The following is a 57,671-nucleotide window of genomic DNA, read 5'->3' on the forward strand; positions in this document are numbered from 1 at the left end:
GAAATACTGAAATACTCTATTCGATTATTACTTCACTACTTGAAGTATCGTTTTATCCTGGTGTTCAATTGATTCATACCGCACTCAGCAACGCCTATATAAAAATTTAATGCACTTGTAGCGTTTGCACTCTGTTGACCATTGTTACAAATGTGCTGATTTAGTTTAGTGATTGCGTCAACAGGCAATTTAATAGAATATTGAAGGTAAAAATGCGCCTACTGGCTCGTTGTGTTCCAGATCCCGTGAAACAATGGCATTGTCAATCAAAACAATGCCATTGTCAGCTGGAACAATCGCATTGTCAGCTGGAACAATCGCATTGTCAGCTGGAACAATCGCATTGTCAGTCGAAACAATCGCATTGTCAGTCGAAACAATCGCATTGTCAGCTGAAACAATCGCATTGTTAGCCGGAACAATCCCATTGTCAGTCAAAACAATCGCATTGTCAGTCGAAACAATCGCATTGCAACTCTAAAAGACTTGTGTGTACCTGACTAGGAAAAACCTAACCCCCTAACCCCCTTCCCGACGCGGGAAGGGGGAAAATTCAAAGTCTCTCTCCTTTTAGGAGAGAGATTTAGAGAGAGGTTTTTGAAATACCGTGAAAAGTCAGGTTAATAATAGCTGCCAGATTTCCGATGCTCCAAAGCAGTGACACCATCATTTTCCAACACTTCACCGCCATCGATGACGGCATAAATTAACCATCTATCACCACATTCAAGTTGATTTTGCACCGTACATTCTAAATAGGCTAATGCCTCATTCAAAATCAAACAATCATTAAGAGCAGTTTTTGTGTCAAGATTTGCAAAGGGATTATCTCCTAAAGTGCTATGACGAGAAAAATAGCGTCGCACATTTCTTCCTTCTTTGAGGATATTCAGCACAAATTTATCACCAGGATGATGCATTAAATCTGCATTCTGCTCATTAGCGATCGCAATCATAATTCCTGGTGGGTTAAAAGTTGCCTGAGATACCCAAGAAGTTAACACCCCTTTGTGGGTTTCTTCATCACGAGTTGTCACAACACACAGAGAACCAATGATCCGCCCCACAGCTTGTTCAGTACGATCTACATGGGTTTCTGTCACAACCTGGCGGGAAGTCCGCAGTTTTTTGGTTTTCTTCAAGTTTTGGGCAAAGAAAGCACCTGCTTCTTGACACTGCTGAAGAATCTCAGGAGTCGGACTAAAACGTACCCGAATTGTTTCAAACCCTAGTTGATAATTAGCATCTTTGAGCTTGCTTTCGATTAAATCTATTGCCTCGCCACTCCAGCCGTAGGAACCAAACACCCCTGCTAACTTAGTTTTAGCCGTCGCCGAGAGTACTATTCCTAAAGCAGTTTGAATTTGAGTCGGTGCATGGCCGCCTAAAGTGGGTGAACCGATAATAAAGCCATCGCAAGTTTCTACAATGCGGTTAATCTCTGCTGAGTCTGCTAGTTCACAGTTGATTGATTCTACATTAACTCCATTTTGGATTAAACCTTGAGCGATCGCATTCGCCAGAGTTGCTGTATTTCCATAAGCAGAAGCATAGAGCAAAGCAACGCTCAATTCTTGAGATTTTTGTCCTTGACACCATTGACGGTAATCATAAGTAAAACGACTAAGGCTGTAACGAACAACCGGGCCATGTGCTGGGGCGTAACATCTGGCTCCCAAAAGCGATATTTTATCTAATGCTACTTCGACTTGTTTAGTTTGGGGCGCATGGAGACATTCAAAATAGTAACGACGTTCTGCATCTAATCCCTTCCAATCTTCATCAAACAAAATATCTTCACAAATATGAGCGCCGAAAAGTTTGTCTGTGTAGAGAATTTTTGTGGCGGGATCGTAGGTACAAAGTCCATCCGCCCAGCGGGGAGTTGGTACGGTGATAAATGATAGAAGATGTCCTTGTCCTAAATCTAGAGTATCCTGCGATCGCACCGCTTGAATACGTGACTCCAATTCTGGAAAGGCGGTTTTGAGAGCATTAGCGGCGGGGCGAGAACAAATTAGAGTAGCTTGAGGAACTTGAGAGAGCAATGCTTGCAGAGTTGCGCTGCGGTTTGGGTTGACATGACCGAGAACAATGTAATCTAGCGTGGTGAAGTCTAAATGTTGTGCAAGTTGCTGAAGGTAAATTTCGGTAAAAGATTCGCCAGGAGGGTCAATTAAAGCCTTTTTATCAGCTTGAATCAGATAAGAATTTGCTGTAGTTCCCCGTTGGCGGGAATATTCCACCTCAAATTTTAGTCTGTCCCAAGTCCGCGATCGTAGAATCAGAGTATTTTTACCAATTTCAGCAACTTGTACATCTCTGCTATGGTTGGACGTTAATGTGGCAGTAGACATAATAACCTCTCTTAATTTGGGCATCCCTTCGGCTTCGCTCAGGGCAAGTGGGCACTTGTACTGAGCGAAGTCGAAGTATTGGGGATTGGAGATTGGACATTGGACATTGGGCATTGGGCATTGGGGATGGATAAATAATTAATAGTTCTTTCTCTATGCCTCCGCTACTCCCCCTACTTGTTCCTAATGACCATTGGTTTGTGTTAATTCAGACTTGGCTCGGTTTCTATAGCGTTTAGATGCTTCTTGTTCCGGGTCTATACCTTCAAAGGTCGGGGGTAGCCAAACTCTGAGAAACAGTAATATTCCCAGCACTAATAAAAAGGCACAAGTTGCTAAAACTTGACTCCAACTTGTTTCTAAAACACCTTTAACAATGACTTCTCGCAAAGCAGAAACAATGGAAACTTCAACAGCTACCCCAATAGATACTCGATGTTCCTGTAGGTAAATAATCAGCAGTCGGAATAACTCAACTAAGATAAGTAAAAAGAGAATATCGGCAGTAACAGCATGAAAATCTAGAGGCGGAAGTAAGGAGAGAAACATATCTCTCACCTGAAGCACCATGAAGCTAAATAAACCGATACACAAAGAAATTACAATTATATCTTGGATAAATTCCAAGGTTCGCACAACGCGTCCCCGATTGATTTCGTACATGGTAATCGGGGTATTTTCAACAGATTTATACATAGTTTTCTATGATTGGGGAGTTAGGAGTGAGGGGGAAGAATTAATAACCAATGACTAATGACCAATGACTCATTAGTAATGATTGCCAATTTTGCGGTGATGGGCGGCGGTAAGTGCATCTAGTTTGGCAACTCTTCCAGTTTGGACTGTGCTATAAATTACCCAATGATCTCCACAATCCATGCGGCTAGTAATTTCACATTCCATATAAGCTAGAGCTTCAGCTAAAACGGGCGATTCATTTTTAGCTGGATATGTTTTCACTCCAGCAAATCTATCTGCACCAGGAGCAAAACGCTTAATAAAGTGTTTCATTAATCCTTGATATTTGCCTTCTTCTAAAACATTTAAAACAAAGCGATCGCCAACGTGCATCAAGGATTCAATTGCCCGATCTTTGGAGACTGCGATCGCTACTCCTAAAGGCTCAAGACTCGCTTGTGTTACCCAAGAAGCCAACATCGCACTCTGAATTTCTCCTTTTTTGGCGGTGATAATATACAATCCTGTGCTAATCCGCCCTAAAGCTTTTTCTAGCTCAGTATTGATAGATTTAATTTGTTTTATGGTGCGATCGCGGGTCAGCCATTGACCCATATCTATCCCCGCTTCATCACAAAGTTGTTCCGTTGCTTGGGTAGGAATTTCCTTAACTAAGATAGGAGGAAAAGCTTCAGTTAATCCCAGTTCTTGAAACTTATTACGTAATGGGTAAATTGGTTCATCTTCTCCACCTCCCGACTCTAATAAACCAATTGCCTGCTTCTTGTGAACAGCAGCTAAAATTGTACTTAAAGCAGCTTGAATCATCACCGAAGATTGGGGTGGCATTGCAATTATTAAACCAGAAGCTTGTGCAACTAATTCTCGAACTTCTTGAGGCTCGGCACTATTGAGGTCTACTAATTCTACTGCTACGCCTGTTTTCGCGCATCCATGCGCTATGGTACGGACTAAATGTTCGCTATGCCCGTAATCTTCAACATAAAATAGACCCACTAATGTCTCTGTTTTTGCTTGTTCTGAACTCCAGTTTTGATAGCGTCCGAGCCATTCCGAGATATAGTGTTGTAATAAAGGCCCATGTCCCGTAGCAACTGTGACTATTTCTAACTTTTCAATCCGCTTTAAAGCTGCTAAGACAGATCGGGCATTGGGGCCCATGAGACAATCATAGTAATAGTGAAAATCTTCTTCTATTGAAGTAATATTTTCATCATAAGTGTGGTCATCACAGTAGTGCATCCCAAACACATCGCAAGTGTAGAGAGTGCAAGTTTTGTGGTCATAAGTCAAGATTGTGTCAGGCCAGTGTAAGTTAGGTGCAGAGATAAATTCTAATTCGTGTCCGTTGCCTAAATCTAATCGCTGCCCACTTTTTACCTGCATTGATTTAAAAGGCTGGTGAACCATATTTTCTAAAAATTGAATAGCTACCTTTGCACCAACAACAGTAATGGAGGGAGCTAATTGCAAAATATTTTTTACTAATCCACTGTGGTCTGGTTCTGTGTGGCTGATAATTAAGTAATCTATTTTAGCCGGATCAATTAATCCCGCCACTACCTCAAGATATAATTCCTCAAACTTGCGGTGAGATGTATCAACTAAAGCTACTTTTTCTCCTTGGATTAAAAAAGAATTATAAGTTGTACCATTCCGTAAACCAAACTCGATATCAAAACGTTCTCTATCCCAGTCGAGACAACGTATAGCAATCGTTTGAGGAGCAATTTCAACAGTTTCAATTGTCAAACGTCCAGGATTGGAAATAACTTGAGTAAGCTGTGTGAGTGCAACCATTTCTTTTCTCCAAAAAGAATATTATCTGGAGCGAGTGTTATGTTTCTTATATTTACTTAAAATAGTCAATTAGTAAAATGTCAATTTCTAAAGGTAATCATCAGAAAGTTTTATTCGTCATTTAGCTTGATTTATCATTGAATTACTCAATGTTTATCATTACTTTTATCTTCAATAATGAACTTGAGAGAATGTAAATTCTAAGTTAGAATGTTTACGCATGTCGTTAATATTTTTTCCTCCTCCTATACAACAAATCAACAGCGAAATCGCCCATCACGCAGGTGTTGATTTGTATGTGCTGCGCCTCGATCTCATGCACCCTTTAGTTAACGGCAACAAGTGGTTTAAGCTGAAATACAATCTTTTGGAAGCTAAGGAGAAAAATTTCACGACGCTGCTAACCTTTGGCGGCGCTTATTCCAATCACATCTATGCAACTGCGGCGGCTGGTAATCTTTTCGGTTTTCGCACCATCGGGGTAATTCGTGGGGAGGAGAGGCTACCACTCAACCCGACGCTGAATTTTGCTGTACAACAGCGTATGCAGCTTGTGTATCTGAACCGCGAGATGTATCGACAGCGCAACACACCAGCGTTAGAGGAATATCTGCGACAACGTTTCGGTGAGGTGTTTATCATTCCCGAAGGTGGGAGTAATTTAAATGGTGTGCGCGGCTGCACAGAGATAATTGATCGTGCGATGCCTACGGCTGGCTACGCCTACGCATTTAATCATATATGCGTAGCCTGCGGTACAGCCACTACACTGGCGGGGATTGCGCTTTCGTTAGATGAAGGACAAAGAGCGATCGCTTTTCCCGTATTGAAAAATGGCGCATTTCTTGCACAAGAAATCGAAAGTTTGTTGACAAATTACCTCGCCTCTGATTTACCCGCACCATATAGTTCTCCCGCTTCCTGGGAATTGGTATGTGATTACCACTTCGGCGGCTATGCAAAGGTGAATGACGAGTTGCTACTGTTCAGCCAGCAGTTCACACAGGAACATGGCGTACCCCTCGATTACGTATATACCGCCAAAATGTTTTACGGAGTGATGGATTTACTAAAGCAGGGATTTTTTTGTAAAGGCGATTCCTTGTTGCTGGTACACACAGGAGGCTTACAGGGCAATGCTGGTATTGAGGAGTGTTTTCAGAGGTTTGCTAAAATCTCAAAGACGTAGTATTGCTACATCTCTACAAGGGTTCTTACCGTTTATTTTGTAAACTCTGAATGGTAGCGATCGCATGTTTCGCCACAATATCAATCTCCTCTTGTGTGTTAAACCTGCCAATACCAAACCGCACTGAGGCATAAGCTAGCTTTTCTGAATGTCCCAATGCTGTGAGAACATGGGAAGGTGCAGTAGTTGCCGACGAGCAAGCAGATCCAGAAGAAACTGCCATTACTGGCTGCAATCCTAGCAAAAGTGCGGCTCCATCCACTCCCTCAACACTGATATTCAAGTTTCCCGCCAATCGCTGTTGAGGATGTCCGTTGAGATGAATTCCTTCAACTTGCGAAAGCTGTTCCCACAATCTTTGTCTTAATTGGGAGAGGCGTTGGGTTTCTGTCTCTTGTTCAGCCAAAGCGATTTCTACAGCTTTCCCAAAGCCGACAATTTGCGGTGTATACAATGTACCAGAGCGCATTCCCCGTTCATGTCCGCCACCATGCTGCTGGGGAGCCAGTTGCACTCTGGGGTTGCGTCTGCGGACGTACAGCGCTCCAATGCCTTTGGGACCATATACTTTATGTGCTGTTAGCGACATCAAGTCAATTTTCATCGCTTGCACATCCAAGGGAATTTTACCAATAGCTTGCGCCGCATCGGTGTAGAATAGGATTTGGTGTTCATGGCATATTTCCCCAATTTCTGCCAAAGGCTGTAACACGCCAATTTCGTTATTTGCAGCCATCACCGATACTAAAATCGTCTCAGGACGGAAAGCATTTTTTAACTCAGTTAAATCAATCAATCCATCTTTTTGGACAGGGAGAATAGTAATTTCAAAACCAAGACTTTTTAAATAATTACAAGGATCAATTACTGCACTATGTTCAGTGCCAACAGTAATAATATGCTGACCTTTTTTAAAATAAGCTTCGGCAACACCTTTTATAGCCAAATTATTTGCTTCTGTTGCACCACTCGTAAACACAATTTCTTCTGGTGTGGCGTTGATTGCTGTTGCTAAAATTTCTCGCGTTTGCTTCACAGCAGCTTCTGCTTCCCAACCATAAACATGACTAATACTTGCTGGGTTGCCAAAGTGTTCTGTGAAGTAGGGAAGCATTGCTGCTAGTACCCGTTCATCTACGGGTGTAGTAGCGTGGCAATCAAGGTAGATAGGGCGAATAGACATAATTATTAACTCAAAATTTGAGTCAAATTTTTTAATACACTTAGAACCTGATACAGTTCACTTTCTCGCTTTAAAAATGTAAATTGATCTGACATAGCATACTTTGGCTGATTTACTTTGGTAAGTTTCACTCTGTAACAAATTGCTCATCTTCAGATTTGTATAGAGCAAATTTTTTCTTTAAGTAGGCAAGAGTGACATTTTGGGCTTGGATGACTTGAATCATGTTTATTTAAACTTGCAAAAAGTTTAATTTTTGATTTCATTTATCACGCTAGCAGTTTTTAGCATCCAGTTGCGTTAAGTGGTTGCTAATTCCTGCAATTTAGTTAAAACTGCCTGAGCATGACCTTTTGTTTTTACATTAGACCAAGCATAGACAATAATTTTATCAGGTGAAATTAAAAAAGTTGAGCGAACAACACCCATATATTCTTTGCCCATAAATTTTTTCAATCGCCAAGCGCCGTAGGCTTCGATTAAAAGATGTTCTGGGTCACTTAAAAGGGTGATTGACAAGTTATGTTTGCTGATAAATTTACAATGGGACTTACCCAAATCTGGACTTACGCCTAAGATTTTTGCTCCCAGTGTGCTAAAGTCTTGATACAATTCGGTGAAATCTTTCGCTTCGGTGGTACAGCCGGGAGTGTCATCTTTGGGGTAGAAGTAGAGGACAACCCACTGACTGCTGAAGTCGTCGAGAGTGACTGGATTGCCATTTTGGTCAGGTGTGGAGAAATCTGGTGCTGGTTGTCCGGCTTGGGGAATGTTGCTCATGATGATCTGTGAGAGATTGTGTAGGTGTAGCCTGTCGTAGATATCGTTTTAGAATTGTACAGTACATATATTGAGCGATGCCTGCGGCGAGCTATGCCTACGCACGTAACCATTCATATTTGCTAATAATGCCTAAAGATATGCAACGCGAATTTACCAACCGCGATGAGTTGGTAGCCTACCTGCGCGAACAATTCCCAGGTGCAGCAGAACGCGATGACCACATCAGCGAAACTCTGGGGGGACACAAAGCGGCACAAACAGCGCTGCAAAAAATCGATCCCCTTCGCTACGCCCAAACACGTAATTTCTTCACAGGTGCAGTCACGCGACTTTCACCTTACATCCGCTATGGCGTTTTGAGTTTGCGAGAAATTCGAGATTACGTCCTTGACCAGATACAGCACCAAGATGATGCGACAAAACTAATTAACGAGTTAGGTTGGCGTGACTATTGGCAACGGTTATATATGAAGTTAGGGGATGAAATTTGGAAAGACCAGGAAGAGTACAAAACTGGTTACACTGTGAGCGAATATGCACCCGAATTGCCGCAAGATATTAGAGAAGGAACTACAGGCAGAGTTTGTATTGACAGTTTCAGTGGTGATTTGAGAGAAACTGGCTATCTACATAACCACGCCCGAATGTGGCTAGCGGCTTATATTGTCCATTGGCGGCGTATTCGTTGGCAAGCAGGAGCCAAATGGTTTCTTGAACATCTTTTAGATGGAGATCCTGCTAGTAATAATATGTCATGGCAGTGGGTTACTAGCACTTTTAGTCAGAAACCATATTTTTTCAACCGTGAAAACTTAGAACGCTACACCAAAAGCATTTATTGTCAGAAATGCTCCCTTTATGGTCATTGTGATTTTGAAGGCAGTTATGAAGAATTAGAACAGCGACTTTTTCCCAAAGGCGAATTTAGCAAACAACCTAATAGCCAAAGTTGGCAACGTGGAAAGAAAGGTAAAAAATGAATAAACCAATTGTTTGGGTACATGGAGATTGCCTCAGTCCAAATAATCCCACATTGCAAAAATACCCCGATGCCCCAGCTATCTGGGTTTGGGACGAGGCTTTGATAGAGGAATGGCAATTGAGTCTTAAACGTCTGACTTTTATCTACGAATGTTTGCTAGAGTTACCTGTTGTTATTTGTCGTGGCCATGTAGCACAAGAAATTTTAGCTTTTGCTCAAGAACATGATGCCAATTTAGTTGTCACAGCCGATAGTCCCAGCCCCCGGTTTGATGATATCTGTAATCAAATTGAGCGTTCTATAGCAGTGGAAGTGTTACAGGTAGAACCATTTTTTGACTATGACGGCTATATTGACTTGAAACGCTTCTCGCGCTATTGGAAAGTGGCTCAAAATTATGTTTATCAAAAGCCCTCACCCTAAATCCCTCTCCCAAGTTGGGCTACGGTGTAGACACATCTTGGTAATGAAGCCCAAACCCTGGATTTACCCCCCTTAATCCCCCCGATGCCTTGGGCTACGGTGTACACACAAGTCTGAAATAGCTGATTAACCAGGGTTTTACCCCACCCTAACCCTCCCCGTATGTATTGGGGAGGGAAATAGATTTCTTTTTTCCCTCCTTTCCAAGGGGGGGTAATTCGACTTGTGTGTAACATCGTAGGATGCATTGGGGGAGTTAGAGGGGGTGTAGCCCAATTTGGGAGAGGGGTTGGGGGATGAGGGCAGTTAATTTTACTTAAAAGATTTTGATTTTTTAAGTAAGATTAACTCATAAGTTAATTACAACAATTGCTGCAATCATTTAAAGGTTTCTTATACATGAAGAAGCAATTGTTGCAAAGTATTAAGGCTTTGCAGCAATTGGTTATATATTTCTGGGAAATACTTAAAGGTTTCTTATACATGAAGGAGCAATTGTTGCAAAGTATTAAGCCTTTGCAGCAATTGATTATACATTTCTGGGAAATACTTAAAGGTTTCTTATACATGAAGGAGCAATTGTTGCAAACGCTTCAATTTTGGCAACTAGTCTTGCAGGTTAATGGAGTTACGAGTGCTGAGTTGCAAGTGAGATTTTTCACTCAGCAGTATTGAATCTATTGAGGTTTGTAAATAATTTGTATCTCTGCAAGGAATATTCCTTTAGACTGAGTTTCAACTGAAAAAATGTGGGGATAAACACAAATGCATTCGTTAAATATATTTTGTCACGAATTTGTAGTTGCTGTTTCCTTTGTAGCTTGCATTATTGGGCTGTTGTTACTGTGGAACAGTAAGGAGCAAACAAATGAGATGGAAGAAACAGAACGGATTCTGTTTAGAATGAGCTTTAGTTACTGGCTAGTTTACTGTGTAGCTTTTGGCATAGAAAAAATAGTCTTACCCGACTGGGAATCTGTAGTCATGAGTTTGAAAATAACTACGGCCCTGTCATATTTCTTAACTTTTTCTTGTATTGTTAGTTTGCCGCTACACAAATTTGCAGTACATCGGGTTGAGGAATAGTTATTGGGCATGGGGCATGGGGCATTGGGCATGATTAACATCTCATGGCGATCGCTAATGCAGCTTCTAGTTGATCCTGGGGTAAAGTTGTCAAAATAAATACTTCTTGTACCGTTTTCCCCTGCCGGGCAATGACTTTATAGCCGCCGCGAATGGGTACTGAGACGCGTAGTTGCATTTTTGGACAGTGACCCTTTGACCGCCCAATCACTCCCGGCGTCACAGTTTGGATACCATCTTGCTGACAAAGACGTTCTAAAATAGGGATAAGACCAGAAAGGTGTGTTGAGTGATTCCAAACCAGTCTGGCGGCTTTTTGTGAAGCCGTGCGGAGGGGATCTACGGTGGGTTTGCCCATAATAATTAAGCTGCTTCTAGAGGTGCCATTGTCAAACCTGCTCGGCGCAGCTGCTGGTGATAGAGTTCCGCAGGTTCTTGGGGGCCAACCCAGACGATCGCTTGACCTTCATAGTGTACCTGATTAGTCAAATCCCACGCGCGATCGCCACTCATCCCCGGAATATATTTCATCAAACATTCAGACACGTGTTGGAATGTATTAAAATCATCGTTTAATACAATCACTTTGTAATTCGGATAAGTCTTACGGATAACTTGATTAGACCGTTCAGGAGCTATAGTTGGTGCTGTGGACATCCCGTAAACGTCTGCTGAAAGTGTCATAACCATAAAACAATTAGTCAAGATAATTTTACAAAACTACACTATAAGTAATTAGTTTAGTTCATTGTCTGGAGATTGGGGACTGGGAAGTTAGGAGTTAAGAGTTAGGAATTAGGAGTTATATCAGGTTTGATTAAACACTTGTAATATTTGTAGGTTGGGTTAAGGAACAAAACTCAACATTTAATCCTTGTTGATTTTGGGTTTTACTGCCATTCAACCTAACCTACATTGATAAATTTTATTACAAGTAATCACTCAAACTTGATATTAGAAGTTAGGAGTTAGGTATTTGTATTGGGAAGAATTCAATGCCCAATGCCCTATGCCCTATGTGCTATTTCCAATTATCCCAGTTTTCGTTAAAAATAGATGTATCTGGGAAGGCGGTAGGGTTGCCATTTTGTTGCAAAAGCCGTTTGAGTGCTTCTAGTTGTAGCTCTTGTTTAGGTAAGTCATCGACTAGTTGGTAAGGTGCGATCGCATTTTTGAGTGCAAAACTAGCAACTGTTCCCGCAGCTGCGCCAGCCGACCATTCAAAGGAGTGTACTCGATAGGCAGCAGCAGCAATGTGACTAGTCGCAATACTTTTGCCACCTACGAGCAAATTATCAATTTTCTGGGGAATCATCGCCCTCAAAGCAATTTGGAAGGGATAAGCTTGACCAGCACCACGTCTTTCGCCTGGACGTTCTGTGTTCCCAGGTGCTTCTGGGGGACTATTCACCATGCAAGGATGGAAATCTATGGCGTAGTGACCAATACCCACAGCATCGGGAAAGATGGTAGAACGAGTCCGTCGCATTGCTTTATCTGGTGGAACTTTACCGTCAATTACTGATATTGCTTCTAAACCTGCAACTGCTGCTCGTAGACGACGATACATATCTGCTGGCAGAGTCTTTGAGTAATACTCATCATTATAATCTCGGCGGGAAATATCAATTTCCCCAATACTAAAGCCTTCAGCTTGTCCCCAACTGGGGCGGCCAATGATCCGCCGTCCTTCTCGCATATAGGGATATTTCGATAAGCCGTGTATTGTTCCCATTGGGGAATTTAAACCGGAAACAAAGCGGTTATTGGGTTGCTGCTGCTTTACACCGTCCCCTAGTTGAGAATCTGTAGTCCCAGCTACCAACCAGTAATAGAAAGATAAAGCATTTTCCTCAGCCTTGCGGAGGGCTTCTGTCCGCAGTCCTCCCATCCACCCTCCTGGCTCTAACTGTCCAGTCGCTTGTAACTGTTGGCGGTTATAAATTAGATTATCCTGACCAGTTCCGGGGCGGTAGTCGTTACCCCAAGTCCAGTTTTGCATCGAGATATCCCCTGGTGTAGGCGCAGTAAAACTGACACCGCCGAATTTTTCTGATTTCCCTTTGTTTGGACTCCAAATGCGGCGATAGGTAAAAACTAAATCAAAGTTAGCTAGTCGCTTCAATTCATAGCTGAAATATGGTGCATATTGTGGATAAAATGCAGGCATTGTCTGCGGTTGCGGTTCCTTAGTAGCCTCCATTGCAAAGGTATAGGTAAAACCTTGAGGGCAATAAGAATCGTTGTTGGCGCTAGAAGCAGAAGGTTCTAAGTAGGAACGGGCATCAATACCTAATCGGTAAGGAACATCAGCAAGGGCGATAATTTCTCCAGTTTCACTAGCGTCTACGACATACCATTTAGGAGCATCCTCTTTCGTTGCTTTGGGGATGAAACGGAGAATAGTTTTAGTAAACCGAGATGAGTTTTCGTAGCTATAAGCATCTTCAATGCTTTGAGATAACGTAAAAGTATTGAGAGGTGGTGCGCCTTTTGGTGGTTGATGTTGAATTGCGATCGCACTATTAATTATTTTGCCATCAGCAGCGATTTCCAAATCCTTAATTACCGTGTTGGGAAACCATTGCAACTTCCCTTTGCCCTGCTTTTCGGCATCTTTAAGCATCTGGGTCAAAATTGTGTGAGCATCGTGGGGAAGAAAACACGATTCACTTACCCAGCAATCACCGGGGTTAAGCTTACCGTATTTACGCCCAATGCGGTTTCGCAATTCTAGGTAGCCGCGAGAATAGAATTTCAGAGCTCGCTGAGTTGGGCGTTCATCTAACGCAGATGTCCCTTGAGCAGAAATTTGTCCTCCCAGCCAGTCAGTAATTTCTGTGAGACAAACTGTTCGCCCTGCTAGCAAGCCCTCGTAAGCTGTGGCTACACCAGAAAGTCCACCACCCACAACTAAAATCTCGCAATTTACACTTTTGTCTGGGGTTCTCGGTGGCGCGGCGTTCGCCTCATTAAATATAACTAAGCTAGATATGAAATTGAGACCGATCAACGATATCAAGCTAAAAGCTACCTTGTGTCTATGCTTCATAGTTAAAAAAACCACTCCAAATCCTGTGTCACCTTGTAGACGTTAGCATTTAGGAAATGTCTAACTCAAGCAATTTTCCCAGAGCAACAGATACCCAATGCCAAGTTTTTGTTAAAACCTTAACAATTTTAAGTAATATATTTTACTTTTAGGAAGTGTGTTGAAGCTCATCGACGCATCTCGCCCGAACCTTGAAAACCGCATAACTTCGTTGAGGTGCGTCGATGCCTTATGCAGTAAGGTTTTCAGGCTGCAAAATGGAGAGATTTGGAAAAATTTTTTCCGGTTTTCCAGAGATGCGTCGATTTGGCGCAAATTGGTGAAAACCATAGACATCTGGTGAAATTAAATATGCGTTATCCAGAACCATTGTGGAAACGTAGCAGTGCTACGTCTCTATTGAAAAATATAATGGGAGGTGCTTAAAATATAACCTCCCATTCCGTACCTAAAGTTATACAAGAGCGCTAATTACGATTAAACAACCACAAAATTCTTTTCTGTTAGTGACAATCCAGCAGACATTTGTGCAAATTTTACCTGGGTAAACCCAGACGCACTGCCATCTCCATCAAAGAACAATGCACCTGTAATATTGTCATAGATAAATCGTTGATTGCTTGTGGTTGCAGATGTTCCGAGGGTAAACTGACTTGTCTTAAGTGAAGGTGTTGATAATCCGCCACCAAAACCAACAGCCGATATCTGAATCAGTTCATTCGTGGCGTTGAAGTCATAAATATTATCAACGCCTTGATTGTAACTATTGAAAGCAAAGGTATCAGTACCAGCACCTCCAATTAGGCTATCATTACCATTGCCACCTGTGAGGTAGTCATTGCCATTACCACCTTTGAGGGTGTTTTTACCAGTAGCGCTAGAGGCTGTGAGGTAGTCATTGCCATCGCCTCCATCCAGTAGATTATCCCCTGATGAATAATCAACAATCAAGCGATCGTTACCAGCACCACCGTTGAGCGTGTTATTGCCAGAGACAGTATAAACTCCATATAGGGAGTATAAGGAGGCTGAACCAGCGGCTGTAAGAGTATCATTGCCATCGCCCCCAGAGAGTAAGTTATTGCCTGATGAATAATTAGTAACTAAGTTATCGTCTCCCGCACCACCATTGAGGGTGTTTTTGCCCAAAATAGCAATCAGAGAGAAATCGCCGCGATAGTCGTCGTAAAAACCAGATACGTCAAGAGAATCATTACCATCGCCTCCAGAGAGCAGATTATTAACATTTAAATTCAAATCATTTGAAGCGTTAGCACTCAAATAATCCTTACCTGCACCGCCGAGAATCGTGTTATTTCCACCTGCCCCATTTATCGTATCGTTACCATTGCTCCCCACAATCAAGTCATCGTAATCTGTACCAAAAATATTTAAGCGTTCGATATTCTTGTAGTTAACTTGATTCGTGCCCGATGTAATCGAGCCAGTATTAGTAGTGGCATTGAATGTCGAAGTGATTACCTCAGTAGCATAATAGCTACCAAACGACAACAAGTCGTCACCACTGCCCCCGTCTATTGTATCATTGCCACCATCGACCCCATTGACCCCATTGACCCCACCTATCGTATCGTTGCCATTGCTCCCCACAATCAAGTCATTGTAAGCCGTATCAAAAATATTTAATCGTTCGATATTCTTGTAGCTAACGCTATTCGTGCCTGATGTAATCGAGCCGATATTAGTAGTGGCATTGAATGTCGTTGTGATTCCTTGGGTAGCACCATTACCGAGCGACAAGTAATCGTCACCACTGCCCCCATCTATTATATCATTGCCACCATCGTCACCATCTATTGTATCATTGCCACTAGTCCCGACAATATTGTCATCATAGGCTGTAGTTCTGATATATAGTTGTTCGATACTTTTGTAGCTAACCAGATTTGTGCCTGATGTAATCGAGCCGATATTAGTAGTGGCATTGAATGTTGAAGTGATTCCCATCGTAGTATTGTAGTAATTGATGGACAAGGAATCTTTACCTATCCCTCCATCTACCGTTTGAGTTACTAAGGAAGAGGAGGCTGTAGATGGGGCTGTAAAAGAAAAGCTGTCATTGCCATCCCCTCCAGAGAGCAGGTTATTACCTGTTGAATTGGAAACATCCAAGGTATCGTTACCAGTGCCACCATTGAGGGTGTTATTACCAGAGGCGGCATAGGCATTAAGAGAATCATTGCCATCGCCACCAGCGAGTAGGTTATAGCCTGTTGAACCGTTAGCACTCAAGGAATCGTCACCAGCGCCACCGTTGAGGGTGTTATTGCCAGAGGTGGGATTGGTATATCTGCCCTCCAAGAAGTCTAAATCCGCAGAGATGTCAAGAGAATCATTGCCATCGCCACCAGAGAGCAGGTTATTACCTTTTGAAGAGCTAGCACTCAAGCGATCGCTACCAGCGCCACCGTTAAGGATATTATCGCTTGTTGAATAATCAACACTCAACTCATCGTTACCTTCACCGCCAAAAATCGTATCATTGCCATAGGTCGGATCATTTCCACTACTACCCCCAAAGAGTAAATCGTTGCCATTAGTCCCCACAATCAAGTCATTTTTGAGTGTACCTCTGATCTCTAATCGTTCGATATTCTTGTAGTTAACCCGATCCGTGCCCGCTGTAATCGAGCCAATGTTAGTAGCAGCATTGAAAGTTGTTGTGATCCCCGCCGTAGCAAAGTAGTAATTGCCGGACAAGAAATCTTCACCTATACCTCCATCTACCGTTTGAGTTGCTAAGGAAGAGGAGATAGTAGATGGGGCCGCCAAAGAGAAGCTGTCATTGCCATCCCCTCCAGAGAGCAGGTTATCGCCTGTTGAACTATCAGCAATCAAGTAATCGTTACCAGCACCACCATTAAGGGTATTATTGCCTGTTGATGAATCAGCATTCAATTCATCGTTACCAGCACCACCAACGAGAGAGTTATTGCCCGTATCACCAATAAGAGTGTCATTCCCCGCGCCACCAATGAGAGTATCATTGCCCGTACCACCCCGCAGCAAGTCGTTGCCACTCTTGCCGTCGATTTTGTCATTACCCGCCTGACCATTGACGACATCATCTGAGTCGTCTAAACCCGTAATGTTATTGTCGAGGTCATTAAGAAAAGTCACCGTGTTCTTGATGCCCAGGTTGGTATCAGTGGAGTTGGCATCCAGGACATTAAAGCTGTCGGTGATACTAGTTTGCCCTCCAAACAAGATATTGCCAATCGCTGGTGTTGCCCCAGAAGCTTTCAGATTCTTGAAGTTTTCTAATTTGAAGTTTTGCAGGATGACTATGGTCTGACCTGCCTCTTCAAAGCCGATTTCCAAATTGCTGCCATTCTGAGTAAGGAGCAAGTTTTTGGCACTGAAGAAGTCAAAGTCGGGGAATTTTAGGGTGTCCACTTCGGTAATGACTGCTGCCGAGGTATTTACGCCTTTACCTATGCCACCGAAATCAGTGATTGTATCAATGCCGTTACTGAGGTTGTAAACAAATTGATCCTTACCGCCACCACCAATTAAGGTGTCGTTACCATCGTTACCTGTGATGGTATCGTTACCTGCAAGACCCTTAATCGTGTCCGCGTCATCACTACCCACTAGGGTATCGTTACCGTTGGTTCCAATAATATTTGCCATAATTTTTACCTGACTAAATCGATTTTTTCAGTAACTTCAGTTCTCAATCTTGAGTTTATTGCTGTTTTCGGGGACTAAAATCTACCGAAATTTGATGTTTCCGGGATACTTTATACTTCACCATTGAAGCTCATCAAGTAAATTTATTGAAGATTCACCAGATAAAAAGGCTTGTACATATCACTTATCTAACTATCTCAGACTATCTAAGTCTTAAGCTCTCTACAAATTAATGAAGGTGTGCATTCAGGATAATCGGTCATTTCAGGCTTTTTTAATCATCTTTGTTCAATACAAATCACTGAATAAGCATTGAAAAATTCAGCTTTAATGCCTAAAATCCACCCTTCATATTTGGTTTTTGCCAGCGCCTAAGTCTTACTACCTTGAAAATAATCAACAGTTGACTCTTACCCGGTAAAAATATTTTGATACACTCCTTGTGGGCTATTCTATGTGGGTGTTTAGCTTGAAAATAGAGAACATCTTAATAACCTTACAATAACATTACAGTAAATTACAGTCAATATTTTACTTACATATTTATACTGAAATGCTTATCTTGGCATACTCTTTACATTATTTGCCGATAAATGTATATACAACTACTGAGCTTTGTGTATTCTTCATATCATTCTAGTTTCTAGGCAATAAACCCGGATTTCTCACAAGTGAAAAATCCGGGAGTGCTACTTCAGAAATTATTTCATCTTTCCCAATTGCCTTTACAAGACTTACCCACTCAGAAAGAACGCGTACTTAAGGATTGGAGTAGTGTATTTTATCCATCTTATGACTTACGCATTGAAAAAAAATACAAAATATGAATGATTTGAAAAACCACATCTGTCGTCAGGGCACAGCATTGCTGTGCCCCTACAGTGCAGGTCTATTTACTATCAAAGAATAGACCTCTTGCATAAATCCAAAATAAGAACCCCAAAGAGCCAAAGCTACGCTTTGTCTCCCCTCCCCGCTTGCGGGGAGGGGTTGGGGGTGGGGTGTTAGGGACTTTTGCAAGAGGTCTAATGATTAATTAAAGCCTGAAACGACCTATGCATGGTAAATGCATACCATGATTAATTTGTACACTGCGTAAGTCCTACATCTGAAAACTGGTATATAATAAAATCCCCCCTTCCTACATTCCCTAAAAAGGGAGAATCGGGTAAGAGGGGATAACTCAGGTTAATTGTTAGCTTTCGGAAGTTTCCTGAGAGAACTTCTTATGAATAGTTCTTGGGGATTCCCCATCAGCAGCTACCGTTATCAGATAGTCCATTAAACCATCTGAAAAGGGAAGACGTAGGTGGAAAGTACCATCGGGTTTGATTTTGATGGCATGGCCACCAATGTTTACGTTTGTATTTGGTTGAGTTGCTCCGTGAATAATTAACTCAGCATCAGCCACAAACCAGAAATCTCCGTAGGGACGACTGAATACCCGAACGTTAGCAGAACGGGCGATGAGTAACCAACGATCGCCATCAGCAATATAGCCAATTTCAACCATATAATCGCGATCGCTCACAGGAATAGCCACAAAGCGATCGCGTGCTACTTGTTCAGATTCATACTGCTGGACAAGCTGGGGACTTTGATAACTCAAGTCAATCCCGGTGACATCATAGAGCCGCACTACTAATTGAGAGCCGCCCTGTTGTTGCAGCGCTTCAGATTGAGCCTTGGAAATGTGCCAAGAGACATAAGCCCACTTGGGAGTGCGAGGTGTGAGGACAATACTGCTCTCTTCTGAGGCAGTTTCTTCTTCTACATCTGCCAAACCAATAGCGGTTTCGCTTGCTAAAGCTACATTTTCAACGGTAGAATCTGTTGTCGAATCTGTAGGCGCTGGAGTGAAGACACGAACGATCGCAGAACGGGCAATGAATAACCAGCGATCGCCATCAGCGACATAGCCAATTTCAGCTATGTAATCGCGATCGCTGATGGGAATTTCCACAAAGCGATCATGTGCAGTCTCTTCACATTCATACTGCTGTACCAGCTGCGGAGTTTGATAACTCAAATCAATGCCAGTCACATCATATAACCGCACTACCAATTGAGAGCCGCCCTGTTGTTGCAGTGCTGCTTTCTTAGCTTCGGAAATCTCCCAAGAGACTTCAGCCCATTGGAAAGTGCGGGGTGTGAGGACAATACTGCTTTCTTCTTGGATATCTACCAAATCAACATCTGTTTTATCGGCGATTGCGACATCATCAACTACGGGATCTGGATTTACAGGACTGAAGACACGAACAATTGCAGAACGGGCGATGAATAACCAGCGTAGTTTACCGCCGTAGGCATCGCCATCAGCGATATAGCCAATTTCAGCCATGTAGTCGCGATCATTGACGGGAATTTCCACAAAGCGATCGTGTGCTGTTTCCTCAGATTCATACTGCTGTACCAGCTGCGGACTTTGATAACTCAAGTCAATGCCAGTCACATCATACAGCCGCACTACCAATTGAGACCCGCCTTGTTGCCGCAGTGCTGCTTTCTTGGCTGCGGAAATCTCCCAAGAGACATGAGCTGATGTATAAGTATCTGGTGTGAGCACAATACTGCTTTCTTCATCTGCATCTACCAAACCAATAGCTGTTTGATTCGCGATTGCGACATCATCAACTACGGGATCTGGATTCACAGGACTGAAGACACGAACAATTGGGGAACGGGCGATGAATAACCAGTGTTCGCCATAAGCGATATAGCCAATTTCAGCTATGTAGTCGCGATCGCCCTGGGGAATTTCTACAAAGCGATTGTGTGCTGTCTCTGCACATTCATACTGCTGTACCAGCTGTGGACTTTGATAGCTCAAATCAATACCAGTCGCATCATACAGCCGCACTACCAATAGAGTACCGCCTTGTTGCCACAGCTCTGCTTTCTTGGCTGCGGAAATCTCCCAAGAGACATGAGCCGATGTATAAGTATGTGGTGTGAGCACAATACTGCTTTCTTCATCTGTATCTACCAAACCACTAGCTGTTTCGGCTGCAATTGCCTCATTTTGAGCATCCGATCCGAAAGTGCTAGCCCAAGCACCAACTCCCGCACCTGCTGCTAAAGCCGCCGCAGCGGCCAAATCTGTGGAGTTAGCTTCAACAACACCTTCCCCAACAGTCGGCTCGGCTGGAAGTTCTGACTCTGGCAAATTTAAAGTGGGTTCGGCTGCATCCGCTACCACATTTAATGCATCTTTACTCAATAAATCTTCGGGAAATTCAGGTAAATCGAGCAGTGAGGATGTTTCTTCTGTCGCTGATGCTTCCACATCGGCTGTGACTTCCTCAGACTCTGCTAAGGGCAATTCATCTATTGAGGCTGTATCTTCAGTTGAGGTGATACTCTCTAGCCAGTTCAATTCTGCCTGAAGTTCCTCATCTACCTCATCTTCACTAATTGCTGTGTCCCAATATCCAAAATCAGATGTTACTTCTGGCACATCTGGTAATTCCGGAAGTGGGGTTGTTACTTCAGATGAAGACAGTTCCACATCAGATACCTCTTCTGGAATATTACCCAGGTGAGGATATGAAGTATTGACTACAGCCGCCGGAGCTTCTATATCCCATGCAATTTCATCAGAATCAGGAATGTTTGTCTCCGTATAATTATTTAGCTCGACTGTCTCATCAATTGCGTTTGTTTCTGTTTCTTTGTTGCTAAAGGTAGACCAGGTAGCCGCCCCGATACCTGTTGCTATAGCTGCACCACCTAAAGCTGCGGCTCCTAAGTTGTTATTTTCCGAGCCATTAGCTACGCCTGATGTTGCGCCTTCATAGAGGTTAGAAGTACCATTACTTGTCTCTTGTACTAAATTTGCTGTCCCCTGAGTAGCATTTGGGTTCAGATCAGATTGTGTTTGAGCGTAGATGTTGAAAGAAGTGCGATCGGGGGTTTCTTGCTCTTGGAAGTGCGGTACTGCCTGCTCCTCCAGCGTCGCTCCATTAAGGGAGGAACCTGTGCTGGCCTCGACGAGCGCCGCCGTTTCTCCATTGGGTGGATGAGGATTTGATTCTGGTAAATTGTCTGTTTTCTCAGCCGGCAATGAGCGTTTTTTCAGAATCCACCATAGTACAGATCCACCTACAGTCAGAAAAAAGACAGGTAGCAGCAACCACAATGGTGTTTCTTTATTTACAATTGGAGTGCTTTGTGCAGGAGCAGCCACAAAGGGCTGTTCGCCAAATACAGAACTAGTAGCATTAGGCGCTGGTGTCGTTTGGACACCTGGAGAAGTCGCAACAGCAGGTTGTAATATGCTGGCTGCGATCGCCTCGGCTTCGGTAGTTCTACCTTTTTCTATAGCCTGCTGTCCTGGGGGTGCTAGGGTAAAGCCAAGAAAATCTACTGTGGTTAAACTCTGATCTTTTTTGTAAACGTAAACTAAAGGTTGCGAGAAGGGATATTTAGCATCATTTGGCAAGGCTTGATGTAATTGCAGAACTCGCACACCTTTCAACTTCGACACCTGATTAGCTAACACATAGCTGATGCCGTCTTTGCCCAGTTGTTTGATGATTTCTGCGGTATTATCCTCACTTAGTTGGGTAGCATTAGCCCCTGTAGCAAATTCAGCAGTTTTGAAGGCTGGATAAGTACGAAAAGTATTGCGAGTTTCACTCGTGTTCGGGTGATCGATAAACCGAATCTTCCCTGAAGGCCCTCCTAATTGTGACCAATTTGTAATTTGCCCTCGAAAAATCCGGGCGAATTGCCTACTAGTCAAGCTTCCTTTGAAAGGATTATCTGCACCAACCACGATCACAATCTTCTCACGCTGCAAACGAATTTGCTCTAGTCCTTGAGCTTTTTCTGCTGGCGTCAACCCGCGCCCCATTGCAACTATATCGATTTTGCCATCTAGCAAATCTTTCAGGGCTGTCTCAGTGCCGTTAGCAGCAACCTCAACCTTTTTACCAGTAAACTGTTTTTCAAAACTTTCTTTCAGGCTTTGGTTGATTGCACTCAAGCTACTGGAACCGTCAATCCGCACTATCGATTCATTCTGCCCTGTTTGTGGCAGTGGCGAAGAGTTAGCTTCAGGTGTAGATTGTGCCAGCATCGGTGCTGATACCACCAGAGATGCTGCCATCGGGGTTGTAGCTAAGGCAACCCATAATACCAGCCTGATTATCGAAGTATCTTTTTTTTCTTGTTGCCACATAAGCCCCTTAATTAAAGTAAAAAATAGAAAGCCTGCCAGTCCTAAATCGCGATCTTTATAAAGATTATGGAGGAGACGGGCTAATTATACATCTGAGTTATCTTTAGTTCTAATTACTTTAAAGTACTTATGCTGATTTATACTTCGCTGTAGCTTGGATAGCATGATAATTTATACTCTAATTGCCAAAGTCTGTTTACTATAAATTTTTCTAAGTTAGATTGCAACTTATACCAAGTTGGTAGTTTATGGACACAATTATGAATTATTGAATTACTAAAACTGGTAAAGTGTAGCAAATTCAATATTATTTAACAATATTATTTTCAGTAGTGCTGTTAGCGGATAGCTAGGGTTTAGCCCGTGCTGAGTAAAAATTCCAGTTCCTAGAACATTTTCATGCAAGGCTTTTGAAACTCGTTTCATTGAGACTGTCTTAAATGAATACTTATTGTTCAGCACTCATTTGAGATAACAATGACAATCTGGCTTATCAATCAGTGACTCCACCAAAGCATTTAAGGCAGTTGCAGCTAAAGCACCACCTCCCAAAGTCCCTTCAACTGTAATATAAGGTATCCCTTGTTGCATCAGTTGTCGCTTGGCTGCGGGAGCATGACTAAAGCCAATGGGCATTCCAATTACTAATGCAGGCTGGATTTTTTGGTTAGCGTTGGCGTAGCCCGTCGTAGACATCGCTTCACAAGCTTCCAGAAGTACTGAGGGAGCATAACCAACTACCAGCACACAACCCTTACTTACTTGCAGCAATTTCGTTCGCCATTCTTGATGTTGCCAAAAGGCGAGTTCTGCTTCAGTGGCGGTGGTAATATGGGGGTTATCAATTAAGGTTTCGGTGCGGCATCCCAAGTGAAGTAATCGGGTTTGATCTAAAGCAGCAGCAACCGTTTGAGTATCGACAACAATTTGACAACTTGAAGATAAAGCTTCTCGACTAGCTGCAATCGCATCTCGACTCAATTTCACAAAGGACACTAAACTGACATCGCCACAAGCCAAAACCAACTGAGAAATTAAATGCTGTTCAATTTCCGAACGGTGAGACAAATCAGGAAGTAAGCGTTGTAGCGATTCTGTAAAAGCTTCTGAGTGGGTATGAATTTCGGCATCCAAACCACTCCAGAGATTTTCCAATCCTCCCAATCCGGCTTGGGTTTCAACATCAAGTAACTTGAGTTGTGCCAAAACTTCCGCCTGGATAATTTGACAATGGCAATCGCGGCCCAATAATCCTTCTAATGCTGATGCAGTTTGCCGCAGTTGAGAAATTTGTTGCATCACCGCACGATATTGCTGCTGGAGTTGTCCCATGAGGTTAACCGTTGTATCAGCTTCTGGTTCGACTTCCAAAATATTGCGGATATGGTTTAGCTGAAACCCTTGCTGCTTAAGCGCTACAATCCGTTGCAACCGGAGAACATCTTTTTGGGTGTAGAGACGGTAATTGCTACGCGATCGCACTGGTTGCGGTAACAGTCCCAATTGATGATAATGGCGCACCATCCGCGGAGTTAAACCGCCGCCTACCAAGTGCGTTAACTGCTTAATTGTCAGTTCGCTACTTTTGATTTCCACGAATTATGGTCTTAATAAAGGTTAATTATTGTCGAGGGGGCTTTTAACCTGGCTTAGTTAAACTATCTGCTAACCAATAATTTTTTCTGTCTATTAGCTTCTTGGATAACGTTGCTGTTGCTCGTAAATACCTGAATATCTGGAACAACAGCATAATCCATATCATCTGTAATAATTTTAATTTTTCCTGCTCCTGCTCTGCTAATAGCTTCGAGAAGTAGTAAGTCATAGCCATCAACAGCTGAAGAAAGGAATCTGTTTAGTGCTGCATCGGTTGTTGCGTCATCTACTGTCAGATCAACAGGAACAGCAAGCGTCTTAACCTGACTCCAAGCTGACTGAACTTCGGCAACAACATTCATTCGTTCATTTGGGTAATTATGACGGTATTCTTTAAATGGCAAAAACCCATGTGATTTTATATAAATGTTATATTCAGTTTTCTCAATGATATGAGCCAGTTCAGCCAAAATTAGCCCAGAATATGTCAGTGTGGCTCCATTTAAAAGAGCTTGGTTGATATATTTAAGATAATTGCCGAATTTGGATGCTTTAGCACCAAACCCAGCATTTGTATAAGTTTGCCAAAACCAGACGTTGGTATCTACAAGGAAAATATCATCTTGCTGGGGATTATCAGTTTTGATATCGATGATATCAGCTTGGATGTTAAGATTGACCACCATGCTTTAAAAAGTTGCAGCTTGCTCTGCGATCGCTGCATCAACCGCATTACGAAATTGCTCATCGGAATAGTAATGCTTGGCATTGACAATCACACGCTCAAGAACATTCCACCCCTCAGAACTTATAGCGGTGAACTCAACCAGTCGATTCAGGTTATCTGCTGGAATATCTTTCAACAGATGAGCGATCGCAAAGTTGAAAAAAGGAGAAGCAAAGACCTGAACTCCAGTAAAATCTAATTCTACAGGGTTGCCAGCAAGCAGAACTGGATGAATCTGGTCATATACCTTCTGCCCATTCTCAGCGCTGATAGCGTATTTTCCGATAAAATCAAAAATTTTGTATGCCATTCCTCTATCTCCCTGTTTAAAATAACCGCTTCTTAAGTTGATGAGCTTCAGTTGCTAGGCAGTAGTAAGATTCATCACAGCGAAGTGCAATATTAATTAAGGTTCCCCTGAAATTAGTACCTTTGTTCTCATATATAATATTATCGCCTATATTGACATATCCGTCATTACTAAAAATTGTAAGGTTTCCATGATTTTTTACGATGAACTCCTGCAATAAATTTAAGCCTGCGCCACGAGAGATACTGTCTTGCTTAGTGCTATTTCCAGGCTCGAACGCCCACTTTAGTGCCTCATTAGCAGTCTTGTCTGAGTTCTGAGATAGAGAGCGAACACTAGTAGGAATACCAATACCAAAGTCGATGACCGTCAGATGAAGAAAACCAAGCTTGGGATAATGCTGACCGCAGCTGAACACCCCCATAGCAGATTGACTATGATCAAATGCATTAAAATATATCTCTAAGACTCGCCCTGTAATTGCATCTTGTAGTCTTGGACTGATATTGACCCAACCTTTGCCCAGCCAATTATATTTCAGGTAATCTGCAATAGCATAAAAATCTTGATGAAGATCATTCCGGTAAGGTATGGAGTTGCCGTCCCAGGGTTTCCTGTCACAACCAAAAGCACACAGGAAGCCATTCTGAGCCAAGTTCATACTAATTTTCTCTGGAAGTGTATTCCAATCGAAAGCAAGAGAGCCGCCACGAGCTTTGATAAAACGGAATAGTCCCCCCAAAAAAGCAACGCCGTAGTGTCCCAAGAATTCACAGTAGTGAAAATCTACTTTGATATTTAAGCAATCTTGGGGTAACTGCTCAATTTCATCCCTGAGTTTGAATAACTTATTAAAATGATAGAGATTGTCATCAATTGTGGTTACATAAAGAATTAAATTTGGTTGGTTTTTAGTCTCTAAGAGCAAGGTCACTCCAACTATTACAGATATTTATTATTTATTTGTATCTTGAACTTTAACACTGCTATCAACACGATTTAGCGCTTTTTTGCGATTGCAAAGCGTGCCACAGGCAATCACTTTCATCCTCCGATCAAAAATTTGAAGATTTACAAATTAGCACACCATACTCAGAATAAAACACGCATGAACATACAAAATCACTCTGCAAACCTACCCACTCTACGTTTCAAAATCATTATAAGCCTTGACATTAACATCAATGTCAAGGTTTAGCGTAAGAGAGTCCTTGTTAATTCACTTTTCATGCTCTATCCCCAACGTTTAAGCCAATTCACCAGAGAACACGCAGATACCGTAGCCGCCCTTTTGTGTGGATTCCTATTATTTCTCGGATGGTTAGCCTTGCATCTCGGTTGGTTAGGATTGGCGTTCCTGTTGCTACCCGCTGCTTATGTAATTGGTGGTTACGAAAGTGCGCGAGAAGGATTAACTACTCTTTTCAAAGAAAAAGAACTCGATGTAGATTTACTGATGATTGTGGCGGCGATTGGTGCTGCTAGTCTCGGCTTATGGCGAAGAGAATATCATCTAATTATTGATGGGGCAATTTTGATTCTAATCTTTGCTATCAGTGGCGCATTAGAAGGCTATGCAATGCAGCGAACTGAGCGGAGTATCCGCAGTTTGATGAGCCTGACACCAGATACAGCGAGGGTTTTACTTCAGGGAAGGGAAGAGGAAATTCCTATCACTCAGCTAAAAGTCGGTGATAAAATTGTCGTCAAACCTGGAGAGTTAATTCCTACTGATGGAATAATTTTATCTGGTTACAGCACCCTCAATCAAGCTGCAATTACAGGCGAGTCTTTACCTGTAGAGAAAACGGTGGGCGCAGAAGTATTTGCCGGTACACTCAACGGCTATGGTGCATTGCAAATTAAAGTACACAAACCAGCCCAAAGCAGTTTGATTCAGCGGGTGATTCGTTTGGTAGAACAAGCGCAGACAGAAGCACCACCTTCCCAAGAGTTTATCGATCGCTTTGAAAAAGGATATGCCAAAGTCATTGTAGTAGCCGGAATATTACTGGCAACTTTACCGCCATTTCTCTGGGGTTGGGATTGGGAAACAACAATTTATCGCGCTCTTACCTTCCTTGTGGTGGCTTCTCCCTGTGCGTTGATGGCTGCAATTATGCCCACCCTGCTTTCAGGAATCGCCAATGGTGCAAGACAGGGGATTTTGTTTAAAAATGGGGCGCAGTTGGAGAAAATTGGCAAAGTCCGAGCGATCGCATTTGATAAAACTGGTACTCTAACAACAGGACAGTTGCAGGTATTTCAGGTAATTACAAGTAGTAAATACACTAACAATGATGTATTAAAAACTGCTGTTAGTGTAGAATTATCTTCCGAACATCCCATCGGTAAGGCAATTGTACAGGCGGCTGGTGATTTAAATTGGGTTGGTGCAATCGAAGTGCAAGCTATACCGGGACAGGGAATTGTCGGAATTGCTCAAGAACAACAGGTAATTGTCGGGAATGCCATTTTTGTGCAGCAGTATGTAACAAATTTACCTGAAGAATTGCAAGAAATAGTTCAATCTTGGGAGCAAGACGGTAAAACGGTGGTTTGGGTAGCACGGGGAACAGAGGTGATGGGTGTAATTGCGATCGCAGATGAGGTGAGAGTCGAAGCAGCCGCAACCATCAGCAGATTAAAGAAACTGGGAGTTGAACAAATTGTTATGTTAACCGGGGATAATCAGGAAACTGCTCACAGTGTCGCCAAAGCAGTAGGAATTGATCGGGTATATGCCCAACTTCTACCAGAAGATAAGCTGAATGTTATCCGCAGTTTACAGCAACAATATCAAACAGTTGCAATGGTAGGCGATGGAATCAATGATGCACCAGCTTTAGCGCAAGCATCTGTGGGTATAGCGATGGGAGTATCTGGTAGCGATGTGGCATTGGAAACCGCAGATATAGTACTGATGGCAGACAGGTTAGAAAAAATTGCTGTAGCGATGCATTTAGGCAGGCGATGCCTACGGCGGCAAGCTACGCAACTCATAGTAAAACAAAATATAGTTGTAGCGTTGAGTTTCATTATGTTGCTTTTAGTCGGCAACTTTCTAGGAAATATTAACTTACCCATCGGCGTCATTGGCCATGAAGGTTCCAGAGTGTTAGTTACTCTCAGTGGACTAAGATTATTGAAATAAGATAAAACGCAATACAGTTCAGAATGAGCAACAAAACCCAGATGTAGAGACGCGATAAATCGCGTCTTAAAAGACCAGAAATACCCGAAATTACTGAAATTGATGAATTAGAAACTTTCGTCGGGTCAAAAAACAAAATTTGGGTATGGAATGTAATCAATACTCAATTTGCATTAGACGTAAATTATTATTTTGAACTTTTAACTCTTAACTCTTGCTCATGCAAACCGATCCAAAACCAGGAACACTTTACGTTGTCGGCACACCAATTGGCAATCTGGAAGATATCACCTTTCGGGCGGTACGAATTTTGCAAACTGTGGATATCATTGCTGCGGAAGACACGCGTCATACTGGGAAACTGCTACAGCATTTTCAAGTTAAAACGCCCCAGGTGAGTTACCACGAACACAATCGTACCAGCCGTATTCCAGAATTATTAGAGCATTTAGTTAATAATAAAGCGATCGCTCTTGTGAGTGATGCTGGGATGCCAGGTATTTCCGATCCTGGATATGAACTGGTGAAAGCCTGTATTGAGGCGGGAATTCCAGTAGTTCCGATTCCTGGCGCTAGTGCAGCAATTACCGCTTTGAGTGCAGCTGGACTACCAACAGATCGATTTGTCTTTGAAGGCTTTCTCCCAGCTAAAACCCAACAGAGACAAGAACATTTAGAATCTCTGCAAACAGAATCTCGCACATTGATTTTCTACGAATCGCCGCACCGTTTGCGAGATACTTTGCAAGACTTAGCAGAGGTTTGGGGAAGCGATCGCCAAATTGTGCTAGGACGGGAGTTAACTAAATTGTATGAGGAATTTTGGCGGGGGACAATTGCCGAAGCGATCGCTTACTACACTCAACGAGAACCCCAAGGTGAATATACATTAGTAGTAGCCGGAATTCCAGCCAGTCAGCCCCAACTGACAGAAGAAGAATTGAAAGCCGAATTGAAACAGTTAATTAGTCAAGGAATATCGCGATCTCAAGCTAGCCGTCAGTTAGCAAAATTTACCTCCCTTCCCCGTCGCCAACTTTATCAACTAGCTCTTTCTATAGTCTTCAGTCCTGAGCCTTAAACGGCTGATATCGCTTTTTTTTAAATTAAAAATCTAGATGTAAAATGTATATATTTCTTTATTATTTCTTCCCTTTGTGTCCTTCTCTACGAGATACTATGCTTACTGATACAGGCAAGCAAGCTACACGTCGTATCTCATATAGAAGGCAATTAGCTTCTTTATCTACATCTTGTATGATGTCAAATAAGACTGCTATACAAATACTTGAATGTACAGAATGTTACTAATTTGTATATTCATCCTCAAAGACGACCTGGTGAATATTCAAATGATGTCTAAAGATTTCTGATATTAGTTCTTTAGATAGATCGGAAATTTTGGAGGCAAACTTTAGTATGAAAGAGTCAAATGCAAACAAAGCAGATTCTCAGTGAAGGAGAAATTCGATGACTAACATTATTGCTTGGTTGGTTTTGGGTTTAATTGCAGGTGCGTTAGCTAAGTTATTTTATCCTGGAACCCAAGGTGGCGGTATTATCTCTACCATTATATTAGGAATCCTTGGAGCCGTATTGGGTGGTTATTTGGGTCAAGTATTGTTAGGAAGTAGTTCGGCAGCAGCTGCATCTGTAGGAGCTTTATCTCTGGGAAGCATTTTATTTGCTGTGATTGGTGCAATGATACTAATTTTCCTTTGGGGTTTACTGACTCGTCGAGCTGTGTAATTACCTCAAATTTAGGTAACAATTTTGGGAATCACTTCTAACTGCAATAAACCGATAAAATGACATTAGAAAAAGAGCGAAGAACTATAGGAGTTTTCGCTGGGTATTCCGATGCACAATTGGTACTAAAGGAACTAAAAGCTTCTAATTTTCCAATGGACAAAGTTTCTGTTATTGCACGGAATACAGAAGAAAAAACTGATATTGCTGGTGTTGAAATTATAAAAAACACTGGCAATACATCCTCAGAAGATGCTGCTGGAGCCGTTGCTAGTGATGCTTTCAAGGGTCTTACTGAATTATCAGTCAGTGTAGCCCTCTTAGTAATTCCTGGTATAGGCTCAGTTATCTTAGCTGGATCGGAAGTAACTGCGATCGCTAGCACTTTAGCAGGTGGTTTGCCTGCTTTGTTCCTAAGTTTAGGAATTTCTGAAAAGCAAGCACAGGGTTATAGCGATCTTGTCTGTAAAGGTTACTGTTTGGTGATCGTAACCGGTATAGACATAGAAATTCGTCTTGCCAAAAGGATTTTTAATCGCCGTGATATTCAACAATGGGGGGTTTATGAGCCATACTCAACCCCAAATAATCGTTATAGACACGCACTTGGTGTTTTTTATCGGCATCAAGACGCAGAAAGAGCGCTTACTGAACTGAAAACCGCTGGCTTTCCGATGAGTCAAATATCAGTAGTTGCTAAAAACACAAGTGTAATAAGTGATATTATTGAGGCAAATATCAGCAGTTCCCAAGATAACTACACTAATTTAGGAATTTCTGATGATCTAGCCAGAGATTATGAGCATCATCTGACCCTTGGGCATTACTTGTTAGTACTAAAAGGTACTGATATCTATGTAGCAGGTGCAAGAGCTATTTTAGAGAGTAACAAGATTCAACATTTTAGTATCTATAGCCAATCTGAACTTGATGCCGCTAAAAGTGATCGCCAGGTTATTACGAACTTCTGATTAAACGTCAAGTTAATATCAAGAGGTTTTACAACACACCGTAATTATATTCCTGAAACTTATTATATAGTACAAGAGTATTGCTTGTACTATATAATAAGTTTAGTACTTCTATGGGTATAGGTTGCCTTTTGAAACCTTAACTTTCCAGTAGAATGAATACTGCTTGCGATAACTAAGGTTACGGTTGCTGTGTAGAGTGATGTACAATGGTATAGATATTATCATATCCAACAGTAAAAGCCACTGTATTTAGCGTTCATATAAATTGTGTTTTAATAAGTTTAATTTTAACTATCCGGCTGCTTAATTTTACTATCCAGCCGTTTTTTCAAACCCAAAGTTATTTAACCATCACAAGAGAATATTAAATGAGTATTGAATTATTTAATATTCCTCAAGGTTTTTTGAGAAAAAGGTGATGTCAATATTAAACCTAACCAAGAAGAGGGTAGTCTTCAAGTAAAATAGTAGTTTCGTAACCAATCCTCCCATATCCGGTTCTAAACCCATTTCCATTTCTACAAGATAAGACCAGTGACCAGAGTTACGATAGCATTGTATTATGGTTCCCAATCCACCGATAAATTCTACATTTTGACCTTTGCAAAATTTAGGTCTTGCTAGGTTAATTACTGTACTCATAAGAGCCACCATTCTTTAGTAAAATCTAATGTTAAATTTATAATCTAAAAATAAGTGTTTAATTATCCACTGCAAGATTCAATTACAAAATAAGGTAAATGCTTCTTTGGAAATAAGTTATACTATCTAATGATTTATTTTTAATAAAAGAAGCAAAATATTGATAAAATATTATTTATATAAATATAATTAAATAATTATTTAAAATAAAGTTAAATATATAAAAATCTGAGGATAAAAATGATAGTAGTTAGTGCGCAAACAACTAGCCATATCCCAGATGAACGAAATATTATACATTTATTTTGGATAGCAAAACACAATCATAATAGTCTCAAAAACAAAAATAATTTGAATACCTGCCTGGAATAATGTTGAACCGTTTGAAGATTGGAACCAAGATTGGAGTAAGTTTTGCCCTGAGTTTGGCAACTCTGACCACCATTGGTCTAATCTCCTACCAAAGCACGAATCAGCTAGTTGAAACTTCGCGCCAAGAAAGCCATACTTACCAGGTGTTAAGTCAGCTTGAAGACCTCAACTTGCAACTGACAAATGCTGAAACTGGGCAACGTGGTTACGTTCTGACTGGAGAACAGCGCTATTTAGAACCGTATAATGCAGCCATTCAAGTACTGGATCAAAAATTTAAGGATCTTCAGAATTTAACAACAGATAATCCCAAGCAGCAACAGCAGCTGGATATTTTACAGCCATTAATCACTCAGAAGCTGGACGAACTTAAAGAAACTATCGATTTGCGCCAAAACCAAGGTTTTGAAGCTTCTCAGAAGGTGGTTCTGACAGACCGAGGCAAGCAGCTAATGAGTGAAATCCGCAAAGTTATCCAGACGATGGAACATGAGGAGAATACACTGCTAAAACAGCGCTCTGAGAAGGCACAAGCAGCTGCTCGGCAAACACTCGCCACTATTATTTATAGTATTCCCTTATTTTCTTTGCTCTTAGCTTTGATCGGATTCGCCCTGACCAGACATATCTCAGCACCGCTAAAGCGAGTTTCTGATTTGGCTCAAAAGTTGGCAGATGGGGATTTATCTGTAAGTTTACCAGATAGCGATCGCCAAGATGAAATTGGTGTGTTGACGCGCACCTTTAACCAGATGATCGTTAATCTCCGAAACACAACTCAAAAAAATGACGAGCAAAACTGGCTAAAATCTAACTTAGCTGAATTTACCCAGATGCTCCAAGGGCAGCGAAATCTGGAAAGTGTGTCTAGTCTGATCTTGTCGAATTTAGCACCACTGGTTGGAGCATCGCAGGGCGTTTTTTATGTAATGGACTCTATAGACGACCAGCCTGTGCTGAAGTTGTTGAGTGGTTATGCTTACAAAGAGCGGAAAAACCTAGCAAATCAGTTTCGCTTGGGTGAGGGATTGGTGGGACAATGCGCCCTAGAAAAACAAAGAATCCTCCTCACGGAAGTTCCCAGTGACTATATCCGTATCAGTTCCGGCTTGGGAGAAGCACCACCGCTAAATATTATTGTCTTGCCCATACTATTTGAAGCGCAGGTAAATGCTGTAATTGAACTTGCCTCTTTTGGATCTTTTAACCCATTGCATCTAACATTTTTAGAGCAATTGAGTGAAAATCTGGGTGTATTTTTAAATAACATCGCCTCACAATTGCAAACACAGCAACTACTTGAAGAGTCTGTTGCTTTAACAGAAGAACTGCAAACCCAGCAAGAAGAACTACAGCAAAGCAATCAACGCTTGGAAGAACAGGCACACGAGTTAGAAGAATCACAATTTCTTGTCAAGCAATCTAACGAAGAATTACAACAATTAAATGAGGAGCTAGAAGAAAAGGCAGAATTGTTAGAAGTTCAAAATCGGGAAGTGGTTCGCAAAAACCAGGAAGTTGAGCGGGCGAGGCAGTCTTTTGAAGAAAAAGCTGAACAACTGGCTTTGTCTTCCAAATATAAATCGGAATTTCTCGCGAACATGTCCCACGAGCTGCGGACACCGTTAAATAGCCTATTAATTTTAGCAAGGCTGCTAGCAGATAACTCTCTTAACAACTTGACCGACAAACAGGTAGAGTACAGCCGGACTATCTACTCGGCTGGGACTGATTTGCTGGAATTGATCAATGACATTCTAGATTTGGCAAAAATTGAGTCAGGTACTATGTCGCTCGATATTGAGCAAATTGCTCTTGCAGATTTGGAGACATCTCTAGAGCAGACTTTTTGGCAAGTTGCCCACAAGAAAGAACTCAGTTTTACTATTGAACTGGATGAGAAGTTACCACCGACAATTTATAACGACTCCAAACGTCTGCAACAAGTGCTGAAAAATCTCCTAGCTAATGCCTTTAAATTTACAGAACAGGGAGGCGTGAAGTTACAAATTAGCATGGCAGATGAGGCAGCCCAACTTGATAAGCCCATGATTGCTTTTGCTGTCAGCGACACGGGCATAGGCATTCCAGCCGAAAAGCAGAAGATTATTTTCGAGGCATTTCAACAGGCAGATGGTACCACCAGTCGCAAGTACGGCGGAACTGGCTTGGGCTTGTCCATCAGCCGTGAATTAGCTCAACTGTTGGGAGGGAGAATTGAACTACTCAGCCAACCAGGAGAGGGAAGCACCTTCACCCTTTATTTGCCCAGACGACAGGAAAAAAATGGTCAAAATATCACTACACCACCCCTTGAGCCAACCAGCTCTATCCGCACAGCATCGACCATCAAAGAACTGCCAATGGTGGAAAACAGACCGACAACTGTGGACATCTCTTCATCAGTAAAAGTACTTCCCAGCTTACCCAACGATATTCCAGATGACCGGGAAATAATTCAACCGGGCGATCGCATTTTGCTAATTATCGAGGATGACGATAAATTCGCCCGCATCTTACTAGATATGGCACGTCAGCAAGGCTTTAAAACCATCGTTGCTTTACAGAGTAAACAAGGTTTAGCACTAGCGCAACAGTTTAAACCGAATGCGATTATGCTAGATATCCACATGCCAGAGATGGATGGTTGGACGGTGCTGGATCGTCTGAAGCATAAACCAGATACCAGACATATACCAGTACACATACTTTCTGTTGATGAAAGACAACAACGGGGATTACAGCTGGGAGCGATTACCTATTTACAAAAACCCGTGTCTCCAGAAGCGCTAACTCAGGTATTGACTGAGATTAAAGGCTTTATTGAACGTCAGGTAAAAAATCTCCTGATCGTAGAAGATGACGCAGTACAAGCCCAAAGTATTATCGAACTGATTGGTAACAGCGATGTCCAGAGTACAGCAGTGGGTACGGGGGCAGAAGCCCTCTCGATTTTGCGATCGCATCACTTTGATTGTATGGTAATGGATCTCGGTCTGCCCGATATGAGCGGATTTACCCTAATTGAGCAGATAAAACTTGAACCCAGGCTTTTGAAACTGCCGATAATTGTTTACACCGGCAAAGAACTCAGCCGACAAGAAGAAACCCAGCTGCGGGGACTTGCAGAGACAATTATTATTAAAAATGTGCGATCGCCAGAGCGGTTGTTAGACGAAACTGCCCTATTTTTGCATCGAGTGCAAGCAAATTTGCCCACACCAAAGCGGCAAATGCTAGAGCAATTACATCAAACTGACCCGGTGCTGACTAATCGGAAAATTTTGATTGTAGATGATGACCTGCGAAATATTTTTGCCCTGACCAGCTTTTTAGAAAGCTATCAAATGCAAGTGCTATTTGCCGAAAACGGTAGAGATGGCATAGAGAGGCTACAAACTAATCCTGAAATTAATATAGTTTTAATGGATATCATGATGCCGGAAATGGATGGTTACGAAACCACCCGCGCCATCCGCCAGCAACAACAGTTTCGCTCACTACCAATCATTGCTTTAACTGCTAAAGCCATGCCAGGTGACAAGGAAAAGTGCATTGAAGCTGGGGCTTCTGACTACATTACCAAACCTGTAGATACTGAGCAACTGCTTTCACTACTCCGAGTTTGGCTGTATCGGTAAAAAAGAAGAGAGTAGGGCAGGGGAAACGCATCTTATTTTGACCTTTGGGGCTTTGGATAAGCAAATGTATTAGGACTTACGCACACTCTAAGAATTTTTCTGGTGCGTCCGCTCTGCGTTTGCGTTGGCGCAGCCGAAGGTAGAGAAGGCGCTCTTGGCGTTTCTCCCTTGGCGCTAGCTTCTCCTAAAGGGAGAAGCTACCATCTGCACACAAGTCTTTTATAGTTGCTGCGTAACGTAGGGTGGGCTAATCTTTACAGGTTGATGCATTGGCATTGCGGGTCGATGCATTGGCATCACAGGTCGATGCATTGGCATTGCGGGTCGATGCATTGGCATCACAGGTCGATGCATTGGCATCACAGGTCGATGCATTGGCATTGCAGGTCGATGCATTGGCATTGCAGGTCGATGCATTGGCGTGGTACGGCGCTAGCCTATGGGTAAAATAAATTGCAGCTTTACGAATAAACGGTATAACAAAAGCATTCTCCTGATCTCCCTCATTCCTAAATTGTTCACAACTCTGTATATAGCAAAAGCCTTGGTGATTAGGACATCAATAGATGATAAAACTTAGACACAAAGCGAAAAGTCGGAGCGGCGGCTTCCGCCGATCTGAACTTTTCAAGACAAAGACTTTTCACCCAGTCCCTAGTCACCAGTCCCTTGCTATAACACGAATCACAGTCTAGCGGAACATACTACTAACTGAAGTATCTTCATGAATTCGCCAGATAGTTTCTCCCAATAGATTAGCTACTGACAGCACCACTAGTTGTGAAAAACGATTGTTTTCTGGTATTGGAATGGTATTGGTGACAATGACTTCCTCAAACAAGCCACTGGACAACCGCTCCATCGCTGGTGGAGAGAATACCGCATGAGTTGCACAGGCATATACCTGACGCGCTCCTTCTTCACGCAGTAATCGCGCTCCTTCTGCGATCGTGCCCCCAGTGTCAATCATGTCATCTACTAACACTGCCGTTTTGCCTTTAACATCACCAATGACATTTAACACTTCTGCAACATTATGAGCCTGACGACGTTTGTCAATAATCGCCAGTGGAGCATCACCCAGTTTTTTCGCAAATGCCCTAGCTCGTGCTACACCACCAACATCGGGAGAAACAACCACCAGATCGGGAAGTTGTTTGCTGGCTAGATAATCTAGCAATACTGGTGAACCGTAAACATGGTCAAAGGGTATATCGAAATATCCTTGAATCTGAGCCGAGTGTAAATCCATTGCGAGAACGCGGTTGGCACCGGCTTCGGTGATCAAGTTAGCAACCAGCTTGGCGGTTATTGACTCTCGTCCTGCCGTTTTGCGATCGGCACGAGCATAGCCATAGTAGGGAATTACTGCCGTTACCTGTCGCGCAGAAGCTCGACGACAGGCGTCAACCATAATCAATAATTCCATCAAATGATCGTTGACGGGTTGACAACATGGCTGGATTAAATAGACATCACAACCCCGAATCGATTCTTGGATTTGAACGTAAAGTTCTCCATCCGCAAATCTTTTGCGAATCATTGGCCCCAAGTCCATGCCCAGATAACGAGCGACTTCTTGAGACAGTTGTAAATTGGCAGAGCCAGAAAACAGCCGCAGGCGATGATTATCGTTCAGTCCTGTTGCAGATGGTTGCACTTTGAAAGTTGCAGAACTGAGCACAGCAGATCCTCTATGTGCATTCATAGCAATATTATCATTAGAGATTTAATAGATTTAACCAAGAAATAGCCTAAACAAACATCTGTAAGTTTTATTGAAGCTTCCATACACAATTTAAACATTTTTGCATAAACTTATTATTCGCTAATTATCTAGTTTTCTTGGCAAACAAGCTATTGATAGCTTAACTAACATCAAGTCCATGCACTAGGTTTATAGTTCAATTTTTTGGTTGAGGTAAATAACCCTAATCGCTTAAACATTATTGGTGTGGTAGGTTCTTCTCATTACCTCATTGATAGCTGACAGTAAAGCATTGACAACTTTAGTAATATTAAAGAGTTTGTCCTCACACAGTATAGCACCTCTCCCTAAGTAGTAAATTGTATCTTATTGCTCTAAAAATTACGGATTGACAAAAACGACAATCATACAGGATTAGAAGAGGCTAGCAGTGGACAAAATTACTCCACGTACAAGCACGTTTTTAGATAAAGTTTGAAGAAATATTAAATAAATATTAAATAAAGATATTTTTTTGGTACTAAAACATTACTCAATAAAAATAATCCCATCTAAGTAAATACCTGTAAATATTTTTACTTCTAATTTTGTAATTAAATCTAGAAAAGTTGTTCAATATCAATAACATTGTAAATTTTGAACCTAAACCTGAGCATTTTGTCAAGTGTAAACTAGCAATTGCCGATAAATTAGTTAGCACCCGTATTGCTGGTGGGATAAAATTAGTACTGTTGGGTGTGCTGTAATCTTTGGGTGGTTGCGAGCGATCCAGTTGCGTGCAGCGATAACTGCCTCTGCCCTGCGACTCAAACGAATGATAATTTTGGATGTTGGGGCGATCGCCGCTCCAATAAATTTGGTAAATAGCCCAAATTTAGGATCAAAGAGAAACGCCATCTAGCTCAAAAAACAATTGGCAAAATCAAGATTTGTAGGTGATTTGTATAACCTGGATTCTCAAGTTAATTTTGTATATTTCAAAATTTATGGTTTTTCTAGGAAGAGAAATTGAATTGAGGATTGGGGACTCTTAAGTTATGGAGTAGGAAACAACCTTGCTCTGGTGGAGTGTAGTGGTTGAGTATAGTAGAATATTGCCGCAGGTAACTGTCCGTCGCCTCTTGGACTTAATCTTTGTGGGTGACTTCCTCCTCAGTTGCTACTACACTCAATCAATCGATCATGCAACCACCGATTACAGTTGGCACTGTCTTGCAAAACCGTTACCGCATAATTCAAATTCTCGGACAAGGAGGATTTGGTAGAACCTATTTGGCAGAAGACCAGAGGCGCTTTAACGAACTTTGCGCGATCAAGGAATTGAATTCAACAGCAAGGTCGGCTTTGGATTGGGAGAGGGCACAAGAGCTTTTTCATCGAGAAGCTGCCATTTTATATCAAATTGAACACCCACAAGTGCCGAAATTCCGGGAGAGATTTGAGCAAGACCAACGCTTATTTTTGGTGGAGGACTACGTTGCAGGTCAGACATACCGAACTCTGCTGGCTGAACGTCAAGCTGTTGGTCAAACTTTCACAGAGGCTGAAGTATTGCAGCTAATACAGATGTTATTGCCTGTTTTAGAGCATATTCACAGTCGAGGAATTATTCACCGGGATATCTCGCCAGAAAACATTATTTTGCGAGATAGTGACGCTAAACCGGTGTTAATTGACTTTGGGGTGGTAAAAGAACTAGCAACACGTTTACGATCGCCAGATAATCCGCTACCAGAAACCACCGTGGGAAAATTAGGCTACTCTCCCAGCGAACAAATGCAAACAGGGGGAGCTTATCCTAGTAGTGATTTGTATGCATTAGCGGTAAGCGCGATTGTTTTGCTGACTGGTAAAGAACCAAAGGATCTATTTGATCAAAACCAACTAACTTGGAATTGGCAACGGTGGGTAAAAGTGAACCCGCGATTTGCCCAGGTTTTGAATCGAATGTTGAATCATATACCGAGCGATCGCTATCAAAGTGCTGCTAGTGTATCTCAAGCACTACAACCTTTACAGGAAGTTACTCTTCCTAATGTAAATGTGTCTAACTTGCAGACAATGGCAGTTGGTCGCCGTCCTGACTTAGTAGCACCAGCAGCTTCGCCCAAGAAACCTGATCCAGTGATTCCACCAAGTCCCACTAGCTCAATTTTGGATAATCCGTTAGCGATCGCCGCAATTGCTATTGCTGTCGTGATCGTAGCAGGATTTGGTTCTTGGGCACTAGTCAGTTCCATCCGCAGTCAGTCAAAAACATCAGATGAGACGCTTCCACAAAATTTCCCTTCACCAGTAATTTCTGGTGGTACTACATTCACACCGACACCGACACCGACACCAACACCGACGCCCACACCCACACCTACTAACGATCGCCCTGTTGTATCTACTAAGCGCCTCAAGCTTACAGCCTCTAACCCAACCACGGTTGAAGGTACTCTCAAAGCAAATCAAATCATCCAGTACAGCTTTTTTGGGCGAGAAGGTGCTAAATTAAACACGTTTATTGACCCAGGAAGCAGCATTCTGCTAACAGTCTTAACTCCCAATGGACAAGCAATTGAGAATACTGCCCAACAAGTCACATTTTATCAAGGCACATTGTTGGTTACTGGTAGATACACTATTGAGTTAACTCTGCTTTCAGGAGTTGCCGAAAGCAATTACAATCTCAATGTTGCATTAGAAAAACCAGTCAAACCAACACCGACAGAAACACCCTTGCCAATTCCCACAGAAACACCCTTGCCAATTCCTACAGAGACACCCTTGCCAATTCCCACAGAAACACCTTTGCCAATTCCCACAGAAACACCTTTGCCAATTCCCACAGAGACACCCTTGCCAATTCCGAACACTACTGAAGCGCCAACTTTTCCGCCGCCTGATGGAACACAACCATTTTCTGGCCAAAGAAATTAATGTTAAACACACTACTGATTACTGGAACTGATACGGAAGCTGGTAAAACTGTTTTAACAACAGCGTTAGCAGCTTATTGGCAAAAATATTACCCGCAGCGTCGCTGGGGAATCATGAAACCGATTCAATCGGGGATTGGCGATCGCGAGTGGTATCAAAAATTATTTGCACTAGAACAATCTGCTGAAGAAATTACACCTTTGTATTTTCAAGCACCTCTTGCTCCTCCTATAGCAGCAGCACGGGAAAATCGCCGAGTAGATTTAGCACTTGTGTGGCAAGCTTTGTCTAAGTTGCGATCGCAGCGTGATTTTGTACTTGTAGAAGCCTTGGGAGGGTTAGGTTCGCCAATAACTGAGGAATTAACGGTAGCTGATTTGGCGGGGGAATGGCGTTTACCAACACTATTGGTAGTACCAGTGAGATTGGGTGCGATCGCTCAAGCAGTGGCGAATGTAGCATTAGCTAGACAATCGCGCGTCAATCTCAAAGGCATTGTTTTAAACTGCGTACAACCCCGAACGGATGCAGAAATAGCCGACTGGACACCATATCAATTGATTCAATCACTTACTAATACGCCAGTTTTAGGCTGCTTACCCTATCTAGATAACCTGACTGATTTAGATAAACTTGCTCAAATAGCATCAGATTTAGATTGGGAAACACTAACACTTGAGAATGATTTAAATTGACATTACTGAAGAAAGGCAGGGGGCAGGGGGCAGGAAGTAAAACTTTTTATGTCTGATTTTAAGTCCTGCACTTTGTACCTGATCTATTTGAAAACTGCTGGATATTGCACTAACTCAATTAGGATACAGCAACATTTTTGAGGATAGTCATTGGCCCTTGGGTTTTGAGAATCTCCATTTCTGCTGCGTTTCGCACCAGCAGCGCACCAGCGAATCCTAATGAATTCACAGAGATAGATTGAAAATGCTCTTGCGATCGCGGTACGATCAACATCCATTCTCGTGTCGCTAGTAGATTGTAAGCACCAGATTGCTTTGCATCTAAACCTACAGCGTGACGCAAAGTGCGATAAATTTCCAGTGTTGCTTGGGCCCCTGCCAATGGCGATCGCACCCAATTGGAATTTAGTGATGCAAAAGCGTGTACAAAAGGAAGCTTTGCTAAAGTTGCGTTCGAGTTTTGAAATTGTGATGATTTTAGTAAAGCTTCAATCGGTATTTGCAACCCTGAAGGGGCAAGTGGTAGGGGTACTAATTGTAAGTGCTTGTGTCGCTGACTAGCACCTGCGGTTTTGCTACTGTTGTAAAATGCTAAACCATCGAAATCAGCCAAACACGCCCACATAGCCGTAAAATCTTCCAGCGTGAGTAAGCTTTCTTGTTCCTCGAAACCACGGGTGATGATTAGCAGATGATAATCTACAACATTGAATTTATTTAAAATACATACATGGGTATCGGAGATATCCGCCACAAATAAATCCTCTTCGTAGGGCAAAAAAGGATTAAACTCTTCACTAGAAGTAGCAGATTGTTTTTCCTGTTTCTCCTTAGCTGCTTTTTTGCGATTCAGGTTAGACAAAATCCGCACCAAAAAGCGCACGCCATCCTGTTCAACAAATTCAAATTCTGTCGGAATCGACAGTAATGCCCCACATTGCAAAGCATATTCAGTCCGTTCTTTAACACTTGTCCATAAAGTGCCAGGTTTAAGTAAGATTTTCCCCTGTGCCATTTTTATTCCTTCAGGCATGGTAAAGAGTACGCAGCGCTGTGCGTCTCTACGAATGACTATATTCCAATACGGTTCAATAAAATACCAAAGCTTTCACAACAACGCAATACCTCCGCAACAAAACTGTCACAAATCATATCTACATTAGTAATACATCTAAATATCGTTCCAGACAGCAATGCAAAACGAATCTCGCGACAGAGAACACCCATCAAATAGCATTTCACATAACACTGCTGATGCCAAATATCATAAACCCTGGAGAAAGGCTGCCGCCTCTCTATCGCTGGTGCTGCTGGGATCAGGTATGACATTGGCAGGCGGCTATATGGCTGGACACTCTCAGCAGGTGTCTGAAAATGCATCTAATTTGGCAGTAAGTCGAGTAAATGCTGCTCCTCCATTACCAGCTGCTACAGATCCTAACTTTGTTACCCAGGTGGTGCAAAAGGTAGGCCCTGCTGTGGTGCGAATTGACTCTTCCCGAACCGTAAAAACCCAGTTACCAGATGAATTTAACGATCCACTTTTCCAACGCTTTTTTGGCTCTCAAATACCAGAACAACAAAATCGCGTAGAACGGGGTACTGGTTCAGGTTTTATTATTAGTGCTGATGGTCGTATTCTCACCAATGCCCACGTAGTTGATGGCGCTGATACCGTAACAGTAACACTCAAGGATGGGCGTAGTTTTAAAGGAAAGGTGTTAGGAAAAGACGAGTTGACCGATGTTGCTGTTGTCAAGATTCAGGCAGACAATCTCCCGTTAGTAGCCTTGGGTAACTCAGATCAACTACAACCCGGAGAATGGGCGATCGCGATCGGCAATCCCCTTGGATTAGATAATACAGTAACTACCGGAATCATCAGTGCCACTGGACGCAGTAGCAATCTAATCGGCGCTCCTGATAAGCGAGTAGAGTATATTCAAACTGACGCAGCAATTAATCCCGGTAACTCTGGTGGACCCCTGCTAAATTCTCGTGGCGAGGTAATTGCCATGAATACAGCTATTATTCAAGGGGCACAAGGATTAGGCTTTGCTATTCCTATCAACACAGCACAACGCATTTCCAGTCAACTAATAGCTACAGGTAAAGTAGAACATCCTTATCTGGGAATTCAGATGGTGGGGTTAACACCTCAGCTAAAACAAAATATCAACTCAGATCCCAATAGTGGTTTGAGTGTGAATGAAGATAAAGGTGTATTAGTTGTAAAAGTTATACCAAATTCACCAGCTGCTAAAGCCGGGATACGTGCTGGTGATGTAATTCAAAAGCTTGGCAATCAACCAGTCACAGATGCCAGCAGTGTCCAAAAGGCAGTAGAAAATAGCCAAGTCGGGAGCGACTTACGTATGGAATTACGTCGCAATGGGCAGAATCTTAACATAGCTGTGCAACCTGGTGCTTTCCCCACACAGGTACAGTAATCGCTGTGGTGAGCCATTTTAAGCGATTTTTGAGTAGTAAATGAGTAGTCTCAAAAATCTGGGACTTCTGACCAAATTCAAGAAAACAAAGAAAGCTCACAAGAAAGCCGTCCTGTCATTAGTAGGATGGCTTTATTTATCGATATACATTCACCACGGACGATCGCGGGATCTACGTGCATCATCGATAAGTGTGAAACAAATGCGGGAATTTTTCTGATGTCTTCACCTAGAGATTCCCCGTATTTGTAGAGTTGTACCACCAACTCAAAATTCATTATGCAGCTTACGCTCATTCTTCAGCTACAGATTGCTTTATTTGTTGTATTCCTCTTGCTGGTTATATGCATTATCAAGATTTTGCTTCAGAGGAAATCTTTGTATCTGCACCAACAATCTACAGAATTGTTTAAGCAGTCTGTAGATCAATACCAAGAATCTGTAGACCTTTTCAGACAAGCTATAGATGAGTACGAATTCCTACTTAAGGAACATGGGATAGATACATCAAAACCAAAAGCTAAAGTTCCTCAGCAACCAATATCCCCAAGAACGTTCCAATTCAAAGTAACTCAGGAAGAAATAGACATTAACAACAAGTATCTGCACAGTGAATTAATTGCTCTAACCAATAACGTAAACACAGCTAATCAATTACTGGCAAAAGAGCGGCAGTTGTACCCCGGTAAATCTGAGAACTGGGTTTTGAAACAAGTTATCAGTAACTTGAAGCTCAAAAAACCACAGGAACAACTACGTTCAAAACAACACAAATACAAACCGAAGTTTCTCTGTCTCCAACGTTAGATACGCCATTACCAGACCTTAAAAAAATGAAGAGGCAACCTAGTAAACCAAAAAGAGTGCCCAAGAATAATCCATTGTACAAAGAACTTCTGAATTTACTCAGTGGTAATGAAGAAATTGCCAATCGATTGATTACACGTGAGCAACAATTAAATCCAGATAAATTAGAGAACTGGATTTTGGAAAAAGTTGTTGGTGATATAAAACGTGATCGGCGTGTTTGAGGAATGAAGGTAAGCGATATTTGTAGTAGGCGATTCATCGCTCATAGTAAAGTCTATCAGGACTAAAGTCCTTACTACAAACTCGGAGTTATACTGAGATACCCGATCGCAAAGTTGCAACTGAATTTTAAGCTAGAGCCACAGCTGGTTGCTGCCAGCGTCCCACCGCCTTACCAATTACTGCCAATTCTTGCATCAAATTATCGAAACGGTCTGGTGTCAGAGATTGGGGTCCGTCAGATAAAGCTTTGGCAGGATTGGGGTGAACCTCTATCATCAGGGAATCTGTGCCAGCTGCGATCGCAGCCATTGCCATTGAAGGCACAAACTCAGACCAACCTACGCCGTGGCTGGGGTCAATCATAATTGGCAGGTGAGTTAGCTTTCGCAACACAGGTACTACCGATAAATCCAGTGTATTTCGCGTATATTGACGGTCAAAGGTGCGTATTCCTCTTTCACACAAGATTACATTGGGATTGCCAGATGCCAGAATATACTCGGCTGCCATCAACCAATCTTCAATAGTAGCTGCCATTCCCCGCTTCAAGAGAACTGGTTTCGGCTGCGCTCCTACTTTTTTGAGCAAGGAGAAATTTTGCATATTTCTTGCCCCCACCTGAATCACGTCAGCAACTTCGGCAATTTTATCCAGGTCTACGGCATCCATCACTTCTGTAATAATACCTAGTCCGCTAACTTCCCGCGCCCTTGCCAACAAATCCAAAGCACTCTCGCCGTGTCCTTGGAAGGCATAAGGTGAAGTCCGCGGTTTGTATGCCCCTCCGCGCAAAAATGCGGCTCCAGCCGCCTTGACGCGCCGCGCCGTCTCTACAATCATTTCTTCATTTTCTACGGAGCAGGGGCCAGCAACGACTATCAAAGGCTGATGTTCGCCAAATACTACTGCTCCATCAGGAGTATTAACCACCACTTCTGAAGCTTCGCCGTGGCGGTACTGACGGCTAGCTCGTTTGTAAGGTTGTTCTACGCGCAACACCTGCTCAATCCAGGGGCTAAGTTCCTGAATTTGTAGTGGATCTAAGCTGGCAGTTTCACCTACTAGACCAATAACTACTTTGTGTTGACCAACAATTTTTTCTGGAGTTAGCCCCCAGCTAGTTAATTCCTCATCAATGCGGTTTATTTCCGCCTCTGGGGAACCACTTTTCATTACTATAATCATCTGAAAGTTCCTGATTAATTAATTGAGTAAAATTTTCTGTAAATAGGCTAACTTTATTGTTGCCTATTGGCCTAATTACAAATAGTTAAAAATAAAATTTGTTTACAAAATGTAGCGCTCAGTCAGTAGTTTTACTACTAAATAACTAGATATAGGGTATAAAAAGAATTATAAGATTTTAATTAGCAATGTTGAAGTGATAAAATTTCAACTTCAACATTCACTTTTTCATTTACCCAATACCACAGTTACTTAATACCTGAGCGCCGTTCATTATAAGTTTTTTTGCCGAGTTTCGCGCCAAGCTGCCACCATTCGTCCCCAATTGGTGTTGAACTCACCCAAACCCAGCAAACTTCCAACTTTTTCTTCATCCCAAGAGGCAGAAAGAACGCCATAAGTTATCCCTAAAACCCCCAAACCAAATAATCCCATGTTCACCAATAACACGGCGATGGGAGGTAGTCGGATGTCGGAGTAGATAGCAAGCAGATAGCTCACAACCAAGGCGCTAATGCCCAAAGTTGTTGGTACACCAGAGAACCCAGCTACCCGTCGGATCATCCGTTGGCTGACTACTTGGGGAATTGCCATCTCTTGTTTGCTGTAAACTACTTTTTTATCAGCCTGTTTGACGGATTCTTGGGGTTGTGCTGCTGGTTTACTTTGAGTTTTTGCGGGTTTTTGGCGCTTTTTGTTTGGTTCAAAGGGCAAACGACTGCGTTCAGATTCTTCAGCAGACATAAGCGGTAGTCCTATCCACGAATACCGAGACGAGCAATCAAAGCTTGATATTTTTCCCGACTTTCTTGCGATATATAAGCTAGAAGACGCTTGCGCTGGCCGATTAGCTTCAACAGTCCCCGCCGGGAAGAATGGTCTTTTTTATTTGCCTGGAGATGTTCGCTGAGGCGGTTAATGCGCTCAGTTAGCATGGCAACTTGGACATCGGCCGAGCCAGTGTCAGTTTCATGAACTTGGTAGTTGGAAATTATTTCTTGTTTCCGCAGTTGCGTCAGGGCCATGGTCGATTCAGTTTCTAGTTTTTCTAAAATGTATGCAGCAGTCTCCTATAATATCACAGCCCTCAAGCTGGATGTGGAATGGCCTTTAAAGTAATATTTGTACTTTTTGATACTATTTTTTAGAGGCTAAATTTCGGTACACTTCGTTCCAATCCCTGATAGTGATTTTAATTGATTGCGATAGGAACGCCTACGCCTTAAAGCTTTACAGGCATTACCCAGTTTCAATCACTAATAGGGATTTTAGTTGATTGCGATGCTGGTGCACCATTACACCTAGTACAACAAACCCTTGGTTTCAATCCCTAATAGGGATTTTAGTTGATTGCGATTTAATAAAATGCCGTTAGAAGGTTATCAAATACTGGTTTCAATCCCTAATAGGGATTTTAGTTGATTGCGATGTATAAGTTGTGCCTCCTGTAAAAGAAACTTTCAAGTTTCAATCCCTAATAGGGATTTTAGTTGATTGCGATTTGGATTATCGATATTGCATTTACTGCTTTTGGGAAGTTTCAATCCCTAATAGGGATTTTAGTTGATTGCGAGTAAATTTCTGAAGGAACAACTACGTTTAGTTGGTTTCAATCCCTAATAGGGATTTTAGTTGATTGCGATGCTAGCTTCGATGAAGTAATTGAAACAGCCACGTTTCAATCCCTAATAGGGATTTTAGTTGATTGCGATCTCCTGTGTCATCTGTATAGAGAAAGTCCCGTCTTGTTTCAATCCCTAATAGGGATTTGAGTTGATTGCGAGTGGGGGAGTGCTATGGTTGGTCTCCATCAGTTGTTTCAATCCCTAATAGGGATTTTAGTTGATTGCGATTATATTCAATTTGTCTAGTACAAGAAGTTGTCTAGTTTCAATCCCTAATAGGGATTTTAGTTGATTGCGATTTTACAACCAAAAGATGCGATGAAAGATTTAAGTTTCAATCCCTAATAGGGATTTTAGTTGATTGCGATATTATCATTATCATCAATCCTGCACGCTAATTTAAGGTTTCAATCCCTAATAGGGATTTTAGTTGATTGCGATCGGCCACGATCACTGACCCCATAGCTGGCACTGGGTTTCAATCCCTAATAGGGATTTTAGTTGATTGCGATGTTTTCAGCCAGCAACGAAGCAGGTTGACCTTCTGTGTTTCAATCCCTAATAGGGATTTTAGTTGATTGCGATCTTTCTAACTTTTTTAGTAAGGTCAAAATGGACGTTTCAATCCCTAATAGGGATTTTAGTTGATTGCGATATGTCCGGGGTAATTGTATACTTTTTTCCTGAACCAGTTTCAATCCCTAATAGGGATTTTAGTTGATTGCGATCTGTTTTAGAGGATTGTGCCAGAGAAGTACTCAGCGTTTCAATCCCTAATAGGGATTTTAGTTGATTGCGATGTAAACGGGCAACTTGGATAATTTGGTGCGGTAAAGTTTCAATCCCTAATAGGGATTTTAGTTGATTGCGATTATCCCCTTTGTCTCCCTTTGTCCCCTGCCATGTAAGGTTTCAATCCCTAATAGGGATTTTAGTTGATTGCGATGGGGATGGTTTGTAGCGGCAAAGCAATTTATTTGGGTTTCAATCCCTAATAGGGATTTTAGTTGATTGCGATCCAATCTTGATCAACATCTGTGCAACAATACTCAGTTTCAATCCCTAATAGGGATTTTAGTTGATTGCGATCTACCCATACCATGAGACGGAGCTTTGTAAATCGTTTCAATCCCTAATAGGGATTTTAGTTGATTGCGATGCAGCCGTCTGAAAGCCTTGTGTTATTTGGTTTTCAAGGTTCAATAGCGCGAATGCAAAAATCATAACATAAGGAGTGGCAATTGTGCTAACTGTAAATAGCTGAAAGTCAGTCTACATAAGGTGCGCGGATGGCTTCAAGATACTAAAGCCCTCAAATCCTTGCACATACCGCAATTCAGCTATTTTTGTATTCCCCCCTTCCCCAACACCTACCCATCCGCGCATTTAGCAAAAAAACTAATCCGATCGGAAAGTTGTTTATTTATAGATATCCTACTCGATTAGGTCAGCTGACTTTAGGTGATGCCTATGCCTACGCAATTCCAGCATTCCCATGACTAACCTTATTTTGCAACATCTTCAAAGTCTGTTATCGCACAAGCAAATTCTCTAAAAGCTGTTTTTATCAGCATCTCTTTCGTTCCTCTTTCCAGAGAAGAGTTGCGTATGAGGTCTGTTAATTCTATGAACAACAGAGAAAACATAAAACGATCTTGGCGGTCAACTTGTTTCAAGCAAGACGATATAAACTGATAAAGCTCTGTTTTTCTGGGTTTGGTTTGTTCATCCCATATTTGCAACCCAAGCCGAAAAGTTCTTAAGCGGATTTCATTGGTGTTGTATGACGCGTCTTTGTAGCGGACTGATACGCGTTGGGGTAGTTCCATGAGTTTTAGCTATACATATTCAATGTAAAGTAATTATTCATTTATATTTTGGCTCAACCGGAAAAATCTGATATTTTGCACCAATCGTAATAGCCGCCATCGGTTAGAAACGAATGATTGGCGTGGAATATAGAGAATTTTGTAGGGTAGTACAGCAGTTCTACCCTACGCTCGTCAATTTAGAGGATACCCCAGAAATGGAGTAGCCCTTGACCAGAAAAAGCTTCAATCAAAATTGCAGATACGAAACCAATCATTGCTAGACGACCATTCCAATTTTCACTCTGAGGAGTGAAGCCAAAACGCACAGCATTAGGATCTTCTGAAACAATAGGCGCAGGATTCTTAAAACCTGACATGAGCATAACTCCAAAGTTCAAGTGTTGTAGCAGTTGCAACTGTCTGTAAAGTAATGTAACAGATGTTTAAAAAAATGCAAGATTGAGTGAATTAGGACTTACTCACTCTTTACGAATTCTTTGTCTACGAGACGCTGCGTGATGTTGATGATAACAGCGAATTAGTGCGAGAAGATTGGACTATTAGCTTGAGTAGAGATAATAATTTTGGCGATTTTTGATGGTTAAAGCGCTTTTCAAATGCATAGACTTTTCTCCTAAAACGTTACGGTGTACACATAAGTTATCCGATTACCCAAAAGTCCTCCAAAACCTCACCCTGCCCTATCCTTACTAAGGAGAGGGACAGGTTGAGGTATCTCAGGGGCTATCTATGAGACTAACCGTAAATTGTCTTGACAAAAGTTTGTGTGTACATCGTAGGTAAACTCTTTAGTAGGGTTCTTAAAGTTACGCTGGATAAATCCGTAATCTTCTATTTGGTTCTTCGCCAAAACTATGCGACTTGAGGCGATAATGTTCTACCAACTCATGTTGCATTTTGCGGACTTGGGGAGAACGTGGCAATAACTCGACTGGCTGTCCTTTAGGAATCACAATTTGCTCAACGGCAAGTCTAGCTTCTTCAAGAGCATCCATCTCATCATCGCTACCATTGTGCAAAAACAATTGCAGTTCTCTATCATCGGCCATCTCTGGATCGTCAATATTCAGCAACCGCCGCAAACCACGGGTAATTTGGGGAATGGTGCTGGACTTAATCACGTGGATGGGTACATGACGGGCTTTGGCCATTTGGCGCAATTTGGCGTGGTTTTTGACGTGCGATCGCAGTGCTAAAATTGCATCAGCACTATCTATATCTTTTGTCAAGACTACGGGCAAAGTTAGCACACTAATTACCTGTTCCAGTTGGTGGCGGCTAACCCCATAAGGGTAAACGTGCAATGGCAAATCTTCACCATTCGGCCCTGGCTGTCTAGTAGCAGCATCAAAATCAATGCTCTCAGAATAATTGAAGGATTCATCTAGCAAACGATCAAACTCACTGCGCCCAGTTACCCGTTCTACAGGCAATTGGGGTAGTGCGACCATTTGTCCAGATGAACGCCAGCCATTAGACGGTCGCGCCGGTGGAAAAGAATCCTCCACTGTTCCTAGCTGTCCACCACGACCGTTGACAACAGCTAACTGACGTGTAACCGCGATTTTGCCGTGGTCATCAACGGTTCTCGTTTGTGGGGTAGGTTGACGCCCCCGCAGCAGATTATCTACGGTGTCAGCAACACTTTCGTGTACTGTCCAGCGTTGGCGTTCTAACATTTCCACCGCAATTTCAAAGGTAGGCGGGGCTTTACGCTCCAAAACGGTCTTTTGAGAGCCTCGCCGTCTGGCTTCATCGTCTCCCAGCGTCACAGCTTGGATACCCCCAACTAAATCAGCTAGGGTGGGGTTTTTAATCAGGTTTTCGATCTGATTACCGTGGGCAGTACCTACCAACTGTACACCCCGTTCCGCAATGGTACGAGCCGCTAAAGCTTCGAGTTCCGTGCCAATTTCATCAATGACAATGACTTCTGGCATGTGGTTTTCCACTGCCTCAATCATCACCTGATGCTGTTCATTTGGATGAGCCACTTGCATCCGCCGGGCGCGACCAATGGCGGGGTGGGCAACATCACCATCCCCAGCGATTTCGTTGGAGGTGTCAATAATCACCACTCGCTTATGCAGATCGTCAGCTAAAACACGGGCTATTTCCCGTAAGGCAGTAGTTTTGCCCACGCCTGGACGCCCCAGCATGAGAATCGATTTACCAGTTTCTACCAAATCGCGGATCATGCCAATGGTTCCGAATACCGCCCGACCAACGCGACAGGTCAAGCCAATAATCTTACCAGTGCGGTTGCGAATGGCGCTGATCCGATGCAAAGTTTGCTCAATTCCTGCCCGATTATCTCCGCCAAAGATTCCGACTCGTTGAATGCAATCATCTATTTGTTCTTGAGTAACGGGTACTTCGCTCAAATACTCAGCTTGATTAGGAAAGCGAGCCTCTGGGCGACGACCCAAATCCAAGACCACTTCTACTAAACTATCTCGTTTGGGATGACTCTCTAGTACTTGTTGCAGGTCTTGGGGCAAAATGTCTAATAACTTTTGGAGATCGTCTGTAATCGTCATGCTTTCTATGGTGACGTTTTTAGAGATAGCGAGGACATTTGCGTGCAGGAGAACCCGCCCTGGGTATTTTTCCGAACGAGCAATTAACGCTCCTGCTGTGACTTGATCTGGGAAACGAGAGAATGGGCAAGTTCTACAGCTTGCCAAAGTAATACTTCATCTTCTTCTAGGCGAACAGTCGCCTTTACATTGGTGTTACTTACCTCCTTATTCTCTAACTGTTCGAGAATTGGTGACAGCAGTAGACGGGCATAGCTACCGTAGGCGACCCCGGCGATGTGCGAGTGCTGAGTGCTGTTAGCGGTAGCGGGGCGTTTAGCCCGTGCTGTTAGCGGATAGCTAGGGTTTGGCCCGTGCTGAGTAGTATAGTCTTTCTCAGCACTCATAACTCGGAACTCAGCACTGTTTAACAGTCCCATTGCCTTTAACTTAGCAACGGTATAACTATTAGTGCCGCCTGATAACTGCACATATCCCGGTAACTTAGCTGCCAAAACTTTTTGCCCTAATTTCACCGCGGCGATTGTGGTGCCATCGCCAATATCACCACTCATGGGACGACCGTCAGTTTGCCAAATTAAAGCACCCTTGAGTGGGGCAATCAGGTCATACAGCGCTCTCAAGTAGTCAATCATCCCTTCACCATCAGGACAGCTGATCGCTAGTAACTTTAGTTGATCAGCCCACGGTGAAATTGCTTGCCATAATCGTTCAAATTCTGCCAACCGCCCAACTTTTGTATGGATTTCTACGGCATCTACTCCCGTTGACATTAGCAATGGCGCGATCGCTCCCGGCGTTGTCACGTATGAAGCTGTATAAATTATACGATAAGGGCAAATTGGTATGCAACGACCGCAGCCATAACACTTTTCGGATACTACTCCTGAAAAGTCTTCTTTGATACTGTCAAACACGATCGCTTGTGCCGGACAAATCCTTTCACAGGGTCTAGGACAGTCTGTAGGACACTCATGAGGATTAAATTCTGCTTTGCGAAAATGGGGATCTTCTCCATCGTTTAGGCTGACCATCAAAAAGGGTAAATTGCCTTTGTAGTCAAAGCCTCGCTTTTGGGCATCCCTAGCCAGAGATTTGGCTGCTTGTAGCCCTGATTGCGCTGCTGCAATTACTGCTGGATCAGCTGCAACATCTATACAGTCAGCGCCCGCCAAAGTATAGGCTAACGTTAAACTTCTGACTGCCGGTAAATGCTGGAAACTGGCTCCGCAGATCAGCTTGAACCAGTCACCTTGTTTGAGAGATTGTAAAGGTACGAACAGATCAGTCACTATTCTATTATGCGTTTATGCGACTAAAAATAGTAGTCTGCAATCGAGAAAAAGTCCGAATTTGCTGATTTAGGGTTTATTGAATTGGGCATTGGGCATGGGGCATGGGGACAAGGAGAGAAGTCTGAGCGCTGGCTTCCAGCGATCAGAACTTCGGAGAAAAGACTTGTTGGAAGTCTCACTCAAGTCACCTTGTCTCCTCTGCTCCCCCGCTCCCGCAGGTGTCTTAGGAGGGCACAATATACAACATGACAACTGTATTTTTTGTAGAAGACTCTGCTGAAGATAGAGCTTTGTATCGACGCTTTTTAGAGCAAGACGATCGCTACACTTATGATATTTACGAATTTGAGTCTGGAAATAAGGCGCTACAAGCTTGTCAAGGGAAAATACCAGATGTGATTTTGTTGGACTATCGATTACCAGATTTAGACGGGCTGGAATTTCTCACTAAGCTACAGAGGCAAACTTCTAACAGCCAAATTTCAGTAATTATGCTCACTGGACAGGGAGACGAAACGATCGCAGTTCAAGCTATCAAGAGTGGGGCGCAAGATTATCTAGTCAAGGGAAAACTGACCTCTGATAATTTACGTCAAGCGGTTCATGGGGCGATCAAGCAGAGGCAGCTAATGCGGCAGCTAAAACAAGAACAGGAACAACAAAAGTTAGTAGGAACGATCGCTCTTAATATTCGCCAATCGTTGAAGCTTCAAGATATCCTTGCCACGACTGTTCAAGAAGTCCGCCAGTTACTGGGCGCCGATCGGGTACTGCTGTATCAATTTACGCCTCAAATGCAGGGTAACATCGTAGCGGAGTCGGTATTACCCCAATGGACACCAATCTTAAGGCTGGAGATTGAAGATACCTATTTTCAGGAAAATCAGGGGGGAGAATATCGCCGAGGAAAAATTTGGGCAGCGACGAACATCTACGAAGCAGGTTTAAGTGATTGCCATATTCAACTTTTGCAACAGTTTCAGGTGAAGGCGAATTTAGTTGTCCCCATTTTGTTAGAAAGCAAGGGGACTCAAGCAGTTGAACTTTGGGGGCTATTTATCGCACATCAATGTTCTGCTCCGCGACAATGGCAGACATTTGAGGTGGAATTGCTCAAGCAACTGACGGTGCAACTAGCGATCGCTATCCAACAAGCCCAACTTTACCACAATCTCGAAACCCTCAACACCGAGTTAGAAGCCAAGGTACAAGAACACACTGCCAAATTGCACCAAAGCGATCGCCGTTTTTGCGCCATTTTCAATAACACTTTCCAGTTCATAGGACTGCTAACGCCAGCTGGCATTTTACTGGAGGCGAACCAGACGGTGCTAAGTTTTGCCGGACTGAAACTGGAAGATGTCATTGATCGCCCTTTTTGGGAAGCACACTGGTGGACAATTTCACCGCAAACTCAAGCAGAATTAAAACAAGCGATCGCTCGTGCAGCCCAAGGGGAGTTTATCCGCTATGAAGTTGATGTTCTCGGTGCAAATAACCGGGTAGCAACAATCGATTTTTCACTCCGTCCGCTTTTAGACGAGACAGGTCAAGTTGTTTTGTTGATTCCAGAAGGGCGAGATATCACCGAACTCAAACAGGCTGAAGAAAAACTCCAACAAAGTGAAGCACTGCTAGCCATTACTCAACAAATCGCCCATACAGGCAGTTGGGAATTTAACTTAGAAACGAAAAAGCGCTGCTGGTCAATAGAAACCTTTCACATCTTTGGTCTAAATCCAACTCAAAGCGAACCCACCCAGGCGGAATTTCTCCAAATAATTCACCCAGACGATCGCGACTGGATGGAGGCTCAACTGGAACAGGTGATGTCTACGAGGGGCTACGCCTACACCCAAATAACCCCTTTCAATGTTGAGTATCGAATTATCCGACCTGATGGTTCGGTGCGCTACATTGAGTCGAAAGCAGAGATAGCTTATGACGCTCAAGGGCAGCCAGTTAAGCTGTTGGGAGTGGTTCTAGATATTACACAACGAAAACAAACCGAATTAGAAATTATTCGTAGTCGTGATCTGCTAGAAGCTGTTTATAATGAATCCGCTGATGCACTCTTTTTGGTAGATGTCGAAACATTACTAATCGCTGACTGTAATGATCGAGCAGTGAAGCTATTTCAAGCTTCTAGCAAAGCTGAACTGATTAATATTGAAGGTAACACTCTGCAAAAACAACCGTTCACCTCTGATGAGATTGCCACCTTTGTGGAAGAAATTAACCAGCAAGGGTTTTGGAGTCGAGAAATTGAATACATTACCAAGCAAGGCAAACCCTTTTGGGGAAACATCGCCGCCAAACAAATCACAGTCGCGGGTACTGTGATGCAACTGGTACGAATCACGGATATTACTGCACGGAAGCATGATGAAGAAGAGCACAAACAAGCAGAAATAGCTCTCCGAGAAAGTGAGGAACGACTACAATTAGCCCTTGAGGCTTCTGGGGATGGTTTGTGGGACTGGAATATTTTGACTAGAGAGGTGTATTACAGCCCTCGCTATTTAGAAATGCTCGGATACCGCTTTGATGAACTCTCACAGGATTTTAGTACCTGGGAGCGATTAGTTCATCCAGACGATCTACCTTGGGTGGAGAAAATCTTGGCAGCTCACCTAAAGGATAGTTCAGCACCGTACAAATTTGACTATCAACTCCGAACTAAGTCGGGCGAATGCAAATGGATTGCCAACTACGGCAAGGTTGTGATGCGAGATGGATATGGTAATCCTCTGCGAATGACTGGTACTCATCGGGATATCAGCGATCAACAAGCCGCACTACGCGAACACAAACAAGCCGAAGCAGCCTTAGCCAAAAGTGAAGAACAACTGAGGCTAACGTTGGAATTTAACCACATCGGTCTTTGGGATTGGAATGTTCAAACAGGCGAAGTTATCTGGAATGACAACCATTATCGTTTGTTAGGTTTAGAGCCAGAAATATCAGCAGCCAGCTATCAACTATGGCGCGATCGCGTGCATCCAGAGGATGTTGACCGAATTGAACAGGCTGTATCAAATGCACTGGCACAACATATTAATTTTCAAGGTGAATATCGAGTGATTTTTCCCGATGGTAGGGTTCACTGGCTCACGGGGAAAGGACGTGGCGTTTACAACGAAGCAGGCAAGCCTGTACGGATGTTAGGGGTAATTATTGATAGAAGTGAGCGTCAGCAAGCAGAAGCAGCCTTGCAAGAAAGTGAAGCCCGGTTCCAGGCATTTATGAACAACAGCCCAGTGCTAGCTTGGATCACTGATACAGATGGGCGTGTACTTTACTTAAATCAAACATACCTGCGGACATTTAAATTACTACCCGAACAGGTGATTGGGCAATTTATTTCTGACCTCTACCCAGATGAAATTGCTCGGCAGCATTTCGATCATATTCAGACAATCACACAGACAAATCAGGTAATTGAGGTAATTGAAGTTGCTCCCCGACCAGATGGTATCCTTGGTGAGTTCTTGGTATACAAATTCCCGATTCTTGGATTGTCTGCACAAAAGCTAGTGGGTAGGGTGGCGATCGATATCACAGAACGTAAGATTTTAGAGCGAGAACTGGCTCACAAACAAAAGTTATTGGATACCTTTATCAATAATGCACCTGTTGGTATAACGATTATGGATCGGGAACTACGTTATTCATTCATTAATGAAGCATTAGCAGAAATTAATGGCATTCCCGCAGCGGCACATATTGGCAAGACACCGTGGGAGATTGTCCCTGATATAGCACCAAAGCAAGAGCAACTCTTTCAACATGTCTTAACAACGGGTGAACCGATTTTAGATTTGGAAATCAGTGGAGAAACCCCAAAATTTCCAGGTGTAATCAGGACTTGGCTAGCTTCCTATTTTCCCATTCAGTCTGAAGCCGATGAACCGATTAGCATAGGCATTGTCGTAGTTGAAATCAGCGATCGCAAACGCGCTGAACAAATGTTAGAGTTGCAAGCAGTCATTACCCGCAACATGGCAGAAGGAATTTGCCTAGTTCGTGCTATAGATGGCGTGTTTGTCTACGCCAATCCTAAATTCGAGCAGATGTTTGGCTATGACCCTGATGAATTAATCGGTCAGCATGTGTCGATTGCCAACTACGGTGATGAAAATAATACACTTGAAGATGTTAGTCAGGCGATTAGAACTGCTGTTTTGGAACACAGTGAAGTAACCTATGAAGTCCATAATCTTAAAAAAGATGGCACTCCATTCTGGTGTAGCGCTACCGCTTCCGTTTTTGAACATCCTGAGCATGGAAGCGTCCTTGTGGCTATCCAACAAGATATCACTGAGCAAAAGCAAGCGGAGGAAAAAATCAAAGCCTCTCTGAAAGAAAAAGAGGTATTACTCAAAGAAATTCATCATCGTGTTAAGAACAATTTAGGAATTGTTAGCAGTTTGCTGCAAATGCAATGCAGACGAACACAAGATCCTGTGGTGACAGCTATTTTGCGCGATAGCCAAAACCGCATTGCTTCCATTGCTCTAGTTCATGAAAAACTATACCGTTCTGAAGACCTCGCTGATATTGATTTCGCTCAATACATTCCAGATTTAACAACTCATTTATTTGATTCCTATAATGTCAGTTCCAGCCAGATTCAACTAAATATTCAAGTTGATAATGCTAGCCTTGACATCGAAACCGCCATTCCTTGTGGCTTGATTATCAACGAACTGGTTTCCAATGCTTTGAAATACGCATTTCTTGGTAATCTTGGAGGAAAAATTGAGGTTAGGTTTTATCAAGAATCCGCATCTACTTTGATACTCATTATTAGAGATAATGGTGTT

At 42.6% G+C, this 57,671-nt stretch carries 43 protein-coding genes, 1 pseudogene and 1 CRISPR repeat array (1 of these 45 running past the window's edge); of the genes and pseudogenes, 16 read left to right on the forward strand and 28 right to left on the reverse strand.

The features are described 5' to 3' along the window. Positions 1-189 precede the first annotated feature (189 nt). From V7L12_RS28695 to V7L12_RS28710, 4 genes are all read right to left on the reverse strand, one after another. The gene (locus V7L12_RS28695; protein WP_335089567.1) at positions 190-438 is read right to left on the reverse strand and encodes a hypothetical protein; all 249 of its coding nucleotides are present in this window, start codon (positions 436-438) and stop codon (positions 190-192) included. Positions 439-620: 182 nt separating this feature from the next. Next, the gene (locus tag V7L12_RS28700; RefSeq protein WP_335089569.1) at positions 621-2,357 is read right to left on the reverse strand and encodes a diflavin flavoprotein; all 1,737 of its coding nucleotides are present in this window, start codon (positions 2,355-2,357) and stop codon (positions 621-623) included. A gap of 183 nt (positions 2,358-2,540) precedes the next feature. Continuing rightward, entirely contained in the window at positions 2,541-3,053 is a 513-nt protein-coding gene (locus V7L12_RS28705) for a phosphate-starvation-inducible PsiE family protein (RefSeq protein WP_334824059.1), read from the reverse strand. 72 nt (positions 3,054-3,125) lie between these two features. After that, positions 3,126-4,856, reverse strand: a complete 1,731-nt coding sequence (locus V7L12_RS28710) for a diflavin flavoprotein (protein WP_335089571.1) — start codon at positions 4,854-4,856, stop codon at positions 3,126-3,128. A 220-nt stretch (positions 4,857-5,076) separates the two neighbouring features. Between V7L12_RS28710 and V7L12_RS28715 the strand changes: the two genes are divergently transcribed. Beyond that, positions 5,077-6,045, forward strand: a complete 969-nt coding sequence (locus tag V7L12_RS28715; RefSeq protein ID WP_335089573.1) for a 1-aminocyclopropane-1-carboxylate deaminase/D-cysteine desulfhydrase — start codon at positions 5,077-5,079, stop codon at positions 6,043-6,045. A 25-nt stretch (positions 6,046-6,070) separates the two neighbouring features. On the opposite strand, the gene V7L12_RS28720 is transcribed toward V7L12_RS28715, so the two are convergent. Continuing rightward, on the reverse strand, positions 6,071-7,228 hold the full coding sequence (locus V7L12_RS28720) for a cysteine desulfurase family protein (protein WP_335089575.1): 1,158 nt from the start codon (positions 7,226-7,228) through the stop codon (positions 6,071-6,073). 300 nt (positions 7,229-7,528) lie between these two features. Further along, positions 7,529-8,008, reverse strand: a complete 480-nt coding sequence (bcp, locus tag V7L12_RS28725) for a thioredoxin-dependent thiol peroxidase (protein ID WP_335089577.1) — start codon at positions 8,006-8,008, stop codon at positions 7,529-7,531. Between the two features lie 128 nt (positions 8,009-8,136). Between bcp and V7L12_RS28730 the strand changes: the two genes are divergently transcribed. The 3 genes from V7L12_RS28730 to V7L12_RS28740 all read left to right on the forward strand — a co-directional run bounded on the left by V7L12_RS28730 (position 8,137) and on the right by V7L12_RS28740 (position 10,502). Continuing rightward, complete coding sequence (locus tag V7L12_RS28730; protein ID WP_335089635.1) at positions 8,137-8,991, forward strand: FAD-binding domain-containing protein; 855 nt, start codon at positions 8,137-8,139, stop codon at positions 8,989-8,991. Beyond that, positions 8,988-9,416: a hypothetical protein gene (locus tag V7L12_RS28735; protein WP_335089579.1), complete on the forward strand. Its 429-nt coding sequence runs from the start codon at positions 8,988-8,990 to the stop codon at positions 9,414-9,416. Before V7L12_RS28730 ends, V7L12_RS28735 begins: the two co-directional genes overlap by 4 nt. Positions 9,417-10,181: 765 nt before the next feature. Beyond that, positions 10,182-10,502, forward strand: coding sequence for a hypothetical protein (locus V7L12_RS28740; RefSeq protein ID WP_335089580.1), 321 nt, complete (start codon positions 10,182-10,184; stop codon positions 10,500-10,502). A 34-nt stretch (positions 10,503-10,536) separates the two neighbouring features. Here V7L12_RS28740 and V7L12_RS28745 read toward each other — a convergent pair whose 3' ends face one another. The 9 genes from V7L12_RS28745 to V7L12_RS28785 form a co-directional block, all read right to left on the reverse strand. After that, positions 10,537-10,860 carry a DUF2103 domain-containing protein gene (locus V7L12_RS28745; protein WP_335089582.1) on the reverse strand — a complete coding sequence of 108 codons (324 nt, stop codon included), beginning with the start codon at positions 10,858-10,860 and terminating at the stop codon, positions 10,537-10,539. Positions 10,861-10,865: 5 nt separating this feature from the next. After that, positions 10,866-11,192, reverse strand: coding sequence for an ATP-dependent Clp protease adapter ClpS (gene clpS / locus V7L12_RS28750; protein ID WP_094348337.1), 327 nt, complete (start codon positions 11,190-11,192; stop codon positions 10,866-10,868). A gap of 331 nt (positions 11,193-11,523) precedes the next feature. Continuing rightward, complete coding sequence (locus V7L12_RS28755; RefSeq protein ID WP_335089584.1) at positions 11,524-13,554, reverse strand: FAD-dependent oxidoreductase; 2,031 nt, start codon at positions 13,552-13,554, stop codon at positions 11,524-11,526. Positions 13,555-14,031: 477 nt separating this feature from the next. Then, entirely contained in the window at positions 14,032-17,208 is a 3,177-nt protein-coding gene (locus tag V7L12_RS28760; RefSeq protein WP_335089585.1) for a beta strand repeat-containing protein, read from the reverse strand. A gap of 1,195 nt (positions 17,209-18,403) precedes the next feature. After that, entirely contained in the window at positions 18,404-22,393 is a 3,990-nt protein-coding gene (locus V7L12_RS28765) for a DUF4912 domain-containing protein (protein WP_335089587.1), read from the reverse strand. Positions 22,394-22,855: 462 nt separating this feature from the next. Beyond that, positions 22,856-23,983 carry a precorrin-8X methylmutase gene (locus tag V7L12_RS28770; protein WP_335089637.1) on the reverse strand — a complete coding sequence of 376 codons (1,128 nt, stop codon included), beginning with the start codon at positions 23,981-23,983 and terminating at the stop codon, positions 22,856-22,858. Between the two features lie 68 nt (positions 23,984-24,051). Then, positions 24,052-24,675: a hypothetical protein gene (locus V7L12_RS28775; RefSeq protein WP_335089589.1), complete on the reverse strand. Its 624-nt coding sequence runs from the start codon at positions 24,673-24,675 to the stop codon at positions 24,052-24,054. A 3-nt stretch (positions 24,676-24,678) separates the two neighbouring features. Beyond that, entirely contained in the window at positions 24,679-25,026 is a 348-nt protein-coding gene (locus tag V7L12_RS28780; RefSeq protein WP_335089591.1) for an STAS-like domain-containing protein, read from the reverse strand. 16 nt (positions 25,027-25,042) lie between these two features. Further along, positions 25,043-25,960: a hypothetical protein gene (locus V7L12_RS28785; protein ID WP_335089592.1), complete on the reverse strand. Its 918-nt coding sequence runs from the start codon at positions 25,958-25,960 to the stop codon at positions 25,043-25,045. A 294-nt stretch (positions 25,961-26,254) separates the two neighbouring features. On the opposite strand from V7L12_RS28785, the gene V7L12_RS28790 reads away from it, so the two are divergent. The 5 genes and pseudogenes from V7L12_RS28790 (at position 26,255) to V7L12_RS28810 (ending at position 30,900) form a co-directional block, all read left to right on the forward strand. Next, a complete protein-coding gene (locus V7L12_RS28790) occupies positions 26,255-28,180 on the forward strand; it encodes a heavy metal translocating P-type ATPase (RefSeq protein ID WP_335089594.1) in 1,926 nt (641 codons plus the stop codon). A gap of 77 nt (positions 28,181-28,257) precedes the next feature. Further along, positions 28,258-28,347: pseudogene (locus V7L12_RS28795) on the forward strand (IS1 family transposase); the annotation flags it as partial. A 53-nt stretch (positions 28,348-28,400) separates the two neighbouring features. Continuing rightward, positions 28,401-29,261 carry a 16S rRNA (cytidine(1402)-2'-O)-methyltransferase gene (gene rsmI, locus V7L12_RS28800; RefSeq protein ID WP_335089596.1) on the forward strand — a complete coding sequence of 287 codons (861 nt, stop codon included), beginning with the start codon at positions 28,401-28,403 and terminating at the stop codon, positions 29,259-29,261. Positions 29,262-29,650: 389 nt separating this feature from the next. Further along, positions 29,651-29,929 (forward strand): GlsB/YeaQ/YmgE family stress response membrane protein, encoded by a 279-nt coding sequence (locus V7L12_RS28805; RefSeq protein WP_292738193.1) that lies wholly within the window; start codon positions 29,651-29,653, stop codon positions 29,927-29,929. A gap of 59 nt (positions 29,930-29,988) precedes the next feature. Further along, complete coding sequence (locus V7L12_RS28810; protein WP_335089598.1) at positions 29,989-30,900, forward strand: hypothetical protein; 912 nt, start codon at positions 29,989-29,991, stop codon at positions 30,898-30,900. 387 nt (positions 30,901-31,287) lie between these two features. Here V7L12_RS28810 and V7L12_RS28815 read toward each other — a convergent pair whose 3' ends face one another. Next, on the reverse strand, positions 31,288-31,545 hold the full coding sequence (locus V7L12_RS28815; protein WP_335089600.1) for a hypothetical protein: 258 nt from the start codon (positions 31,543-31,545) through the stop codon (positions 31,288-31,290). Positions 31,546-31,916: 371 nt separating this feature from the next. Here V7L12_RS28815 and V7L12_RS28820 point away from each other — a divergent pair, with 371 nt between their 5' ends. Next, the gene (locus V7L12_RS28820) at positions 31,917-35,558 is read left to right on the forward strand and encodes a response regulator (RefSeq protein WP_335089602.1); all 3,642 of its coding nucleotides are present in this window, start codon (positions 31,917-31,919) and stop codon (positions 35,556-35,558) included. A 219-nt stretch (positions 35,559-35,777) separates the two neighbouring features. On the opposite strand, the gene V7L12_RS28825 is transcribed toward V7L12_RS28820, so the two are convergent. The 3 genes from V7L12_RS28825 to V7L12_RS28835 all read right to left on the reverse strand — a co-directional run bounded on the left by V7L12_RS28825 (position 35,778) and on the right by V7L12_RS28835 (position 38,163). Further along, positions 35,778-35,975 carry a hypothetical protein gene (locus V7L12_RS28825; RefSeq protein WP_335089604.1) on the reverse strand — a complete coding sequence of 66 codons (198 nt, stop codon included), beginning with the start codon at positions 35,973-35,975 and terminating at the stop codon, positions 35,778-35,780. 274 nt (positions 35,976-36,249) lie between these two features. Next, on the reverse strand, positions 36,250-37,266 hold the full coding sequence (locus V7L12_RS28830; protein WP_335089606.1) for a ribose-phosphate pyrophosphokinase: 1,017 nt from the start codon (positions 37,264-37,266) through the stop codon (positions 36,250-36,252). A gap of 693 nt (positions 37,267-37,959) precedes the next feature. After that, the gene (locus V7L12_RS28835; RefSeq protein WP_335089608.1) at positions 37,960-38,163 is read right to left on the reverse strand and encodes a hypothetical protein; all 204 of its coding nucleotides are present in this window, start codon (positions 38,161-38,163) and stop codon (positions 37,960-37,962) included. Between the two features lie 285 nt (positions 38,164-38,448). Between V7L12_RS28835 and V7L12_RS28840 the strand changes: the two genes are divergently transcribed. Both V7L12_RS28840 and bioD read left to right on the forward strand, forming a co-directional pair. Beyond that, complete coding sequence (locus V7L12_RS28840) at positions 38,449-40,191, forward strand: protein kinase domain-containing protein (protein ID WP_335089610.1); 1,743 nt, start codon at positions 38,449-38,451, stop codon at positions 40,189-40,191. Further along, positions 40,191-40,886 (forward strand): dethiobiotin synthase, encoded by a 696-nt coding sequence (gene bioD, locus V7L12_RS28845; protein ID WP_335089612.1) that lies wholly within the window; start codon positions 40,191-40,193, stop codon positions 40,884-40,886. The genes V7L12_RS28840 and bioD overlap by 1 nt, the downstream gene beginning before the upstream one ends. A gap of 118 nt (positions 40,887-41,004) precedes the next feature. On the opposite strand, the gene V7L12_RS28850 is transcribed toward bioD, so the two are convergent. After that, entirely contained in the window at positions 41,005-41,901 is an 897-nt protein-coding gene (locus V7L12_RS28850) for an ATP adenylyltransferase family protein (RefSeq protein WP_335089614.1), read from the reverse strand. Between the two features lie 178 nt (positions 41,902-42,079). Between V7L12_RS28850 and V7L12_RS28855 the strand changes: the two genes are divergently transcribed. Continuing rightward, positions 42,080-43,336: an HhoA/HhoB/HtrA family serine endopeptidase gene (locus V7L12_RS28855; protein ID WP_335089615.1), complete on the forward strand. Its 1,257-nt coding sequence runs from the start codon at positions 42,080-42,082 to the stop codon at positions 43,334-43,336. Between the two features lie 77 nt (positions 43,337-43,413). Here V7L12_RS28855 and V7L12_RS28860 read toward each other — a convergent pair whose 3' ends face one another. Further along, on the reverse strand, positions 43,414-43,614 hold the full coding sequence (locus V7L12_RS28860; RefSeq protein ID WP_335089617.1) for a hypothetical protein: 201 nt from the start codon (positions 43,612-43,614) through the stop codon (positions 43,414-43,416). A 1-nt stretch (position 43,615) separates the two neighbouring features. Between V7L12_RS28860 and V7L12_RS28865 the strand changes: the two genes are divergently transcribed. Both V7L12_RS28865 and V7L12_RS28870 read left to right on the forward strand, forming a co-directional pair. Then, on the forward strand, positions 43,616-44,143 hold the full coding sequence (locus tag V7L12_RS28865; protein WP_335089619.1) for a hypothetical protein: 528 nt from the start codon (positions 43,616-43,618) through the stop codon (positions 44,141-44,143). Positions 44,144-44,169: 26 nt separating this feature from the next. Then, positions 44,170-44,367 carry a hypothetical protein gene (locus V7L12_RS28870; RefSeq protein WP_335089620.1) on the forward strand — a complete coding sequence of 66 codons (198 nt, stop codon included), beginning with the start codon at positions 44,170-44,172 and terminating at the stop codon, positions 44,365-44,367. 127 nt (positions 44,368-44,494) lie between these two features. On the opposite strand, the gene aroF is transcribed toward V7L12_RS28870, so the two are convergent. The 7 genes from aroF to ldpA form a co-directional block, all read right to left on the reverse strand. Next, entirely contained in the window at positions 44,495-45,553 is a 1,059-nt protein-coding gene (gene aroF, locus V7L12_RS28875; protein ID WP_335089622.1) for a 3-deoxy-7-phosphoheptulonate synthase, read from the reverse strand. A gap of 273 nt (positions 45,554-45,826) precedes the next feature. Beyond that, the gene (locus V7L12_RS28880; protein WP_335089624.1) at positions 45,827-46,297 is read right to left on the reverse strand and encodes a PAM68 family protein; all 471 of its coding nucleotides are present in this window, start codon (positions 46,295-46,297) and stop codon (positions 45,827-45,829) included. Positions 46,298-46,308: 11 nt separating this feature from the next. After that, a complete protein-coding gene (rpsO, locus tag V7L12_RS28885; RefSeq protein ID WP_041565894.1) occupies positions 46,309-46,578 on the reverse strand; it encodes a 30S ribosomal protein S15 in 270 nt (89 codons plus the stop codon). Between the two features lie 145 nt (positions 46,579-46,723). Continuing rightward, positions 46,724-48,337: direct repeats of the CRISPR family, unit length 37 nt; unit sequence GTTTCAATCCCTAATAGGGATTTTAGTTGATTGCGAT. Positions 48,338-48,683: 346 nt separating this feature from the next. Continuing rightward, positions 48,684-49,007, reverse strand: a complete 324-nt coding sequence (locus V7L12_RS28890) for a hypothetical protein (protein WP_334824125.1) — start codon at positions 49,005-49,007, stop codon at positions 48,684-48,686. Positions 49,008-49,186: 179 nt separating this feature from the next. Then, the gene (locus V7L12_RS28895; protein ID WP_094348356.1) at positions 49,187-49,366 is read right to left on the reverse strand and encodes a chlorophyll a/b-binding protein; all 180 of its coding nucleotides are present in this window, start codon (positions 49,364-49,366) and stop codon (positions 49,187-49,189) included. A gap of 450 nt (positions 49,367-49,816) precedes the next feature. Beyond that, a complete protein-coding gene (locus tag V7L12_RS28900) occupies positions 49,817-51,550 on the reverse strand; it encodes a R3H domain-containing nucleic acid-binding protein (protein WP_335089639.1) in 1,734 nt (577 codons plus the stop codon). 83 nt (positions 51,551-51,633) lie between these two features. Next, positions 51,634-52,842 carry a circadian clock protein LdpA gene (gene ldpA / locus V7L12_RS28905; protein ID WP_335089626.1) on the reverse strand — a complete coding sequence of 403 codons (1,209 nt, stop codon included), beginning with the start codon at positions 52,840-52,842 and terminating at the stop codon, positions 51,634-51,636. A 248-nt stretch (positions 52,843-53,090) separates the two neighbouring features. On the opposite strand from ldpA, the gene V7L12_RS28910 reads away from it, so the two are divergent. Next, positions 53,091-57,671 carry the 5' portion of a PAS domain S-box protein gene (locus V7L12_RS28910; RefSeq protein ID WP_335089628.1) on the forward strand. The gene runs 150 nt beyond the window's last position, so only the first 4,581 of its 4,731 coding nucleotides appear in the window; its start codon is at positions 53,091-53,093; its stop codon lies off the right edge, out of view.

Origin of the sequence: Nostoc sp. (assembly GCF_036918245.1) — a bacterium.
GTDB lineage: Bacteria > Cyanobacteriota > Cyanobacteriia > Cyanobacteriales > Nostocaceae > Nostoc.

Excerpts from the sequence above, each read along its gene's own strand:
- V7L12_RS28835 (WP_335089608.1), bottom strand. The coding sequence starts at position 38,163 with ATGGCGTTTCTCTTTGATCCTAAATTTGGGCTATTTACCAAATTTATT.
- aroF (WP_335089622.1), bottom strand. The coding sequence starts at position 45,553 with ATGATTATAGTAATGAAAAGTGGTTCCCCAGAGGCGGAAATAAACCGC.
- V7L12_RS28760 (WP_335089585.1), bottom strand. The coding sequence starts at position 17,208 with ATGGCAAATATTATTGGAACCAACGGTAACGATACCCTAGTGGGTAGT.
- V7L12_RS28895 (WP_094348356.1), bottom strand. The coding sequence starts at position 49,366 with ATGTCAGGTTTTAAGAATCCTGCGCCTATTGTTTCAGAAGATCCTAAT.
- V7L12_RS28855 (WP_335089615.1), top strand. The coding sequence starts at position 42,080 with ATGCAAAACGAATCTCGCGACAGAGAACACCCATCAAATAGCATTTCA.
- V7L12_RS28900 (WP_335089639.1), bottom strand. The coding sequence starts at position 51,550 with ATGACGATTACAGACGATCTCCAAAAGTTATTAGACATTTTGCCCCAA.
- V7L12_RS28840 (WP_335089610.1), top strand. The coding sequence starts at position 38,449 with ATGCAACCACCGATTACAGTTGGCACTGTCTTGCAAAACCGTTACCGC.
- V7L12_RS28830 (WP_335089606.1), bottom strand. The coding sequence starts at position 37,266 with ATGAATGCACATAGAGGATCTGCTGTGCTCAGTTCTGCAACTTTCAAA.
- V7L12_RS28865 (WP_335089619.1), top strand. The coding sequence starts at position 43,616 with ATGCAGCTTACGCTCATTCTTCAGCTACAGATTGCTTTATTTGTTGTA.
- bcp (WP_335089577.1), bottom strand. The coding sequence starts at position 8,008 with ATGAGCAACATTCCCCAAGCCGGACAACCAGCACCAGATTTCTCCACA.
- V7L12_RS28780 (WP_335089591.1), bottom strand. The coding sequence starts at position 25,026 with ATGGCATACAAAATTTTTGATTTTATCGGAAAATACGCTATCAGCGCT.
- V7L12_RS28850 (WP_335089614.1), bottom strand. The coding sequence starts at position 41,901 with ATGGCACAGGGGAAAATCTTACTTAAACCTGGCACTTTATGGACAAGT.
- rpsO (WP_041565894.1), bottom strand. The coding sequence starts at position 46,578 with ATGGCCCTGACGCAACTGCGGAAACAAGAAATAATTTCCAACTACCAA.
- V7L12_RS28720 (WP_335089575.1), bottom strand. The coding sequence starts at position 7,228 with ATGTCTATTCGCCCTATCTACCTTGATTGCCACGCTACTACACCCGTA.
- clpS (WP_094348337.1), bottom strand. The coding sequence starts at position 11,192 with ATGGTTATGACACTTTCAGCAGACGTTTACGGGATGTCCACAGCACCA.
- V7L12_RS28805 (WP_292738193.1), top strand. The coding sequence starts at position 29,651 with ATGACTAACATTATTGCTTGGTTGGTTTTGGGTTTAATTGCAGGTGCG.
- V7L12_RS28820 (WP_335089602.1), top strand. The coding sequence starts at position 31,917 with ATGTTGAACCGTTTGAAGATTGGAACCAAGATTGGAGTAAGTTTTGCC.
- V7L12_RS28715 (WP_335089573.1), top strand. The coding sequence starts at position 5,077 with ATGTCGTTAATATTTTTTCCTCCTCCTATACAACAAATCAACAGCGAA.
- V7L12_RS28870 (WP_335089620.1), top strand. The coding sequence starts at position 44,170 with ATGAAGAGGCAACCTAGTAAACCAAAAAGAGTGCCCAAGAATAATCCA.
- V7L12_RS28775 (WP_335089589.1), bottom strand. The coding sequence starts at position 24,675 with ATGGTGGTCAATCTTAACATCCAAGCTGATATCATCGATATCAAAACT.
- V7L12_RS28730 (WP_335089635.1), top strand. The coding sequence starts at position 8,137 with ATGCCTAAAGATATGCAACGCGAATTTACCAACCGCGATGAGTTGGTA.
- V7L12_RS28790 (WP_335089594.1), top strand. The coding sequence starts at position 26,255 with ATGCTCTATCCCCAACGTTTAAGCCAATTCACCAGAGAACACGCAGAT.
- V7L12_RS28705 (WP_334824059.1), bottom strand. The coding sequence starts at position 3,053 with ATGTATAAATCTGTTGAAAATACCCCGATTACCATGTACGAAATCAAT.
- V7L12_RS28825 (WP_335089604.1), bottom strand. The coding sequence starts at position 35,975 with ATGCATCGACCTGCAATGCCAATGCATCGACCTGCAATGCCAATGCAT.
- V7L12_RS28710 (WP_335089571.1), bottom strand. The coding sequence starts at position 4,856 with ATGGTTGCACTCACACAGCTTACTCAAGTTATTTCCAATCCTGGACGT.
- V7L12_RS28735 (WP_335089579.1), top strand. The coding sequence starts at position 8,988 with ATGAATAAACCAATTGTTTGGGTACATGGAGATTGCCTCAGTCCAAAT.
- V7L12_RS28765 (WP_335089587.1), bottom strand. The coding sequence starts at position 22,393 with ATGTGGCAACAAGAAAAAAAAGATACTTCGATAATCAGGCTGGTATTA.
- V7L12_RS28740 (WP_335089580.1), top strand. The coding sequence starts at position 10,182 with ATGCATTCGTTAAATATATTTTGTCACGAATTTGTAGTTGCTGTTTCC.
- V7L12_RS28700 (WP_335089569.1), bottom strand. The coding sequence starts at position 2,357 with ATGTCTACTGCCACATTAACGTCCAACCATAGCAGAGATGTACAAGTT.
- V7L12_RS28880 (WP_335089624.1), bottom strand. The coding sequence starts at position 46,297 with ATGTCTGCTGAAGAATCTGAACGCAGTCGTTTGCCCTTTGAACCAAAC.
- V7L12_RS28815 (WP_335089600.1), bottom strand. The coding sequence starts at position 31,545 with ATGAGTACAGTAATTAACCTAGCAAGACCTAAATTTTGCAAAGGTCAA.
- V7L12_RS28745 (WP_335089582.1), bottom strand. The coding sequence starts at position 10,860 with ATGGGCAAACCCACCGTAGATCCCCTCCGCACGGCTTCACAAAAAGCC.
- V7L12_RS28755 (WP_335089584.1), bottom strand. The coding sequence starts at position 13,554 with ATGAAGCATAGACACAAGGTAGCTTTTAGCTTGATATCGTTGATCGGT.
- V7L12_RS28810 (WP_335089598.1), top strand. The coding sequence starts at position 29,989 with ATGACATTAGAAAAAGAGCGAAGAACTATAGGAGTTTTCGCTGGGTAT.
- V7L12_RS28860 (WP_335089617.1), bottom strand. The coding sequence starts at position 43,614 with ATGAATTTTGAGTTGGTGGTACAACTCTACAAATACGGGGAATCTCTA.
- rsmI (WP_335089596.1), top strand. The coding sequence starts at position 28,401 with ATGCAAACCGATCCAAAACCAGGAACACTTTACGTTGTCGGCACACCA.
- bioD (WP_335089612.1), top strand. The coding sequence starts at position 40,191 with ATGTTAAACACACTACTGATTACTGGAACTGATACGGAAGCTGGTAAA.
- V7L12_RS28890 (WP_334824125.1), bottom strand. The coding sequence starts at position 49,007 with ATGGAACTACCCCAACGCGTATCAGTCCGCTACAAAGACGCGTCATAC.